Source organism: Streptomyces sp. NPDC028722 (genome assembly GCF_040637655.1).
Classification (GTDB): domain Bacteria; phylum Actinomycetota; class Actinomycetes; order Streptomycetales; family Streptomycetaceae; genus Streptomyces.
In genome coordinates, this window is sequence record NZ_JBEZWU010000001.1 from 454,545 (window position 1) to 510,869 (window position 56,325).

53 protein-coding genes, 1 tRNA gene and 1 pseudogene (2 of these 55 running past the window's edge) are annotated in these 56,325 nt (G+C 72.2%); 26 read left to right on the forward strand and 29 right to left on the reverse strand.

Going from position 1 to position 56,325, the window contains the following annotated elements:
* A protein-coding gene (locus AB0F03_RS02040) for a bifunctional glycosyltransferase 87/phosphatase PAP2 family protein (protein WP_361985456.1) crosses the window boundary here: on the reverse strand, positions 1–2,001 show its 5' portion. 45 nt of this gene lie to the left of the window's left edge; only the first 2,001 of its 2,046 coding nucleotides appear in the window; its start codon is at positions 1,999–2,001; the stop codon falls past the left edge of the window.
* 434 nt (positions 2,002–2,435) lie between these two features.
* Between AB0F03_RS02040 and proP the strand changes: the two genes are divergently transcribed.
* The gene (proP, locus tag AB0F03_RS02045) at positions 2,436–3,788 is read left to right on the forward strand and encodes a glycine betaine/L-proline transporter ProP (protein ID WP_361985819.1); all 1,353 of its coding nucleotides are present in this window, start codon (positions 2,436–2,438) and stop codon (positions 3,786–3,788) included.
* 246 nt (positions 3,789–4,034) lie between these two features.
* On the forward strand, positions 4,035–4,706 hold the full coding sequence (locus AB0F03_RS02050; RefSeq protein ID WP_361985459.1) for an O-methyltransferase: 672 nt from the start codon (positions 4,035–4,037) through the stop codon (positions 4,704–4,706).
* Positions 4,707–4,736: 30 nt separating this feature from the next.
* Here the strand turns inward: AB0F03_RS02050 and AB0F03_RS02055 are convergent, their stop codons facing one another.
* From AB0F03_RS02055 to AB0F03_RS02065, 3 genes are all read right to left on the reverse strand, one after another.
* On the reverse strand, positions 4,737–5,129 hold the full coding sequence (locus AB0F03_RS02055; protein WP_361985462.1) for a hypothetical protein: 393 nt from the start codon (positions 5,127–5,129) through the stop codon (positions 4,737–4,739).
* A 257-nt stretch (positions 5,130–5,386) separates the two neighbouring features.
* Positions 5,387–5,881, reverse strand: coding sequence for a hypothetical protein (locus AB0F03_RS02060; protein ID WP_361985822.1), 495 nt, complete (start codon positions 5,879–5,881; stop codon positions 5,387–5,389).
* A gap of 257 nt (positions 5,882–6,138) precedes the next feature.
* Complete coding sequence (locus tag AB0F03_RS02065; RefSeq protein ID WP_361985465.1) at positions 6,139–6,807, reverse strand: hypothetical protein; 669 nt, start codon at positions 6,805–6,807, stop codon at positions 6,139–6,141.
* Between the two features lie 137 nt (positions 6,808–6,944).
* On the opposite strand from AB0F03_RS02065, the gene AB0F03_RS02070 reads away from it, so the two are divergent.
* Complete coding sequence (locus tag AB0F03_RS02070; RefSeq protein WP_361985468.1) at positions 6,945–7,469, forward strand: GNAT family N-acetyltransferase; 525 nt, start codon at positions 6,945–6,947, stop codon at positions 7,467–7,469.
* On the opposite strand, the gene AB0F03_RS02075 is transcribed toward AB0F03_RS02070, so the two are convergent.
* A complete protein-coding gene (locus tag AB0F03_RS02075; RefSeq protein ID WP_361985471.1) occupies positions 7,447–9,492 on the reverse strand; it encodes an MDR family MFS transporter in 2,046 nt (681 codons plus the stop codon). The two genes, AB0F03_RS02070 and AB0F03_RS02075, sit on opposite strands and share 23 nt — an antisense overlap.
* A 129-nt stretch (positions 9,493–9,621) precedes the next feature.
* Between AB0F03_RS02075 and AB0F03_RS02080 the strand changes: the two genes are divergently transcribed.
* Positions 9,622–10,719 carry a peptidoglycan-binding domain-containing protein gene (locus AB0F03_RS02080; RefSeq protein WP_361985474.1) on the forward strand — a complete coding sequence of 366 codons (1,098 nt, stop codon included), beginning with the start codon at positions 9,622–9,624 and terminating at the stop codon, positions 10,717–10,719.
* Between the two features lie 231 nt (positions 10,720–10,950).
* Here the strand turns inward: AB0F03_RS02080 and AB0F03_RS02085 are convergent, their stop codons facing one another.
* Complete coding sequence (locus AB0F03_RS02085) at positions 10,951–11,640, reverse strand: HAD-IA family hydrolase (RefSeq protein WP_361985477.1); 690 nt, start codon at positions 11,638–11,640, stop codon at positions 10,951–10,953.
* A gap of 171 nt (positions 11,641–11,811) precedes the next feature.
* Positions 11,812–12,393, reverse strand: a complete 582-nt coding sequence (locus AB0F03_RS02090) for a TMEM165/GDT1 family protein (RefSeq protein WP_361985480.1) — start codon at positions 12,391–12,393, stop codon at positions 11,812–11,814.
* Positions 12,394–12,778: 385 nt separating this feature from the next.
* On the opposite strand from AB0F03_RS02090, the gene AB0F03_RS02095 reads away from it, so the two are divergent.
* Positions 12,779–13,423 carry an HNH endonuclease family protein gene (locus AB0F03_RS02095; RefSeq protein ID WP_361985483.1) on the forward strand — a complete coding sequence of 215 codons (645 nt, stop codon included), beginning with the start codon at positions 12,779–12,781 and terminating at the stop codon, positions 13,421–13,423.
* 79 nt (positions 13,424–13,502) lie between these two features.
* On the opposite strand, the gene AB0F03_RS02100 is transcribed toward AB0F03_RS02095, so the two are convergent.
* The 3 genes and pseudogenes from AB0F03_RS02100 to AB0F03_RS02110 form a co-directional block, all read right to left on the reverse strand.
* The gene (locus AB0F03_RS02100) at positions 13,503–14,117 is read right to left on the reverse strand and encodes a VTT domain-containing protein (protein WP_361985825.1); all 615 of its coding nucleotides are present in this window, start codon (positions 14,115–14,117) and stop codon (positions 13,503–13,505) included.
* A gap of 130 nt (positions 14,118–14,247) precedes the next feature.
* Entirely contained in the window at positions 14,248–14,700 is a 453-nt protein-coding gene (locus tag AB0F03_RS02105; protein ID WP_361985486.1) for a DoxX family protein, read from the reverse strand.
* A 241-nt stretch (positions 14,701–14,941) separates the two neighbouring features.
* Positions 14,942–15,191: pseudogene (locus tag AB0F03_RS02110) on the reverse strand (DUF2277 domain-containing protein).
* Between the two features lie 90 nt (positions 15,192–15,281).
* Here AB0F03_RS02110 and AB0F03_RS02115 point away from each other — a divergent pair.
* Positions 15,282–16,181: a 2-dehydropantoate 2-reductase gene (locus AB0F03_RS02115; protein ID WP_361985489.1), complete on the forward strand. Its 900-nt coding sequence runs from the start codon at positions 15,282–15,284 to the stop codon at positions 16,179–16,181.
* A gap of 84 nt (positions 16,182–16,265) precedes the next feature.
* Positions 16,266–16,610 carry a hypothetical protein gene (locus AB0F03_RS02120; RefSeq protein WP_361985492.1) on the forward strand — a complete coding sequence of 115 codons (345 nt, stop codon included), beginning with the start codon at positions 16,266–16,268 and terminating at the stop codon, positions 16,608–16,610.
* Positions 16,611–16,670: 60 nt separating this feature from the next.
* On the opposite strand, the gene AB0F03_RS02125 is transcribed toward AB0F03_RS02120, so the two are convergent.
* A tRNA-Val gene (locus AB0F03_RS02125) sits at positions 16,671–16,742 on the reverse strand.
* 212 nt (positions 16,743–16,954) lie between these two features.
* Between AB0F03_RS02125 and AB0F03_RS02130 the strand changes: the two genes are divergently transcribed.
* The 3 genes from AB0F03_RS02130 (at position 16,955) to AB0F03_RS02140 (ending at position 19,878) form a co-directional block, all read left to right on the forward strand.
* The gene (locus tag AB0F03_RS02130) at positions 16,955–17,725 is read left to right on the forward strand and encodes a DUF4097 family beta strand repeat-containing protein (protein ID WP_361985495.1); all 771 of its coding nucleotides are present in this window, start codon (positions 16,955–16,957) and stop codon (positions 17,723–17,725) included.
* 188 nt (positions 17,726–17,913) lie between these two features.
* The gene (locus AB0F03_RS02135) at positions 17,914–19,206 is read left to right on the forward strand and encodes a hypothetical protein (protein WP_361985498.1); all 1,293 of its coding nucleotides are present in this window, start codon (positions 17,914–17,916) and stop codon (positions 19,204–19,206) included.
* A gap of 87 nt (positions 19,207–19,293) precedes the next feature.
* Entirely contained in the window at positions 19,294–19,878 is a 585-nt protein-coding gene (locus AB0F03_RS02140; RefSeq protein WP_361985501.1) for a DUF4383 domain-containing protein, read from the forward strand.
* Here the strand turns inward: AB0F03_RS02140 and AB0F03_RS02145 are convergent.
* The 3 genes from AB0F03_RS02145 to AB0F03_RS02155 form a co-directional block, all read right to left on the reverse strand.
* A complete protein-coding gene (locus AB0F03_RS02145) occupies positions 19,866–20,969 on the reverse strand; it encodes an amidase domain-containing protein (protein ID WP_361985828.1) in 1,104 nt (367 codons plus the stop codon). The two genes, AB0F03_RS02140 and AB0F03_RS02145, sit on opposite strands and share 13 nt — an antisense overlap.
* 188 nt (positions 20,970–21,157) lie before the next feature.
* Complete coding sequence (locus AB0F03_RS02150; protein ID WP_361985505.1) at positions 21,158–22,450, reverse strand: hypothetical protein; 1,293 nt, start codon at positions 22,448–22,450, stop codon at positions 21,158–21,160.
* Between the two features lie 38 nt (positions 22,451–22,488).
* Positions 22,489–24,801, reverse strand: a complete 2,313-nt coding sequence (locus AB0F03_RS02155; protein WP_361985508.1) for a transglycosylase domain-containing protein — start codon at positions 24,799–24,801, stop codon at positions 22,489–22,491.
* A 177-nt stretch (positions 24,802–24,978) separates the two neighbouring features.
* Here AB0F03_RS02155 and AB0F03_RS02160 point away from each other — a divergent pair, with 177 nt between their 5' ends.
* Positions 24,979–25,209: a zinc ribbon domain-containing protein gene (locus AB0F03_RS02160; RefSeq protein ID WP_361985511.1), complete on the forward strand. Its 231-nt coding sequence runs from the start codon at positions 24,979–24,981 to the stop codon at positions 25,207–25,209.
* A gap of 223 nt (positions 25,210–25,432) precedes the next feature.
* Here AB0F03_RS02160 and AB0F03_RS02165 read toward each other — a convergent pair whose 3' ends face one another.
* Genes AB0F03_RS02165 through AB0F03_RS02175 form a run of 3 tightly spaced genes read right to left on the reverse strand, consistent with a single transcriptional unit; the run spans position 25,433 to position 29,958 of the window.
* Complete coding sequence (locus AB0F03_RS02165; protein ID WP_361985514.1) at positions 25,433–26,302, reverse strand: HAD family hydrolase; 870 nt, start codon at positions 26,300–26,302, stop codon at positions 25,433–25,435.
* A complete protein-coding gene (locus AB0F03_RS02170; RefSeq protein WP_361985517.1) occupies positions 26,302–28,755 on the reverse strand; it encodes a phosphoribosyltransferase in 2,454 nt (817 codons plus the stop codon). Before AB0F03_RS02170 ends, AB0F03_RS02165 begins: the two co-directional genes overlap by 1 nt.
* 27 nt (positions 28,756–28,782) lie before the next feature.
* A complete protein-coding gene (locus AB0F03_RS02175) occupies positions 28,783–29,958 on the reverse strand; it encodes an HpcH/HpaI aldolase/citrate lyase family protein (protein WP_361985520.1) in 1,176 nt (391 codons plus the stop codon).
* Positions 29,959–30,133: 175 nt separating this feature from the next.
* On the opposite strand from AB0F03_RS02175, the gene AB0F03_RS02180 reads away from it, so the two are divergent.
* A complete protein-coding gene (locus AB0F03_RS02180) occupies positions 30,134–30,904 on the forward strand; it encodes a TerD family protein (protein ID WP_361985523.1) in 771 nt (256 codons plus the stop codon).
* Between the two features lie 32 nt (positions 30,905–30,936).
* Here AB0F03_RS02180 and AB0F03_RS02185 read toward each other — a convergent pair whose 3' ends face one another.
* The 6 genes from AB0F03_RS02185 to AB0F03_RS02210 form a co-directional block, all read right to left on the reverse strand.
* A complete protein-coding gene (locus tag AB0F03_RS02185; RefSeq protein ID WP_361985526.1) occupies positions 30,937–31,671 on the reverse strand; it encodes a Tellurium resistance in 735 nt (244 codons plus the stop codon).
* A gap of 97 nt (positions 31,672–31,768) precedes the next feature.
* Positions 31,769–32,908, reverse strand: a complete 1,140-nt coding sequence (locus tag AB0F03_RS02190; RefSeq protein ID WP_361985529.1) for a DUF475 domain-containing protein — start codon at positions 32,906–32,908, stop codon at positions 31,769–31,771.
* 52 nt (positions 32,909–32,960) lie between these two features.
* Entirely contained in the window at positions 32,961–33,539 is a 579-nt protein-coding gene (locus AB0F03_RS02195; protein ID WP_361985532.1) for a TerD family protein, read from the reverse strand.
* Between the two features lie 97 nt (positions 33,540–33,636).
* Positions 33,637–34,212 carry a TerD family protein gene (locus AB0F03_RS02200; RefSeq protein WP_361985535.1) on the reverse strand — a complete coding sequence of 192 codons (576 nt, stop codon included), beginning with the start codon at positions 34,210–34,212 and terminating at the stop codon, positions 33,637–33,639.
* Positions 34,213–34,350: 138 nt separating this feature from the next.
* Positions 34,351–34,809: a peroxiredoxin gene (locus AB0F03_RS02205; RefSeq protein ID WP_361985537.1), complete on the reverse strand. Its 459-nt coding sequence runs from the start codon at positions 34,807–34,809 to the stop codon at positions 34,351–34,353.
* Positions 34,810–34,941: 132 nt separating this feature from the next.
* The gene (locus AB0F03_RS02210) at positions 34,942–35,379 is read right to left on the reverse strand and encodes a DUF3052 domain-containing protein (RefSeq protein ID WP_356816109.1); all 438 of its coding nucleotides are present in this window, start codon (positions 35,377–35,379) and stop codon (positions 34,942–34,944) included.
* Between the two features lie 379 nt (positions 35,380–35,758).
* Between AB0F03_RS02210 and aceE the strand changes: the two genes are divergently transcribed.
* Both aceE and AB0F03_RS02220 read left to right on the forward strand, forming a co-directional pair.
* Complete coding sequence (aceE, locus tag AB0F03_RS02215) at positions 35,759–38,506, forward strand: pyruvate dehydrogenase (acetyl-transferring), homodimeric type (RefSeq protein WP_361985540.1); 2,748 nt, start codon at positions 35,759–35,761, stop codon at positions 38,504–38,506.
* 77 nt (positions 38,507–38,583) lie between these two features.
* Complete coding sequence (locus AB0F03_RS02220) at positions 38,584–39,324, forward strand: potassium channel family protein (RefSeq protein ID WP_361985543.1); 741 nt, start codon at positions 38,584–38,586, stop codon at positions 39,322–39,324.
* Between the two features lie 172 nt (positions 39,325–39,496).
* Here AB0F03_RS02220 and AB0F03_RS02225 read toward each other — a convergent pair whose 3' ends face one another.
* Both AB0F03_RS02225 and AB0F03_RS02230 read right to left on the reverse strand, forming a co-directional pair.
* On the reverse strand, positions 39,497–39,805 hold the full coding sequence (locus tag AB0F03_RS02225) for a small hydrophobic protein (RefSeq protein WP_356816112.1): 309 nt from the start codon (positions 39,803–39,805) through the stop codon (positions 39,497–39,499).
* Between the two features lie 237 nt (positions 39,806–40,042).
* A complete protein-coding gene (locus tag AB0F03_RS02230) occupies positions 40,043–41,659 on the reverse strand; it encodes an MFS transporter (RefSeq protein ID WP_361985546.1) in 1,617 nt (538 codons plus the stop codon).
* Positions 41,660–41,772: 113 nt separating this feature from the next.
* Between AB0F03_RS02230 and AB0F03_RS02235 the strand changes: the two genes are divergently transcribed.
* The 3 genes from AB0F03_RS02235 (at position 41,773) to AB0F03_RS02245 (ending at position 44,684) form a co-directional block, all read left to right on the forward strand.
* Positions 41,773–42,399, forward strand: coding sequence for a TetR family transcriptional regulator (locus AB0F03_RS02235; RefSeq protein WP_361985549.1), 627 nt, complete (start codon positions 41,773–41,775; stop codon positions 42,397–42,399).
* 152 nt (positions 42,400–42,551) lie between these two features.
* Entirely contained in the window at positions 42,552–43,769 is a 1,218-nt protein-coding gene (locus AB0F03_RS02240; RefSeq protein ID WP_361985552.1) for an alpha/beta hydrolase, read from the forward strand.
* Between the two features lie 66 nt (positions 43,770–43,835).
* Positions 43,836–44,684: a DUF4429 domain-containing protein gene (locus tag AB0F03_RS02245; RefSeq protein ID WP_361985555.1), complete on the forward strand. Its 849-nt coding sequence runs from the start codon at positions 43,836–43,838 to the stop codon at positions 44,682–44,684.
* Between the two features lie 386 nt (positions 44,685–45,070).
* Here the strand turns inward: AB0F03_RS02245 and AB0F03_RS02250 are convergent, their stop codons facing one another.
* Both AB0F03_RS02250 and AB0F03_RS02255 read right to left on the reverse strand, forming a co-directional pair.
* A complete protein-coding gene (locus AB0F03_RS02250) occupies positions 45,071–46,087 on the reverse strand; it encodes an aldo/keto reductase (protein ID WP_361985558.1) in 1,017 nt (338 codons plus the stop codon).
* Positions 46,084–46,548, reverse strand: coding sequence for a MerR family transcriptional regulator (locus AB0F03_RS02255; protein WP_361985561.1), 465 nt, complete (start codon positions 46,546–46,548; stop codon positions 46,084–46,086). Before AB0F03_RS02255 ends, AB0F03_RS02250 begins: the two co-directional genes overlap by 4 nt.
* 98 nt (positions 46,549–46,646) lie before the next feature.
* On the opposite strand from AB0F03_RS02255, the gene AB0F03_RS02260 reads away from it, so the two are divergent.
* Together AB0F03_RS02260 and AB0F03_RS02265 are read left to right on the forward strand one after the other, a co-directional pair.
* Positions 46,647–47,132, forward strand: a complete 486-nt coding sequence (locus tag AB0F03_RS02260) for a GNAT family N-acetyltransferase (RefSeq protein ID WP_361985563.1) — start codon at positions 46,647–46,649, stop codon at positions 47,130–47,132.
* 19 nt (positions 47,133–47,151) lie between these two features.
* Positions 47,152–47,982, forward strand: a complete 831-nt coding sequence (locus AB0F03_RS02265; RefSeq protein WP_361985566.1) for a serine hydrolase domain-containing protein — start codon at positions 47,152–47,154, stop codon at positions 47,980–47,982.
* Between the two features lie 9 nt (positions 47,983–47,991).
* On the opposite strand, the gene AB0F03_RS02270 is transcribed toward AB0F03_RS02265, so the two are convergent.
* Positions 47,992–48,645, reverse strand: coding sequence for a pirin family protein (locus tag AB0F03_RS02270; RefSeq protein ID WP_361985830.1), 654 nt, complete (start codon positions 48,643–48,645; stop codon positions 47,992–47,994).
* 74 nt (positions 48,646–48,719) lie between these two features.
* On the opposite strand from AB0F03_RS02270, the gene AB0F03_RS02275 reads away from it, so the two are divergent.
* The 5 genes from AB0F03_RS02275 to fabF all read left to right on the forward strand — a co-directional run bounded on the left by AB0F03_RS02275 (position 48,720) and on the right by fabF (position 53,661).
* On the forward strand, positions 48,720–49,925 hold the full coding sequence (locus AB0F03_RS02275) for a helix-turn-helix domain-containing protein (RefSeq protein WP_361985569.1): 1,206 nt from the start codon (positions 48,720–48,722) through the stop codon (positions 49,923–49,925).
* An 89-nt stretch (positions 49,926–50,014) separates the two neighbouring features.
* Positions 50,015–50,941, forward strand: coding sequence for an ACP S-malonyltransferase (locus AB0F03_RS02280; protein ID WP_361985572.1), 927 nt, complete (start codon positions 50,015–50,017; stop codon positions 50,939–50,941).
* Positions 50,942–50,951: 10 nt separating this feature from the next.
* Positions 50,952–51,983: a ketoacyl-ACP synthase III gene (locus AB0F03_RS02285; protein ID WP_361985575.1), complete on the forward strand. Its 1,032-nt coding sequence runs from the start codon at positions 50,952–50,954 to the stop codon at positions 51,981–51,983.
* Positions 51,984–52,064: 81 nt separating this feature from the next.
* A complete protein-coding gene (locus AB0F03_RS02290) occupies positions 52,065–52,313 on the forward strand; it encodes an acyl carrier protein (RefSeq protein WP_356816124.1) in 249 nt (82 codons plus the stop codon).
* An 85-nt stretch (positions 52,314–52,398) separates the two neighbouring features.
* Positions 52,399–53,661: a beta-ketoacyl-ACP synthase II gene (gene fabF, locus AB0F03_RS02295; RefSeq protein WP_361985577.1), complete on the forward strand. Its 1,263-nt coding sequence runs from the start codon at positions 52,399–52,401 to the stop codon at positions 53,659–53,661.
* Between the two features lie 66 nt (positions 53,662–53,727).
* On the opposite strand, the gene AB0F03_RS02300 is transcribed toward fabF, so the two are convergent.
* A complete protein-coding gene (locus tag AB0F03_RS02300) occupies positions 53,728–54,222 on the reverse strand; it encodes a DUF3145 domain-containing protein (RefSeq protein WP_356816126.1) in 495 nt (164 codons plus the stop codon).
* A gap of 254 nt (positions 54,223–54,476) precedes the next feature.
* Here AB0F03_RS02300 and AB0F03_RS02305 point away from each other — a divergent pair, with 254 nt between their 5' ends.
* Complete coding sequence (locus tag AB0F03_RS02305; RefSeq protein ID WP_361985580.1) at positions 54,477–55,358, forward strand: SGNH/GDSL hydrolase family protein; 882 nt, start codon at positions 54,477–54,479, stop codon at positions 55,356–55,358.
* 14 nt (positions 55,359–55,372) lie between these two features.
* Positions 55,373–56,325, forward strand: the 5' portion of a protein-coding gene (locus AB0F03_RS02310; RefSeq protein WP_361985583.1) for an aldose epimerase family protein. Its footprint extends 40 nt past the window's final position; 953 of the gene's 993 nt are visible here — the first part of the coding sequence; its start codon is at positions 55,373–55,375; its stop codon lies off the right edge, out of view.

The window sequence follows — 56,325 nt, forward strand, 5'->3', positions numbered from 1 at the left end:
CGGGGACGCGTGCACAGCCCGCTCCGCGGCTACGGCAGGTGCGCGTGCGCCCAGGAGGAGACGGTCCAGTCCGAACCCCGCGCCCACCACCACGGCGCCGCCGACCGCGTCCAGGACCCAGTGGTTGCCGGTGGCGACGATGGCCGAGACCGTGAAGAGGGGATGGAGCAGGCCCAGGGCCTTCATCCACCGCTTCGGCGCGACGACCGCGATGACGATCCCGCACCACAGGGCCCAGCCGAAGTGGAGGGACGGCATCGCGGCGTACTGGTTGGTGAGGGCGGTCAGGGTGCCGTAGTCCGGCTGGGAGAAGTCCTGCACGCCGTGGACGGTGTCGATGATGCCGAGGGACGGCATCAGGCGGGGCGGGGCGAGCGGGAAGAGCCAGAAGCCGATGAGGGCGAGGAAGGTGGCGTAGCCGAGGGAGGCGCGGGCCCAGCGGTAGTCGACCGGGCGGCGCCGGTACAGGACGCCGAGGACGGTGAGCGGGACGATGAAGTGGAAGGACTCGTAGTAGTGGTCGAAGAAGCCCCGCAGCCAGCCGGTCCTCACCACGGCGTGGTTGACGGCGTGCTCGATGTCGATGTGCAGGAAGCGCTCGGCGGCGAGGACCAGGCGGCCGTGGTGCTCGGCGGTGGCACGTCCCCCGGAGTTGGTGCCGCCGGTCGCGGCCAGCCGCACCTGCTGGTAGGCCGCGTACGTGACGCGGATGAGGAGCAGCTCCAGGAGGAGGTTGGGGCGGGTGAGGACCCGGCGGAGGGCCGGCAGCGGGCGGAAGCGGGCCGGGGACCGCGGGGCGTACTCCGCCGGGACCGGGACCTGGTAGTGCGGCGAGGTGCGGGACAGGAAGGGGACGGCCGTGGCGGCGGCGAGGGCCGCGAGCAGCGCGAGGTCGTCCCGCAGCGGGTACAGCACCGGCATGTCCGGCAGCATCATCTTCGCCGGGAGCGTGGTCACGAGGATCACCGCCACCGGCCAGACGTAGCGGTCGGAGGCCCGCCTGCCCACCCGGCCGACCACCGCGAGCAGCACCCACAGCAGCTGGTGCTGCCAGCTGGTGGGGGACACGGCGACCGCGGCGCAGCCGGTGACCGCCACGGCGAGCAGGAGCTGGCCGTCGTGGGCGTAGCGGACGGCGCGGCGCAGGGCGAGGCCAGCGACGGCGGCGCCGAGCAGCAGGAAGAGGGCGATCTCCAGGGGGCCGGTGAGGCCGAGGCGGAGCAGGGCGCCGTGCAGGGACTGGTTGGCGAGACCGTCGGCCTTGCCGCCGAGCCCCACGCCGGCCATGTGGTGCACCCAGTAGGTGGCGGAGTCGCGCGGCAGCGCCGCCCAGGCCAGCGCTGTGCACGCGGCGAAGGTGGCGGCCGTGCTGCGGGCGGCCCGGCGGCGGCCGGTGAACCACAGCAGCGGGGCGAAGAGCAGCACGGTCGGCTGGAGGGCGGCGGCCAGGCCCAGGCACAGGCCGCTCGCGCGCTGCCCGCGGACGGTGAAGCAGCCGAGCAGGACGAGCAGCACCGGGATGATGCTGGTCTGGCCCAGCCACAGGGCGCTGCGGACCGGCAGCGACACCATGAGGAGGCTGATGGCGACCGGGGCGGCCAGCAGCGAGGTGCGCCGGCTGACCGGCTGGGGCAGCGCGCGGGCGGCCACCGGACCGAGGGCGACGACCAGCAGCAGGGTGCCGAAGGTCCAGCCCCAGCCGAGGGCTGCTTCCGCCGACCGCGTGAGGGGCTTGAGGACGAGGCCGCCGAAGGGGGTGCCGGTGAACCGCGCCGAGTCGTAGATCGAGCCCTTCACGTGCAGGACCCCCTGGGGGCCGACCCAGGTCTCCAGGTCGGTGAGCCGTTCGCCGCTCGGGGTGGTCAGGACGACGGTCATCTGCCGTACGGCGAGGACCGCCGCGATCGCCCACAGGGCGAGCCGGGCGGCGCGCAGCCGCGTTCCGGCCGCCGCCCCCGCGAAGGCATCCGTCGGTCGCCCGCTGTGCCGCACGTTCGCCACGCCTCGTCGGCCTCCCGCCCCGTCGCCGTCCCGGGCGCGTCCTGCGCGCCGGGCGCCCTCCAAGCCTTTCAGGAGGCTTTCGACCCCGTGGAGGGGGACGCGGGAAACCTCCCCTTCACCTGACGGCGATCCGCCTTTGTCCAGAAGACGGCAGTCCGGACGGCAGTCGGTGACCCTCGGTTGCGTGCCGAGGAGGCGACAAGGATCACATCGATCAAGCGGAATGGCACGTGATGAGGGGGCAGGAGTACCTGCGTATCCGCCTTTTAACTGCATGGTGCATCGACCCGCACACGGTACGTAAGGGGCAGACATGCCTCTATGGTCGTTTTTCGGCCCGTCGTACGTCAGCGACGCCGTCCGGGTCCGTCCCCGTCCCCGTCGAAAGGTAGGCGAGCTCCGTCTTGGCGACCGTCTCAGCCGTCACCCCGCCCCTGAAGGCACGACGGGCCACCACGGCCCGCGACGCCGGCGATGTCACCGTCACCGACCCCGCGCTCGTCAAGCGCGCCGTGAAGGCGGCGGCGCTCGGCAACGCGATGGAATGGTTCGACTTCGGTGTCTACAGCTACATCGCGGTCACCCTGGGCAAGGTCTTCTTCCCGTCCGGCAACCCGACCGCGCAGCTGCTGTCGACCTTCGGCGCCTTCGCGGCGGCCTTCCTGGTCCGGCCGCTCGGCGGCATGGTCTTCGGCCCGCTGGGCGACCGCGTCGGCCGGCAGAAGGTCCTCGCCGTCACCATGATCATGATGGCCGCGGGCACGTTCGCGATCGGCCTGATCCCGTCGTACGCCACGATCGGCGTCGGGGCGCCGCTCCTGCTGCTGGCCGCGCGGCTCGTGCAGGGCTTCTCCACCGGCGGTGAGTACGCGGGTGCCACCACGTTCATCGCCGAGTACGCCCCGGACAAGAAGCGCGGCTTCCTCGGCAGCTGGCTGGAGTTCGGCACGCTCGCCGGCTACATCGGCGGCGCGGGCCTGGTCACCCTGATGACGGCCCTGCTCTCCTCCGACGACCTCACCTCCTGGGGCTGGCGGATCCCGTTCCTGATCGCGGGCCCCATGGGCATCATCGGCCTGTACCTGCGGATGCGCCTGGAAGAGACCCCGGCGTTCGCCGCCGAGGTCGAGAAGGCGGAGGCCGCCCGGCCGAAGGTGCCGCTGCGCGAGATGGTCGCGGGCCAGTGGAAGGCGCTGCTGCTGTGCATGGGCCTGGTCCTGGTCTTCAACGTCACCGACTACATGCTGCTGTCGTACATGCCGAGCTACCTCACCAGTGAGCTGAAGTACGACGAGACGCACGGCCTGCTGGTCGTGCTCGGCGTGATGGCCCTGATGATGATCGTCCAGCCGTTCGCGGGCGCCCTGACCGACCGCGTCGGCCGCCGGCCGGTGATCGCGGCGGGCTGCGCGGGCTTCCTGCTCCTGTCCGTCCCCGCGCTGCTGCTGATCCGCCAGGGCAGCCTGGTCGCCGTCGCGCTCGGCATGGGCGCGCTGGGTCTGCTGCTGGTCTGCTTCACGGCCGCCATGCCGGCCGCGCTGCCCGCGCTGTTCCCGACCCGGGTGCGCTACGGCTCCCTGTCGATCGGGTTCAACGTGTCCGTGTCCCTGTTCGGCGGGACGACCCCGCTCGTCGTGACCGCGCTGATCGGGATGACCGGGAACATGATGATGCCCGCGTACTACATGATGGCCGCCGCCGTCGTGGGCGGGTTCGCGGTGTGGCGGATGTCCGAGTCCGCGGGCCGGCCGCTGCCGGGGTCCGCGCCGGCGGTGGAGGAGCGGTGACCGTCCGCACGTAGCGGGTGAGTGCCGGGGAGCTGCGGTCGCGCGCCGGGTCCGGCTCCGTCGTGGCCCGTCGCGTCGTTCCCCGCGTCCCTTCGCGGGTGCGGGGTTCCCCGTATCTCTTCGAGGCGCGCGGAGCCCCGTGCCCCTTCGGGGGTGCGGGCTTCTGTGCTGGGATCATCTGGGTGGGCGGGGGCGGGCAGTCCGGGGAAGACTCGGGAACGACACTCGGGAAAGGCACCAGGCGCTATGAGCGGGTCGCAACTGTGGGACGACGTCGACGACTACTTCATCAACCGGCTCTCGCCGGACGACGAGGCACTGCGGGCGGCCCTGCGGGAGAGTGAGGCCGCGGGGCTGCCGCAGATCGGCGTGACAGCCGCGCAGGGCAAGCTCCTGCACCTGCTCGCCCGGCTCCAGAACGCCCGCAACATCCTGGAGATCGGCACGCTCGGCGGCTACAGCACGATCTGGCTGGCCCGCGCCCTGCCCGAGGACGGCAGGCTGGTGTCGCTGGAGTACAACGCCAAGCACGCCGAGGTGGCGGGCCGGAACATCGCCCGCGCGGGCCTGGAGCGGATCGCACAGGTGCGGGTGGGTCCGGCGCTGGAGTCGCTGCCCGCGCTCGCCGACGAGAACCCGGCCCCCTTCGACCTGGTGTTCATCGACGCCGACAAGGCCAACAACGGGCACTACGTGGAGTGGGCGCTGCGCCTCACCCGCGCGGGCAGCCTGATCGTCGTGGACAACGTGGTGCGTGGCGGCCGGGTGGCCGACGCGAACAGCACCGAGCCGGACGTGGTGGGCACGCGCGCGGCGATCGAGCTGATCGCCACGCACCCGAGACTGAGCGGTACGGCGATCCAGACCGTCGGCAGCAAGGGCTACGACGGTTTCGCGCTGGCCCACGTGCTGGCCTGACCGCCGGGACGCGACGCGCCGGCACCTGCCTCAGGGCTCGTGGTAGAAGCCCACGTTCACGGTGCGCGGTGCGGTGCGGTCCTGGATGACGATCTCGCCGGAGCCGCCGTACGGCAGCACCACGGTCGCGCCGTAGCCGACGGGCTGGGCGTACTCCCCGACGGTGACCCGGACCTCGGACGCCGGGTCGGGCTGTGAGCCGCGCAGCCAGGTCACCTGCCAGACACCCTCGGGGCCGCACAGGAACTCCAGGTGCACCCGGGAGACGAACAGCCAGTCCTCGGGGGTGCCCAGCCGGCACACGGTCCCGTCGCGGCCGACCCGCAGCACGGCACCGGGCTCGCTGGGCGCTTCGGCCATCGTCATGCCGGCCGTGGCGCCCGCGTCCTCCCCGGAGACGGTGGCCATGGTGAGTTCGAGCACGAGCGTTCCCCCTGAAACGTCCTGGCGCGGTGGGCGGATCGCCGTACCGCCGCCGCATGATAAAACGCCCGGCGGGGTCCCGTCCGGCACAATGGGTTCATGACCGAGCGAAAGCCACCGGTCGTCCCCATGAACGTAGTGGAGGGGGGATGCCGGCCGCCGCCCGGTCCGCCGCCGGGCCGCGAGCCGTACGGCGTCGAGCGGGTGGCACGCGAACGGCGGCAGCGCAGGGCTGCCGCCGGGGGGAAGGACCGGAGTCAGCCGCGCAGCAGGCGTTCGGCCAGTTCCCGGTAGTCGCGCAGGGCGAGCCGCAGCTGCTCGGTGTCGCCGCCCGCCCCGGGCCCGCGGTCCTCGCCGCCCTCCCAGGAGGTGCGCAGGGTGCGGCGGCGCTTCGTCACCGCCTCGGTGAACCGGGCGGCGATCTCCTCCAGCGCCCGGTCGGCCTCCTCGACGGCCGCCTTCGGCTCGTCCACGAACCCGGCGACCACCTCCCGCATCCGCTGTTCCCACCGGTCCGCCTCGTCGTGCGGGAACAGTGGCGCGTCCGCGCCGGTGCCGGACCCGTCCGGCGCGCCCAACGTCCTGTCCGTGCCGGTGCCGCCGGTGCCGGGTGTCTCCGGGCCCAGGTCCTCCGTACCGGGACGCAGGCCCTCGGTGCCGTGCCCCGGCACGGAGGCCGGGGAGGCGGCGAGTCCGGCCGTGTCCGGTGCCGGCCGCGCCGTGCTCCGCGGGGTGCTGTCGTCGGCCGTCAGCCCTTCCCGGCCGGGGCCGGCCGAGCCGGGGAGCCGGCCGCCCGTGTGCTCGTCCGGGGCGGGTTCGCCGGGGAGCCGCTCCTGCGGCAGGGCCTCCCTCGGTGTGCGGTGGCCCGGTGCCGCGTCCCCGGGGGCCCACTCGTCGTTGTCGTCGTGCGCCTGCTCGCCGGCCGGCACCCCCGCGTCCGCCGGGGTGCGGGTGAAACGCCGGTCGTCGTCCGTGCCGCTCGTACCGCTCGTCCTGTCCGGCATGCTGTTCAGCTCTCCTTCGGTCGGCTCCGGTGGAGCACCGGGGTGTGGGACCGGGCGTGGGAATGGGTGCCGGTCGTCCCGGGGCGGTCCGTATCGGCGGAGGCGCGGTGCCGACCGGGTTCCGTGCTCGTCAGGTCGTCGAAGAGGGCGCGGGCACCCAGCAGCGCCGACCGCAGTTCCTCGGTCCCGGCGCCGGACTCGGCCGCGCCGGTGCCGGTGCGGGCGGCCAGGTGCACCCGGCGGTAGCCGTCGACGTGCTCGGGGTGGTGCACGGACAGCGCGTCGAGCTGCTCCTCGTACCGCTCACCGGCGGGGTAGCCACGCACCGCGGCGAGTTCCGAGAGCAGGCGGTCGGCGTCGGCCACCGCCTCGCGCGGGGAGTCGACGAAACGCTCCTGGACGGCCGCCCAGCGCTCCGTCCAGCGCTGCCGCTCGGCGGAGTCCAGCGACAGCTCCCGCAGCGCGCCGTGGCGTTCGAGGCGCCCGGTCAGTTCCCGTTCGGCTGCCTTGTGGTCCCCGTCGTGCAGGGCCACGGTCCGCTCGTACTCGGGCCCGAAGCGCCGCTTGAGGCTGGGCCCGCCTTGCCGTCCGCGGCCGCGCGCGATCAGGGCCAGCGCCCCGACGACCACGACCGCCACGATCACGGCCAACGCGATGATCATGCCAGTGGACATGGTTGCCTTCCGTCGGACCGGCCCCGCTGGCCGGTTCATCCTTCGTGTGACCCGGAACCCGGGCCACAAACGGCCTCCGCACGCCGTCGCGCACATCCGGTTGCCGAGGGCGACGGGCCCCTGCCGACAATGGCGGCATGACATGGACGATCACTCCGGAGCCGTACGACTCCCCGGCCGCCGCCGCCCTGTGGCGGGCGTACTACACGGAGGTCAGCGACCGCTGGTACCTGCTGCACGAAGGACACCGCACCCACCCGGACGAGCTGGAGCGGGAGATCGCGGCCCACCCGGGTGCCGAGCTCGCCCCGCCGACGGGGCGGCTGCTCGTCGGGCGGTACGCGGGCGCACCGGCCGGGTCGGCGGGCGTACGGCTGCTGGACGCGGACACGGCCGAACTGACCCGGGTCTTCGTGCGGGAGGGGGCGCGCGGCCGGGGCGGGGCCGCGCTGCTCGTCGCCGCCGCCGAGGAGGCGGCCCGCGCCCTCGGTGCCCGGCGGATCGTCCTCGACACCCGCGGCGACCTGGTCGAGGCCCGCGCCCTGTACGCCCGGCTCGGCTACACCGAGACCGGCCCGCACAACGACGAGCCGTACGCCGAGCACTGGTTCCGCAAGGAACTGGACCCCGCCGAGCCCCTCAGCGGGCCCCGGCCTTCGTGACCGTGCCGTCGTGCGGGCGTTCGCGTGCGGCGCCGCACAGCTCGCCCGTCAGCTCCCGGACCAGCTGGGTCAGGTCGGTGGAACGGCCCGGCTGCCACCAGTCGCCGAGCAGCTCGCCCAGGGTCTCCTCGCGGGCCCGGGTGAGCCGTTCGGCGGCCTCGCGGCCCGTGCCGGTCAGCAGCAGCTCCAGGCCCCGGCGCTCGGCGAGCCGGCGCTCCTCGACCTGGCGGGCGGCGGCCATGACCGCCGCGAGCGGGACGGGGCTGCGCTCGGCGAGCACCGCCGGCTCCACGGAGCCGTACCGGCGGATGCGCAGCAGCAGCCAGCTGGCGGCGGGCAGCAGGTCGTACCCGGCCCGTGCGGTGATGTCGCGGTAGATCTCCCGGCGGCCCTCGCGGGTGCCGAGCACGGACAGGGCACGGCACACCTCGTCGTAGGAGGAACGCTCGACCGGGTTGGGCGGGATCGTCTCGGAGATGTCCGGTGCGGTGACCGAGCCGCGCAGCCGGTCCTCCTTCAGGAACCAGGCCAGCACGAAGCCGAGGGCGGCGACGGGCGCGGCGTACAGGAAGACGTCGGTGATGGCGGACGCGTACGCGTGCAGGGCCGCCGGGCGCAGCGCGGACGGCAGGGCGGCGATGCCCCGCGGGTCGGCCTCGAGCGCGTCGGGGGACGCGCCGGGCGGCAGGGGCAGCCCCCGGAAGGCGTCGGCGAGCTTGTCGCCGAGGCGGCCGGCGAAGATCGAGCCGAAGACGGCCACACCGAAGGCGGCGCCGATGGAGCGGAAGAAGGTGACGCCGGAGGTGGCGACGCCCAGGTCCTCGTAGGAGACGGCGTTCTGCACGATGAGCACGAGGACCTGCATGACCAGGCCGAGACCGAGGCCGAAGACGAACAGGCTGGCGCTCATCCCGGCGGTCCCGCTGCGTTCGTCGAGCCGGTGCAGCAGGAGCAGGCCGATGGTGGTGACGGCGGTGCCGGCGACCGGGAACACCTTCCAGCGGCCGGTGCGGCTGACGATCTGCCCGGAGACCGTGGACGACAGCAGCAGGCCGATCACCATCGGCAGCATGTGCACACCGGACAGGGTCGGGGAGACGCCGCGCACGACCTGGAGGAACGTCGGCAGGTAGGTCAGCGCGCCGAACATGGCGAAACCGACGATGAAGCTGATCAGGGCGGACAGGGTGAAGGTGCGGACGCGGAACAGGCCGAGCGGCAGGACCGGTTCGGCGGCCCGGCGCTCCACGGCGACGAACGCCACGGCCAGCAGGACGCCCAGCACCGCCAGTCCGATGATCTGCGCCGAGCCCCAGGCCCAGGTGGTGCCGCCGAGCGAGGCGACCAGGACCAGGCAGGTGGCGACGGCCGCGATCAGGAACGTGCCCAGGTAGTCGATGACGTGGCGGGCGGCCCGGTGCGGGATGCGCAGGGCGACGGCGATCACGGCGAGCGCGACGACGCCGACGGGCAGGTTGACGTAGAACACCCAGCGCCAGCTCAGGTGCTCGGTGAACAGCCCGCCGAGCAGTGGCCCGAGCACACTGGTCGCGCCGAAGACGGAACCGAACAGGCCCTGGTAGCGGCCGCGCTCCCGCGGGGGCACGATGTCGCCGACGATCGCCATGGACAGCACCAGCAGTCCGCCGCCGCCCAGGCCCTGGAGCGCCCGGAAGGCGATCAGCTGGGGCATGTCCTGTGCGGCCCCGCACAGCGCCGAGCCGATCAGGAAGATCACGATGGCCGTCTGGAAGAGCCGCTTGCGCCCGTACTGGTCGCCGAGCTTGCCCCACAGCGGGGTCGCGGCGGTCGACGCCAGCAGATAGGCGGTGACGACCCAGGACAGGTGCTCCAGGCCGCCCAGCTCACTGACGATCGTCGGCAGCGCGGTCGACACGATGGTCTGGTCGAGCGCGGCCAGCAGCAGGCCGAGCAGCAGGGCGCCGATCGGCACCAGCACACTGCCCGGTACGTGTTCGCCGCCGTGCACGTCCTTGGCCGTGCCGTGCGTGTCCAGGGCCATGGAGTCCTCCCGGGGCTCGGATGCGCCACTCCCATCGTGATCGGTGTCACCACTTATGGCCTCTTGAGTCCTGCGGACGAGGAGAGGACCCGCATACTCTCTGAAGTTCCCGAGGGGAGGACCGGACGGGTGACGGGGAAGACGGGGACAGAGGACACCAGGTGCCCGGAGTGCGGGACGCCGCGGGCACCGGACCACACACCGTCCTGCGACTGCACCGAGCGCGCCGCGGAGGCCCTGCGCGAGGCCCGCACCGCGGAGGCGGCAGCGGCGGAGGACTTCGACCCCCTGCGGATACGCCCGTACGTCGGCATGCGGGACGCGCCGGGGGAGACACCCGGCGTGCCCGCGAAGACGCCGGACGCGGCGGCGGAGCCGCCGGGTGGGCCAGCGGGTGGGCCGGCGGGGACCCCGGTCCGGCCGCCGGAGGCACCCGCGGGGCCGCCGGAGACCCCGGTCGGGCCGCCGGACGCGGCCGGAGCACCGCACTTGACGGCGGCGCCCGGCACACCCGCGCTGCCGGACCCGGAAGCGCGGACCGCCGTATCCGATCAGCCGGACCACCCGGACGCGGAGAGCGGCACGTCCACACTGCCCCACCACCCGGCGGCCGGGACCGGCCCGCGCCCCCGGCCTCCGCGCCGCTTCCGCCGTACCGTGCTGCTGGCGGCCGGGGGTGCGGGGATCGCGCTCGTCGCGGCGGCCGGTTTCGCGCTGTCCTCCTACCATGAGCCCTCGCGGGACCACACGGCCCCGGAGGTCAGGCAGAGCGTCCCGGACGCCGTCGCACCGGGCCCCACTCCGGCGTCGGCACCCCCGGCCGCGCCCCGCTCACCGGCCCCGCCCCCGCCCCGGTCCCCGTCGGCATCGGCCGACCCGAGCCCGTCCCAGGGCTCGGCGTCCCCGTCCCCGACCCCGACGCCGTCGGGCAGCGCGTCCGGCTCCGCCTCGCCCACCCCGTCCGGGACGGTCTCCGGCACCCCGCACACCACGCTCGCCGCGGCACCGGTGCTGCGGCGGGGCGACACCGGCCCGCAGGTCACGGACCTCCAGCAACGACTGCGCCGACTGAACCTCTACGGCGGCCAGGTCGACGGCGTCTTCACCCGCCCGGTGGAGGACGCCGTACGCAACTACCAGCTGGCCCGGGGCATCACGGGCGACACCCTGGGCGAGTACGGCCCGGCAACCCGGGCAAGCCTGGAATCGGAAACCTCACAGCCCTAGTCCAAGAAGCGCACCGGCTCCACACCGGCGACCCACCCGGCCCCAGGGGCGCGGGGAACGGCGCGACCAGCCCCCCACGAACCCGCACCCGGATCACCGACCGAACCATCCCCGACAACGCCCTCACCCCACCCACACCGGGCACGCACCCCCACCCCGGGGGCGCGGGGAACGGCGCGACCAGCCCCCACGAACCCGCACCCGACCAACCACCGAACCACCCCGACCCGCTCAGCCCAGGCGCAGCCGCACCGTGCCGGTGTCGCCGGAATCGCCGGAGTCACCGGAAACCTCCACCGCCACCTGCGTAAGGTCGCGGACGACGGCGTCGGGCCCGTGGACCGCGGCACGCGCCCCCACCCCCACCACCCGCATCCCCGCGGCGCGCCCCGCCGCGATACCCGCGCCGGAGTCCTCGAAGACGACGCAGTCCGCGGGGTCGACGCCCAGTTCGGCGGCGCCCTTGAGGAATCCCTCGGGGTCGGGCTTGCTCGCGCTCACGGACTCGGCGGTGACGCGGACGGCGGGCAGCGGCAGCCCGGCGGCGTTCATGCGGGCGGTGGAGAGAGCGACGTCGGCGGAGGTCACCAGGGCGTGCGGGATCCCGCGCAGGGCGGTGAGGAAGGCGCTCGCGCCGGGCACCTCGATGACGCCGTCGGTGTCGGCGGTCTCCTCGGCGAGCATGCGGGCGTTGTCGGCGAGGTTCTGCTTCCTGGGCCGGTCGGGGAGCAGGACGGCCATGGAGGCGTGTCCCTGCCGGCCGTGCACGACCTTCATCACCTCGTCGCCGTCCAGCCCGTGCCGCTCGGCCCAGCGCCGCCAGATGCGTTCGACGACGGCGTCGGAGTCGACGAGGGTGCCGTCCATGTCGAGCAGGAGGGCCCGCGCGGTGAGGACGGTGGGCGGGGCGGTGGCCGGCATCAACAGCTCCAGGAACGAAAAAGGTCCCGTGTCGGGGGGACGGCGGGAGGGACAAGGCGGCCCCGCCCGCCGGTCAGGGAAAACGGGCGGGAGCCACTTTGTTCCTCCACGGTACAAAACGCGACGGGCACCGCGCCACCACCCCCGGCGGACGTTCATCCGCCGTTCAGCTCAGCCGGCCACCGCCTCGTACAGGCTCCACACGCCGAGCGCCAGCATCAGCACCGCCGCTATCTGCGTGATCAGCCGCAGCGGTACGCGCTTCATCAGGGCCTTTCCGCCGACGATGCCGAGTCCGGCGACGGCCCACAGGCCCAGCACGGCACCGAGACCGACGGAGAGCGGGTCGTCGTAGCGGGCGGCGAGGTTGGCGGTCATGATCTGGGTGAGATCGCCGAACTCGGCGACCAGGATGAGCATGAAGCCGGTGCCGGCGACCTTCCAGAAGGACTGGTCGGCGGGCTTCCTGATCTCCTCCTCGTCCTCGCCCTTCTTCAGCAGCAGCACCGCGGCCCCGCCGAGGAAGAGGACGCCGGTGACGGCGTGCACGATCCGCTGGGGCAGCAGGGTCAGCACGCTGCCGGCCGCGACGGCGAGCACGACGTGCAGCAGGAAGGCGGCGGCGACGCCCGCGAAGACGTACGAGGCGCGGTAGCGGGTGCCGAGGACGAGGCCGGCGAGCGCGGTCTTGTCGGGCAGTTCGGCGAGGAAGATGACGCCGAAGACGAGCGCCGTCACGGTGATGCTGATCAAGGTCCCTCAATCGGTCGGGCTGCCCACCGAGAGTGCGGTACGTCTTGCGCTGACACCTCGGCACGGCAGCGCACACGGCGCCCGCGCCGGGAGGCGCGGGCGTGCACTGCTTGCCGAAGGTCTCGCTGGCGGACCTCGATGAGAATCGGTGGTCCGCCTCCGGGCGCCGGCTCAGGCTCGCTGAGCAGTATGTCGACGGTCCGGCGAAGAGCTACTCCCCTTCTGCGCCACCCATCGTACGGGATGTGAAGGTTCCGCCGTGAACCTTGTCGTGTCATGCACACGTCATTAGCTTCTTACCGAGCGCTCACCCCCCGGCAACACGGGCCCGCGAGCATTCCCTCGCCCGCACCCCAACGCCCGCACCCCACAAGGGAGTTACCCCATGCCCAAACTCTACGCGCGTCGACGGCTGAGCATACTCGCGACCCTCACCGGCCTGATAGCCTCCGTCGCCCTGGTCAACTCCCCGAGCGCCTCGGCCGCCCTCCCCACGCCGGTCAGCGCCGCGACCGCCCGCGGCTACCTCGCCCAGCTCACCGTGGCCACCGAGAACCGCACCGGCTACAGCCGCGACCTCTTCCCGCACTGGATCACCATCAGCGGCGCCTGCAACACCCGCGAGACGGTCCTCAAGCGGGACGGCACGAACGTCGTCACCGACTCCGCCTGCGCCGCCACCAGCGGCAGCTGGTACTCCCCGTACGACGGCGCCACCTGGACCGCCGCCTCGGACCTGGACATCGACCACCTCGTCCCGCTGGCCGAGGCCTGGGACTCCGGGGCGAGCAAGTGGACCACCGCCCAGCGGCAGGGCTTCGCCAACGACCTGACCCGGCCGCAGCTGATCGCCGTCACCGACAACGTCAACCAGGCCAAGGGCGACCAGGACCCGGCCACCTGGGTGCCGTCCCGCTCCGCGTACGTCTGCACCTACGTCCGCGCCTGGGTCCAGGTGAAGTACTACTACGACCTCTCGGTCGACACCGCCGAGAAGAGCGCGCTGACCAACTACCTGGCCGGCTGCTGAACCCCGCGCAGCCGGTGACCGCGGGTCCGCCGGGGCCCGCCGTGCGGTGCCCGCGTTCCCGCGGGCGCCGCGCGCCGCGTCAGGCGGCCGGCCGGCGGCGCATCAGGAAGCCCGCCGCCGCGCCCGCCCCGGCCAGCGCGGCCACGGAGACGCCCGTGGCCAGCCAGGTCGCACCCAGCCACTGGGCGCCGTAGTAACCCAGGGCGACGCTGTACGCGGCCCAGGACAGGCCGGCCAGCGCCGACCAGGGCAGGAAGTCGCGGGCGCGGCGGTGGGCGGCGCCCGCGCAGAAGGAGACGACCGAGCGGCCGGCGGGGGCGAAGCGGGCGAGGACGACCAGCGCGCCGCCGCCCCGGGCGAGGGCGTCGCCGAGACGTTCCTGCGCGGTGGTCAGTCGCCGGGAGCGGGCTATCGCGCGGTCCAGGCGGGCACCGCCCCGCCACGCCAGCCGGTAGGCCACCAGGTCACCGAGGACCGAGGCGGTGGCCGCGGAGACGATCAGGGCCAGGATGTCCGGCACCTCGTGCGGGACCCCGCCCGCCGCGGCGCCCGACCCCGCTGCCGCCGCCGTGCCGGCCGTGATGACGAGCACCCCGCTCGGCAGGACCGGCAGGAACACGTCGAACAGCACCGACAGGGCCACCACGGCATAGATCCATGGACCGGCCGCCAGCGACCCCACGCTTTCGAACACCACGACTCCCGACACTCCCCCGTTGACAGCCATACAGCGTACGCCGGGGGTGTGGCGGGAGGTTTCGCGGGGTTTCCGCAGGGTCGGATCGGCGGATCAGGCCGCCGGCGGGGTCTGTCGGATGGCGGGGTCAGACCGCCAGCGGGGCCTGTTCGGCGGCGGGCTCGGCGGCCGCCGCCGTGCGCCGGGCGAGGAGCCGGTCGAGGCCGAAGGCGCCGGAACCGGTGAAGACCAGCAGGAGGAACGCCCAGCAGAACAGCACCGACGGCTCGCCGCCGTTCTGGATGGGCCACAGGGCGGCCTGCTGGTGGACGTCGAAGTAGGCGTACGCCATCGAGCCGGAGGCGATCAGGGCGGCCCCGCGGGTGCCGAGGCCCAACAGCACCAGGCCGCCGGCGACCAGCTGGATCACGGCCGCGTACCAGCCGGGCCAGGTGCCGGCGTCGAGCGTGCCGCCGGTTCCCGCGGCGCCGCCGAGGACGCCGAACAGGGACGCGGCGCCGTGCACGGCGAAGAGCAGGCCGATGACTATGCGGAAGAGCCCGAGGACGTAGGGCTGAGCGGAGTTGAGGCGTGCGGACATGGGGGGACTTCTCCTCTTCGGTGTCGGTCGGACCGGCCGGGGACGTGGCCGGCCGTGGGGCGGCGGAACCGAACGAGAAGTCAGGTTAGGGCAACCTAATCAATACTTGCAAGTTCAACATCCAACCCCGGGGGGTTCCCCGTGCACCGCTCTCGGGGCATGACGAAACCGCGGGACGGCGCACCCTCGACCGGACCGCCCTCGTCCGGTCCGCCGTTCCGCCGGGCCCGGGGCCGGCCGGCTACCCCCGAGCCGCCCGGTCCGGTTCCGCCCGCGCGGCGCCCGCGCCCCGGACCTCCAGCCCGTCGAGCAGCTCCGCCGTGGCCCGGGCCACGGCGTCCACCGCCCGGTCGAACACCTCGCGGTTGTGTGCGGCGGGGGCCCGGAACCCGGACACCTTCCGCACGTACTGCAACGCGGCGGCGCATGTCCTCATCGGTGGCCTCGCCCGGCAGCGCGGGCGGACGCAGCGTCTTGATGCTCCGGCACATGCCCTCAGTCTGGCGCGCCCCGGCCGCCCCTGCGATGATCACCGCGAAGGCGGCCACCGACCCGGGGCCGACCATCGGAAGGACAACTCCATGACGCACCCGTTCACCGTGGCCGTACTCGGCCCCGGCGGCACCGGCGGCCTCCTCGCCGCCCTCCTGTCCCGCGCCGGCCACCGCGTCGTCTGCGTGGCCCGCGACGACACGGCCGGCGCCCTGCGCCGTACCGGCATCACGGTCCGCAGCCCGCAGTTCGGCGAGTTCACCGCCCCCGTCGAGGCGGACACCGAGCTGCGCGGACCGGTGGACGCCTGTCTGATCGCCGTCAAGCACACCGCGCTCGACGCGGCCCTCACCCGTGTCCCGCCCGCCGCCCTCGGTGACGCGCTCGTCGTACCGCTGCTGAACGGCGTCGAGCACCCGGCGGTCCTCCGCGCCCGCTACCGCCCCGACCGGGTCGCCCCGGCCGTGATCCGCGTGGAGTCCACCCGGCTCGCCCCGGGCATGATCGAACACGGCAGCTCTTTCACGGAGCTGGACCTGGCCGGGGGCGCCGTACCCCGCGCCCGTCTCGACGCCCTCGCCGCACATCTGCGTGCCGCCGGTACGACCGTCCGCGTGACCGGGGACGAGACGGCGGCCCTGTGGGCCAAGATGACCTTCCTCGCCCCGTTCGCCCTGCTCACCACCCGGTACGGCCGCCCGCTCGGCGAGATCCGCGGCCATCACCGGGAGGAGCTGGAGGCGCTGGTCGCCGAGACCGCCGCGGTCAGCCGGGCCTGTGGCGGGCCGGCCGATCCGGCCGGGGCCATGGCCCGGTACGACGCCTTCCCGCCGGCCGCCCGGTCGTCCATGCAGCGCGACGCCGAGGCCGGCCGGCCGCTCGAACTGGACGCCGTCGGCGGGGCCCTGCTCCGCGCGGCCGGCCGGCACGGCGTACCGGTGCCGGTGACGGCGCGGCTGGTGCGGGAGCTGCGCGCCGCCGGGCACTGAGCTCGGTCACCCGTTCGGATGAACAGCGTCCGCTTTCACCGCGTGGACTCGCCCCGCAAATTCGAACAGGCGTAGCATTACCGCGTGGCTACGACCTATGACTTCCCCAGTGACCTCCTCGCCGGCCAGGAGGAGCTGCATCAGGTCAGGGCCGAGCTGTCGGCCCTGCTCAGGCGGCTTCCCTGGTCGGTCGAGCCGATGGACGGCTTCAGCGACGACAACGGCTGGCGCAAGGCGGAGCGGCCCGCGTCCCCCGGCTGGACCGACGACGAGCAGGCCGAGGTGGAGAAGCTGCGGCGCCGCGAACACGAACTCGCGGTCTTCGTCAGCACCCACCGGTTCTGGACCGAGGTCGCGGCGGCCGACCGCGTCGAGGCGCGCACCCGGCTGAAGCACGTCCACGGGGAGACGGCGGAGGGCGGGAGGTAGCGGGCGGGGCGCCGCTGAAGCACGACGGCCCCCCGGAGACTTCTCCGGGGGGCCGGCCGGTGGGCGCGGACGGTTTCGAACCGCCGACATCCTGCTTGTAAGGCAGGCGCTCTACCCCTGAGCTACGCACCCGGGACAGGCCGACAGCCTACATTGCCCGGCGGGCTGCGCCGCAAACCGTTCGTCCCGCCACCCGGGGCGAGGGCGGCGCGACAGGGGGGTTGTCCCCACCCCGGGTCCGGGTGTCCGCCGGAGCGTCAGGCGGGCGCCCGCCGCCTAGAGTCGCCGGAGACCGACGTACTCCGGCCCCCGGTCCGGCGGGCCGGCCCAGGGGGGAAGATCCGATGGCCCGTTCCGTCTTTGTCCGTACCGCCGGTGCGGCCGTCCTCACCGGCGCGCTCCTCGCGGGGGTCAGCGCCTGCGGCGCCTCCGCCGCCGACGACGAGCATCCGGACCACCGGTCCTTCGCCCTGCACGGCCGCACCCTCACGATCGACTCCGACGACTCCGCCCTGGAGATCGAGGCCACGGACGGACAGCGGGCCGGGACCGTCGCCGTGACCCGCTGGTTCGACGGGTCCGTGGTGGGCGGCAGCGGCCCCACGGTGCGGTGGTCCATGTCCGGCGACCGGCTCGTCCTGCGCGTGCACTGCTCCGGGATCGTCACCGACTGCTCGGCCCGGCACCGGATCGAGGTGCCCCGCGGGGTCGGGGTGCACGTCGTGAACGAGGACGGGGCCGTGCGGGCCTCCGGGTTCCGGGACCCGCTCAGCGTCCGCGTCAGCGACGGCGCCGTGCACGTCACCGGCTCCAGCGGGCCGCTGGACCTGCGGGCCGACGACGGCTCGGTGCGCGCGGAGGTCTCCTCGCGCCGGGTGAGGGCCGCCACGGAGGACGGCCCGGTGGACGTACGGCTGTCCGGCGCGCCCGACCTCGTGGACGTCCACAGCGACGACGGCTCGGTGACGGTCACCGTGCCCGAGGGCGCCTACCGGGTGTCGGCCGGCGCCGACGACGGGACGGTGTCCGTGTCCGTGCCCCGCGACGACAGCAGCCCGCACCGGGTGTCGGCGCACGCACAGGACGGCGAAGTCACGGTGCGTACGGCGAACTGACCGGCCCGTGTGTTCGTCTTCGACGGGTGGGAGAATGACACCACCCAGCGCGGACCACAGCACGGGAGAGGGATGTGACGGCGACACCGGGCACGCCAGCGACGCGGCCGTACCCGCCGCCGCCTCCCGCACGGGCCCGGCGCGGGTCCGCCCCGCGGCGGGGCGCCCTGCGGGACACCCTCACCCTGATGGGCCTGCCCGTGCTGGCCGCGCTCGTGCTGCCCGCCGCGTTCGCCGGCGGCGGCACCCGCCGCTGGTTCGGCGGGCGGGCGGAGAGCCAGCGGGCCGACGCGCAGGCCGCCAAGGACGCCGCGGCGGCGGCGTTCTACGAACTCGACACCGCTCAGCGGGATCTGCGGATCTCGGTGGAGACCATCACGGCGGTGGACGACTCCCCCGCCGCCCGGCGGGCCGTGTCCGACTTCGAGGCGCTCGGGCGCCGGATCGACGAGGCCAGCGGACAGTACATCCAGGCCGTCGACGCCCACGACCTGGACCACGACGGCCTGGAGGCCGCCGCGGCCGCCCGGGCGCGGGCCGAGCTGACCGCGGCCCGGGACGAGCTGGTGCGGGTCCGCCAGGACCTGGAGCGGTTCGGTGCCTCGCTGGGGCCGCTGCTGGGGAGCGCGGAGACCGCGCTGGCCCGGCTGGCACCGGCCGTGGAGCGGGCCAGGCAGTCACTGCTGGCCGCGAGCAACGCCCTGGACGCCGTACGGCAGCGGGGGCTGCGCGCGGACGAGCTGGCCGCGCGGCTGGCGGCCCTGTCGCCGGAGCTGACCCGGCTGAACCAGGGTGCCGGGCACCACGGTGTGGCGCCCACGCTGGAGCGCGCCGAGCGGGTGCAGCGGGAGGCCGGGGCGATCCGGGCGGAGGCGGAACGGCTGCCGGAGAAGGCAGCCGAGATCGACCACCGGCTGGTCAGTCTGCGCACCAGGGCGCAGGCGCTGACCACGCGTGCCGGGCAGGTGGAGCCGGTGCTGAGCGAGCTGCGGCGGCGGTTCGCCGCCGCCTGCTGGCAGGATCTCCAGCACGTGCCCGACCAGGCCGCGGAGAACGTACGGCAGGCCGAGCTGAAGCTCCGCGAGGCGCAGGCGGCGCGGGACGCCCAGCGATGGCCGGACGCCACCTCGCTGCTGTCGACCGTACGGGCCCTGCTGAACACCACGGACGACGCGGTCTCGGCCGCCGGGGACCGGCTGACCAGGCTGAACGCGGTGCAGAAGGATCCGCATCAGGAGATCGAGCGGACCCGGTTCGCCCTCCGGGACGCCCAGCGGCTTGCCATGACGGGCCGTACGACCCCCGATCCGCGGGACGCCCGGCCGCTGGACGACGCGGTGGCCCGGCTGGAGCGGGCGATCGGCACCCTGGAGGGGCGGCACCCGGACTACTGGCACTTCCTGACCGAGACGGACGCGGTGCGGCAGGCGGCGGCCCGGGTGGTGTCGCGGATCCGCGAGGAGCGCGGCACCGGTCACTGAGCTGCCGCGCCGTGTTGCCGAGGGGGGCGGGGCGGGCGGATATTGAAGTGGACGGATGGCCTCCGCTAGCACCCGAGGGAGCCGGACATGGCCGCACACGCTGTGCACACGAGGAAAGCCGACGAGCGCCCGCGGATGCGGCTGGACGACCACCTGCCCGTCGATCACCGCCTCAACCGGGTCTACCGGATCGGTGCGGGCCTGATCGGCGCCTTCCTGACCGTCTTCGGCATCCTCGGCCTGATCGACCACATCGGCTACTTCAACACCGGTGGCAACACGGTCGTCGGGCTGAACACCAACGGGTCGCTCAGTGTGCTGTCGATCTGCATCGGCGCGATCCTGCTGGTCGGCATGGTGATCGGCGGAAACGTCGCCTCGACCCTGAACATGGTCCTCGGCGTGCTGTTCCTGCTGAACGGCTTCCTGTTCCTCGGCCTGCTGGACACCGACAGCAACTTCCTGGCCTTCAAGATCCAGAACGTGTTCTTCAGCTTCATCGTGGGCCTGCTGCTGATGACCTTCGGCATGTACGGCCGGGTCGGACACGCCCTGCCGTACGACAACCCGTACTGGCGGGCCCGCCACCCCGCCCCCTCCCCGCAGGAACAGCGGGACGGGCCGGAGCGGCGGGACCAGCGGCGGGACCAGCAGCGGGGTCAGGTGCGGTAGGCGTAGAACGCCGCGCTCGGGTACGAGGCGACGAGGCTGGCCACCGACCTGTTGTAGGTGTTGGTCGAGTGATAGCTCACGTACGGCACGCCCCGGCGGTCCCGGTACGTGACGATCATGGAGTGGTCCTTCGACCCGTCCCGGTTGAAGTCCATCTGGAGCACGTCACCGACGTCCAGCTGATAGACGTTGGCCAGGCTGGTGACCCGCTTGGACGACAGCGCGAACCAGGAGAACTCGTTGACCCCGACGAAGGAGTCCGACTGGATGTCGGAGTTGCCGAACCACTTGTGGAAGTCGTTCGTGTAGCCGGGGACGTGCTTCCAGCCGCCCGCCTTCAGGGACTGGCTGACGAAGTTCGTGCAGTCGCCGCCCGCCCCCTGCCCGTTGAAGTCCGGGTAGGCCGGGTTGTACGTGTTCCAGTACTTGGCCGCGTACGCCGCCATGGCCCGGTAGTCGTAGCCGGACGCGGAGAAGTTCTTCGCGTTGGCCGGCGCGGGCCAGGTGGTGGCCGAGCGGACCGCGCTGGGCGGACCGTCGTCCTCACCGGCGGTCTTCACCTTGGCGACGGCCGGCTTGGCGACCTGGTTCACCGCGAGATAGCCGTCGTCCGTGTCACGGATGCCGGTCAGCTGCCAGTTCCCGTGCCGGTCGGCCGTGAAGGTCAGCTCGTGGTGCGCCTGGAAGCCGGTGGACTTCGGGCCCTTGGTGGTGGCCTTGTCGTAGGACAGCGTCGTGTTCTCGGTGACGTCGACCTTCGCGTGCCGGCCCGTGACCCGGGTCGCGTCCAGCGTGACCTTGGTGTTCCCCCCGCCGTACGTCTCGCCCAGCCGGGCCAGCCGGCTGCGGCGGTCACGCAGCTCGCCCAGTGCGGACGTCTGCTCACGGGTCTGCCCGCCGGACAGGCGCACCGACCCCGAGAAGCCGGACGTGTGCCGGGTACCGGCCTTGCCGGCACCCTCTACGAGCGCCTGCGTGCGGTCGGTGAAGACCGCGTCGGCCAGCCGCTGGAAGGTCGCCTTGGTGGCCGCGTCCACGGTCGGATCGTCGGTCACCGCCGCACCCGCGCTCCAGTTGGGCACCAGGGCCACACCGGCGACCACCGAGGCGGCGGCCGCGGTGACTATGGCCGTGCGGCTCCGCTTACGGCTCAGTCTTCTTGATTTCAATGATGTTTCCCCTCTACGCCGGTACACCTACCGGGAGAGGGGCATCTTCGCACGGCGTGTGCGGCGGTTGTGAAGGGGGTTGCACAAGTGGAACCGGCGTCACACACCGGTCACTTGACGACCGCGGACCAGTCCGGCGACTGGGCGGGGTCGAGGCTGCGCAGGGCGGCCAGGGTCTGCGGCTTCTGTACGTCGAGCCAGTCGGACAGCTCCTTGAAGGACACGCACTTCACGCCCTTCTTGGTGCAGACGTTCTTGACCACCTGGTCGATGGACCGCATGTAGATGCCGCCGTTCCAGTCCTCGAAGTGGTTGCCGATGAACAGCGGCGCCCGGCTGCCGTAGTACACGCGGTTGAAGCCGGCCATGTAGGAGTCGACGGTCTGCTGCTCCCAGTCGGGGTACTTGGCCGGGTCGCCCTTGGTCTCGCCGGCGGACTGGTTGTAGAGGAAGTTGAAGTCCATGGACAGGCCCTGGTACTTGCCGTTCTCGTACGGCAGCATCTGGAGCGGGAAGTCCCAGACGCCGTTCTTCTTCGACGGCCATATCTGGAAGTCGCCCGGCGAACTGGCGTCGTAGCGCCAGCCGTAGCTCTTGATGGCCTTCAGCAGGTTCTTCTGGCCCTCCAGACAGGGCGCCCGGCCGCCGGTGACCTCCTGTTTGAAGTCGAACGGCAGCGCGGGTACGTCCCTGAAGCCGGTGTTGGTCTTCCAGTGCTCCACGAACGAGAAGAACTGGTCGATCTCGCTCTTCCACTCCCGCACGCTCCAGTCACCGCCGCCCTTGGCCTCGCAGAAGTGACCGTTGAAGTGCGTGCCGATCTCGTCGCCGTCCTTGTACGCCTCGCCCAGCTGCTCCAGCGTGGTGCGGATGTGGTCGTCGGTGGCGTAGTCGATCGCGGCGTCGCCGGGCGAGTGCATGGGGCCGTGGTAGAGCGACTTCTTGCTCTTGGGCAGCAGGTAGATGCCGGTGAGGAAGAACGTCATGTGGGCGTCGTACTGCTCGGCCAGCTCCCGGTAGTGCGAGAACAGGTGGTCGCTGCCCTCCAGCGCGCCGTCCCAGGAGAACACCACGAACTGCGGCGGCTTCTCCCCCGGCTTGAGCGGCACCGGCTTCAACTGCCCCTTCTGCGGGCCCGTGTACGAGGTCGAGCCGTCGCCGAGGATCCTGGTCCTGCCGTCCCACCTCGGGCTCGGCGTGGCCTTCGGGGCGGCCGGCTTCCGGTCCGCGGAGGCGGTCGGCGTGGTGCTGTCCGAGCGGGACAGCACCAGGAAACCGGCCACCAGCGACGCCACGACGAGGAGCGCCGCCAGGGCGGTCAGCAGCTGGGGCCGGGTGGGGCGGGGTGCACCGCGGCGACGGGGGGCGCGACGGCGGCCTGACGACGACATCTTGCGGGGCATACGCGGCTCATTCTGGGGAAGGGGCAGATGGACAGGTCTCAGCCGAGGCCCGTCGCGGCAGACCAGAGGGCGTACGGGACGCTGTTGTCGGAGGTGCCGGCCAGTCCTTGGAGCGGCAGCGGCTCCAGAGACGTGGCCAGGTCGATGCGGTAGACGACGGCCGCGGTGGACACGGAGTCGGCCGTGCCGACGTACCAGGCGGCGGTGTCCTTCTCGGTGGTGCCGGCCTTGCCCGACACCCCGGTCCGGCCGGCCGCCACCTCCGGATGGGCGGTGCGGAAGGAGTCGGTGAGCGCCTCGGTGACCTCCTCGGCCACCTTGCCGCCGACCGCCCGCCTGGCGTGCGGGACGGTCAGGGCGACCGGGGCGCCGTTCCGGGTGACGCGGCGCACCGAGTACGGCTCGGTGTGGGTGCCGCCGGCCGCGAACGTGGCGTAACCGCTGGCCATCCGGATCGCACTCGGCGTGGAGTTGCCCAGCGACAGGGCGGGTACCTGGGGGCCGATGCTGGAGGGCAGCAGCCCGGACGCCTCGGCGGTCCTTCGTACGGTGGCCAGCCCGGCGTCCATGCCGAGCTGCATGAACGGGGTGTTCACCGACCGGGCCATCGCCTCCCGCAGCGTGACCCGCCCGTACGACCTCCCGCCGTCGTTGTGCGCGGCGACCTTCTTGCCGCTGCGGTCCCAGTAGGGCCCCTCCGGGGTGGTGACGGGCACGCCGTCGTCGCCGTCGTACACGGAGTCCGGGGTGACGGGCGTGGCGGGCCCGTCGCGTGACGTGCGGACGCCGTGTTCGAGTCCGGCGGCGTAGACGAACGGCGTGAACGCGGTGCCGGCCGGGACGGTGGTCGCGTTGGAGTCGTTGTAGCCCTGCTTACGGTGGTCCGGGCCGCCGTAGACGGCCAGGACGCGCCCGTCCGCGGCCACCGAGGAGGCGCCGTAGTGCGCGTCCGCCGCCACCTTCGGGTCGTCCCGCTTCGCCTGCTCGCGGGCCTTGGTGACGGCGTCGGTCAGCGCCTTCTCCCGCTTGCGGTCGAACGTCGTGTAGATCTGGTAGCCGCCCAGGTCGAACTGCTTGTCCGTCAGATGCGCGGCCTTCTTGGCGTACTGCGTCGCCAGCTCCACCAGGTAGTCGCTCTGCTCACCGGTGTCGTACAGCGGATTGCTCTTCAGCGGCTCGGGGAACTTCGTGTACCCGGCCCGTTCCCGCGGCGACAGCTTGCCGATCTTGACCATGCGGTCGAGGATCCAGGACCAGCGCTCCACCGCCCGCGTGTGGTTGGCCTTGCTCAGCGTCGGGTCGTACAGACCGGCGCCCTTGAGCAGCGAGGCGAGCATGGCCGCCTGGGAGGCGTCGAGCTTGCCGACGTCCTTGCCGTAGTACGCCTGCGCCGCCCGCTGGATGCCGTAGGTGCCGCGGCCGAACCAGCTGGTGTTGAGATAGCCCTCGAGGATCTGGTCCTTGCTCATCGCGTTGTCGAGCTTGAGGGAGATCATCGCCTCGGTGAATTTGCGGCTTACCGTCTGATTCTGTGTGAGATAAACGTTTTTGACGTACTGCTGGGTGATGGTGGACCCGCCCTCGGTGTCCCCCTGGCCCAGCGTGCGGAACAGCGCCCGGGTGATGCCCTTGGCGGATATGCCCGGGTCCGAGTAGAAGCTCTCGTTCTCCGCCGCGAGCACCGCCCAGCGGACGTCCGGGGGTATGTCCCGCAGCGGCATCGCCTGCCGCTGCACCCAGCCCGTCCGGGCCATGGGCGTACCGTCGGACCAGAAGTACACGTTGTCCTGCTGCGTCGCGTACGAGTTGATATTGCTCGGTATGTCCGTCATCGCGTAGGCGGTCACGAGGAACGCGCCGAGCAGGCCGAACGAGGTCAGGACGGCGCCGAGCGACTGGCGCCAGGAGGGTATCCAGCGCCGCCAGCCGGTCCGGCCGGGGCGCGGGTAGACCGGCTTCAGACGGCGGGCGTACGGGGCCAGGCGGCGCGCGTACGGCGCCAGCGGGGCGAGCAGCGGGGTGAGGGCGGCGACGGCGCGCTCACGGGCGGCGGAGAGGCCGGAGGACAGACCGGCGGAACGGCCGCCCGTGGAACGGCCACCGGAAGAACGGCCGGAAGAACGGCCGGAAGTACCCGCCGGGGTGCCCTCGGCGGCGCGCGCGCCGCGCCGCCGCTCCGCCCGGCCGCCGGCCGGGGCGGACGGCTCGGGCGGCGGCGGGACCCGCAGCTGCATGGTCTCGTCGGCCCTGAGGGCGTCCACTCTCAGATGCAGGGTCTCGTCGGCCTCCCGTGGCTTTTCGCCCCGGCCATCCCCCATGGAGCCGCCCTCCCCCTGCGACGCGTCGGTCACGCCTGCGTCTCCCTCCGCACTAGGTCTTGCTCGCGCGGGTGAGCTGAGCATCCTCGCAACGGCATTCACAAATTATCAGTAACGTTTTCGAATGCCCCGCACATATGCCGGATAGTAAGCAACACTCATGGAACATTGAGATGCCCCCCAGGAGCCCCTGACGACTAACCTGGGCCCATGCCTCGCTACGAGTACCGCTGCCGGACCTGCGGCAACACGTTCGAACTGAACCGCCCGATGGCGGAGTCCGCCACCCCCGCGAGCTGCCCCGCGGGCCACGACGACACGGTCAAACTGCTGTCGACGGTGGCCGTGGCCGGCGTCTCCCGCACCCCCGCCCCGGCCCCGGCACCCCGGGCCGGCGGAGGCGGGGGCGGTGGGTGCTGCGGCGGAGGGTGCTGCGGCTGAGTGGGGGCGGGTGCCAACGGGTGTTGGCCTACAGGCGTTGCCAACATTCGTAGGCCACCACCGGTAGGCCACCACCGGTAGGCCCACAGCCGTAGGCCACCACCGGTAGGCCCACAGCCTTTGGCCAACACCGGCAGGCCAACAGTCGTAGGCCAACACCGGTAGGCCCCCACCGGCAGGCCAACACCGGTAGGCCTACGACTGTGGGCCGACTCCCGTGGGCCTACGACTGTGGGCCGACCGCCGTCGACCCGTGTCCAGCCCGCGCCGCCCCCTCGGCCGCCCGCGCCGTCCCCGCAGCCTCCAGGAACTCCCGCAGGATCCGCTCCCCCGCCAGCACCCCCCGCTCCGGCAGCGCGCTGATGTGCGGCGCGTTCCACGCGGAGTCGGCCAGCTCGCCGTGGCCGGGGCGCCAGCCGCGGTCGGCGGCCAGCAGCAGGTCGGCGTCGAGCAGCGAGTCCCCCGCCGCCAGCGTCAGCTCCGCGCCGGTGCGGCGGGCGACCTCGCGGACGGCCGCGCTCTTGGTGAGCGGCTTCGGCACGGCGTAGATCTTGCGGCCCTGGAGCGAGACCGTCCAGCCCCGGTCCTCCGCCCACACCGCCAGCTCCTTCACCCACTCCTCGGGCAGCAGCTCGCGCTCGACCACGAGGTAGGCGAACAGGTCCTCGGCGATCCGCTGCCGGCGCACCCAGACCGGGTCGGCGGACCTCAGCAGGTGCTCGCGGATCTCCTCCAGCGGCGCGCACTCGTCGGCGAGCCGCGCCTGCACGCCGGCGTGCCAGCCGGCGTCGGTGACCCCGTCGACCAGGAGGTGGCCGCCGTTGGCGCAGATCGCGTACTTCGGCGGCGGCCCGGGGAGGTTGATGCGCTGGTACTGCTTGCGCGTCCGGGTCGTCGTCGGCACGAAGACGGCCGCGTCGCCGAGCTCGGTCAGCAGCCGGGCCGCGGTCTCCGTCAGATAGGACAGCGGCCGTGCCTCGTGCACCTCCACGCACAGCAGCCGGGGCGCCCGTGCGTCCGGCATGGTCAGCGCGAGGGCCGCGGCGGAGTAGATCAGCGTACGGTCGAGGTCGCTCGCCACCAGCACCGGCATCACGCGGTCACCGCCCGGCCGTCGGCACCCGTGGCACCGCGCGTGTACTGGGGGTGGATCAGCCCGACGCAGGTGTACGGCAGGCCGTCGACCTCCTCGACCGGCACCCCGCGCTGCCCGGCGAGCAGCCGGACGTGGTCCAGGTCGGTGCCGGCGCCGGCCCGCGCGAGGATCTTCCACGGCACCCGGCGCAGCAGCACCCGGGTTGTCTCGCCGACGCCGGGCTTGACGAGGTTCACGTCGTGGATGCCGTACTCCTCGCTGATGCGCTCCACGGCCCGCCAGCCGGCCCAGGTGGGCGAACGGTCCTCGGCCATCAGCTCCCCGGCCGCCGCGCCGACGGAGTCCGCGACCTCAGGGAAGCGGGCCGAGACGGCGTCGAGGAAGGCCCCGGAGACGTCGGAGCCGGCGAGTTCGCGGTAGAACTTGGCGCCGTGGAAGTCGTCCGGGCCGACCAGGTCCGCGCGCAGGACGGTGCGGGAGATGAGGCCGGACACCGTGGAGTTGAGGCAGGCGGAGGGGATGAGGAAGTCCTCGCGGGTGCCGTAGGTGCGGACGCAGGAGCCGGGGTCGGCGAGGACGGCGATCTCCGGATCGAAGTCCGTGATGTCCTCCTTCGCCTCGAACTCCTCGACGGCCTGGGCGAGTTCGCGGGTGATGGCGCCCTTGCCGGTCCAGCCGTCCACGAAGACGACGTCCCGGGGGTCGTGGTGGGCGGCGAGCCAGCGCAGTGCGTTGGCGTCGATGCCCCGGCCCCGGACGATGGAGACGGCGTAGTGCGGCAGGTCGAGGCCGTGCCGGAACCGCGCCCAGCGGCGCATGAGGATGCCGACCGGGGTGCCCGCGCGGGCGAGGGAGACCAGCACCGGGCGCGGCGAGCGCTCCGCCAGGACCAGTTCCGTCACCGCGCCGGCCGCCCGGGCGATCCGTGCGGCCGAGGCGTCCAGGGCGGCGTGGAACAGCTGCTGGTACTGCTCGCTGGGCTGGTACTCCACCGGCAGTGACTCGGCGTAGTGCGCCCCGCCGCTCTGGATGGCCTCCTCGCGCTCCTCGGTCGGCGCCTCCAGGGTGACGTCGGAGAGGTCCTGGAGCAGCCAGCCGACCTCCTCGGGCGCGTACGAGGAGAAAGCGGGGCCGCGGAGGGGCTCGGGCAGCATGGCCGGCCTTTCGGGTGCGTGCGGGACGTACGAGGGGACGACCGTGAGCAGGACGTGCGGGACGTGCGCGGCGAGGCGGGCGAGGAGGCCGTCGGGCGCGTGCAGGGCGGGGGTGTCGCCGGCCGAGTCGACCACGGCGACGACGGCGTCGAAGCCGGCGCCGGCGACGTTGTAGGCGTAGCGCTCGCCGGGGCCGTCGGCCGGGTCGTCGTGGGCGGGGAAGACCAGGCGGGTGCGGATGGCGTAGCCGGGGTCGTCGACCGCGAGCACGGGTGAGCGGGTGGTGGTGGAGAACCGCACGTCGGCCGGCAGGAGCCGTTCCAGCTCGCGGGCGAGCCGCAGCGGGGCGTACATCAGCTCCTCGGACCCGAGTACGAGGACGCGGCGGGCGCCGGCGGGCAGGGCCGCGGCGGTGCGGGCGGCCATGGCGGGCAGCGCGGCGTCGAGGCGGGCGCGGTGGGCGGGCGTGAAGCCGTGCCGGCCGCCGTCGGGGAGGCCGGGGGGCCAGTGCAGGTCGACCCGGGCCGTCTGCCCCGGCCCGGGGGTCTCTTCCCGGGCGTGCGGGGGGACGTCGGCGGCGGACGTGAACCGCGCGACCAGCTCCTGCCCCTTCTCCAGCACCCCCTCCGGCAGCCGCACGGTCCCGGACGCGGCGGCGACGAGATCCACCCGCGCCCCGATCTCACCGGCGAACCGTTCCATCCGGGCGGTGTCCTCGGGTGCGCGCATGTCCACCAGCGCGACGACGACATAGCGCCGCCGCGGATACCGTTCGTGCAGGTCGCGGATGGTGTTCAGGACCGTGTTGCCGGTGGAGAACTCGTCGTCCACCAGAACCAGCGGCCCGTCGCCGGACAGCAGCCCGGGATCCTCGGGGAGCAGCAGATGGGACGTGGCGTGGGAGTGGGACTCCTCGAAGCCGCCGGCCCGGGCGACGCCGGCCACCGGCCGGCGGGTGGAGTGCAGGTACGGGGCCGTCCCGAGGCCGTCGGCCACCGCGTGGCCCAGCCCGGTCGCGGTCTCCGCGTAGCCGAGGACGACGGCGGCGGCCGTCTGCGTCCCGAGCAGCTCCGCGACCCGGCGGCCCAGCCGGAACCCGTGGCCGTGGACCACGGACGGCGTCTGCGGGACGTGCTTGCCGAGGACGTTGGAGACCAGCAGGTGGGCCCGCTTGGGGTTGCGGCGCAGGGCGAGCCCGAGGAGGGCCGGCAGCCCGTCGTCGCCCGTGAGTCCGACCCCGAGTCGCTCGGCGACCCAGCTGCCGGACCAGACCCCGTCGTTCACTGCGTTGTTCATGCGTTCCTTGGAAAGAGGTGGGCAAGGTCAGCCGGGTATGCCGGCGGCGAGCAGCTCCACGAAGCCGACGTCCTCGTTGGCGACGCCGAACACCTCGGCGCGCAGCAGGGTCCGCTCGGCCCAGGCGCGGTGCGGCTTCACCTCGTTCATCTTGTTCGTGTACGCCGACCTGAGGACACCCCCGCCGCCCCGTTCCGGCCGCAGGATGTCCTGGGCGTCGCTGAACTCCTCGTGGCTGACCACGGAGAGCGCGTGGACGGGCAGGACGTGGGAGGGGTGGATGCAGGTCTTGCCGAGGAGGCCGTTGGCCTGGTCCAGGGAGATCTCGCGGAGCAGGCCGTCCATGGCGTGCTCGATGAGCTTCTCGCGCAGCGCGACGGCCTGCATCTCCAGGAAGGGGCTCTGCCGGAGCTGCGGTTTGAACATGCGCTCGGAGACGCGGAAGTACTCCCAGACCGGGCCGGTGACGGTGAAGCCGGTGCCGTCGGCGCGGCCGAGCATGTTCACGACGTCGGCGATCACGGAGGCGACGATCCGGACGTCGTAGGCCGTCATGTCGGGGGCGCGGCGCAGGCCGTAGGAGGAGCAGAAGTCGGTCACGCCGAGGCGGAGGGCCAGGACCCGCTCGCGGTACTTGTCGACCGCGCGGAATATGCCCTCCAGGGCGTCCACGCGGGACTCCAGGTAGAGCAGTTCGGGGGACTCCAGGACCGGCATGGCGAAGAGCCGCCGGCCGGCGGTGGCCTCGGCGGCGGTCAGGGCCTCCAGGAAGGGGACGCCGCGTTCCCCGGTGAACTTGGGCAGCACGAAACCGGACAGCAGGTGCACGGCCGGACCGAGACGCCGTACGAGGTCGGGTATCTGCTCGGGGGTGCGCACCCGGATGAACAGCAGGGGCAGCTCCACGCCGGGCCGGGCGGCGTGCCGGGCGAGGGCGGTGAACTGGTGGACGAGGTTCTCCTCGCCCGCCGGGACGTCCGCGTCACCGATCGAGTCCTCCAGGCACAGCACCATCGAGACCACGCCGTTCCCGGCCTGTGTGACGATGTCGTCGGCCAGCCGGGGCCGGGTGGCCGGGCTGTACAGCGTGGCTCCCAGGGCCGCGGAGAGCAGCCGGGCCGGGGAGTCGGCGGTGAACGCGCACGGCTCCCGGTGGAAGAGGCGCTGACGCACCTCCGGGGTGATGTGCCCGAAATGACGCATAGGACTCCCTCTGGGGTGCGAGCCGAGTCTGTGGATTCGGTAAAGGGTGGCCGGTAATAGTACGTAGGGATCCGTGTCCGGAGTTCCCGGTGGGCATGAATTTCCGGTAACCCGCCCATGTCGGCGCCACGCCCCCGCATTGTCGTGAGCAGGACCGAGAGGGCAGGATGACCGCATGACGCACGCGATGCTGAAGGGGTCGAACGTCCCGCTGGACGCCACCACGGTCCGCGCGGTGCTGTGCTGGACGCCGGGGCAGGAAGTCCCGGACGTGGACGCCTCGGCGCTGCTGCTGGGCCCCGACGGCCGTGTGCGCTCCGACGAGGACTTCGTCTTCTACAACCAGCCCCGGCACCCTTCCGGGGTGGTGTGGCGGCTGGGCAAGAAGCGGATCGCCGAGGGACTGACCGACACGATCCAGACAGACCTGCCCGGTGTCGAACCGAGTGTCGGCCGGATCCTGCTGGTCGCCTCCGCCGACGGTGTCCCCTTCGACCGGGTGCCGGCGCTGTGCATCCTGCTGTACGACGCGGGGGCCGCCGACGGCGAGCCGCTGGCCCGGTTCGACATCAAGCCGGAGACCGGTGCGGAGACGGCGCTGATCTGCGGGGAGCTGTACCGGCGCGGGGAGGGCTGGAAGTTCCGCGCGCTGGGCGAGGGTTACTCGAACGGGCTGAGGGGGCTGGCCACCGACTTCGGGATCTCGGTGGACGAGTCGGAGGGGACGGAGGGGACGGAGGAGGAGCCGGCTCCCGCCGGGCCGGGGTCCCGGCCGCTGCCCCCGGAGCTGCCGGCGTCCGCGGTGCCTCCGCAGGCGGCCTACGGCTACCCGCAGCCGACGCCGCAGACGCACCCCCAGCCGGTGCCGGTGCCTGTGCCGGCGACCGTGGGGCCGGACCCGTACTTCCGGCTGCCGCCGCAGGGGCCGCAGTTCCTCGGGCGGTAGGGGCGGCGCCTACGGGCCCGTCCCCCGCGTGACTACCGGTCCACCTTGGTCTTGTAGCCCCGGCCCCACTGGAGTCCCCAGCCGTACAGGCGGTCCAGTTCGCCCTGGAAGCCGTAGACGAACTTGACCTCCCGGCGGACGACGAGTTCCCCCTTGACGTTCTCGATCATGACCACGGCGCAGGAGCGGGCCTGGGGGTGGCGTTCGTCCAGGCCTATCTCGATGCGGGGGCCGTTGCTCGGGTAGAGGGTGACGATCGCGTGGGTGCGGTCGAAGGCGGGCGTCCGGTCGTAGATGTAGACGAAGACCAGCAGCCGCTTGAGCTCGTCCCGGTGGTCGAGGTTGACGTACATCGTCTCGCCGGACCCCGAGCCGAACCGGTCGTCGCCGCTGAGCTTGATGTACGGCGGCGCGTTGACGTCGCCGAGGTAGCCGCCGAGGGGCTGGACGACTCCCTTGGTCCCGTCGGCCAGCTCGTACAGGCAGCCGAGGTCGAGGTCGACGTCGACCATGCTCTGCCCGTGGCCGAGGATCTCCGGTGGCTTCAGGGCCCGGAAGGGGTGCCGCAGCAGGCTGGGGCGCCGGCCCCCGTCGAAGTCGGAGGTGCGCATCCGCCAGGTGAGGTTGACGCGCAGGTGCCCGGTGGCCGCGTCCTGCTTGGTGAGGGACACCGCCTGGTGCCGTCTGGTGAGCTCGATGGCGTTGGTCGCGTTGCCCGAGTCGAAGTCGGCGGCGCGCCCGCCCAGCAGTCCGTCGAAGAAACCCATTCCCGCCCCCAGGTACTCACGTGCTCGTCCAGACGCCGTCGGGGGCGGCCGACCGCGTCGGCCGCCCCGCTCAGAGCGTTCCTCACCCGCGGGGCTGTCACACCCCGGACGGAACCTCCGCCTTGTCTCCGCTGCCCTCGCCGGCCGCGGCCAGCGCGCGGTTGCGGCGGACGGAGGACCAGAAGGACCAGGCGATCAGGACGACACCGACGAGGCCGGTGATGACCTCGTTGATCTCGTACCGGATGGTGACCATGAGGATGATGGCCAGGGCGCCGATCGCGTAGTGGGCGCCGTGCTCCAGGTAGACGTAGTCGTCGAGGGTGCCCTGGCGGACCAGGTACACGGTCAGCGACCGGACGTACATCGCGCCGATGCCGAGGCCGAGGGCCATCAGGACGATGTCGTTGGTGATGGCGAAGGCGCCGATCACACCGTCGAAGGAGAAGGACGCGTCCAGGACCTCGAGGTAGAGGAACATGAAGAACGCGGCCTGGCCGGCCAGGACGACCGCGGAGCGCTGCTTGCCGGAGCGGGCGGCCTCTTCCTCCTGCTCGTGCTCGCGCTCCTCCTCTTCCTCCAGCCTGTCCTCGAAGAAGCCGGAGAGGCCGCCGACGACCATGTAGGTGATCAGACCCGCGATGCCGGCGATCAGGACCGTCTGGGCCTTGTCGGCGTGGGCGCCGCCGTGCTGGTGGGCCTGGGTGGCGAAGGTGAAGGAGGTGATGAGCAGGACGACGAGGGAGATGCAGACCGACAGCATGTCGACCTTGCCGAGCTTGGCCAGGGGCCGCTCGATCCATCGCAGCCACTGGATGTCCCGGTCCTCGAAGATGAAGTCGAGGAAGATCATCAGCAGGAACATGCCACCGAAGGCGGCGATCGCCGGGTGCGCGTCGGTGACCAGCTGCTGGTAGCGGTCCTTGTCGTTGAGCGCGAGGTCGACGGCCCGCAGCGGGCCCATCTTGGCGGTGACCGCCACGATGACGACGGGGAACACCAGCCGCATGCCGAAGACCGCGATGAGGACGCCGACCGTGAGGAAGATCTTCTGCCAGAAGGCGCTCATCTTCTTCAGGATCCCGGCGTTGACCACCGCGTTGTCGAAGGAGAGCGAGATTTCCAGGACGGCGAGGATCGCCACGATGCCGAAGGCGGTCCACCCCCCGTAGAACACCGCAGCGACCAGACCGAGCGCGGTAATCGCGAACGACCAGCCGAAGGTTTTCAGAAGCACTGGCTACCCCATCATCTGTTGGGGGAGGGTCTCCCCCGCGCCGTACGCGGCTTTACGAAACGTTGACTCCGAAGTCTAGAGCGATGCCCCGGAGTCCCGACGCGTACCCCTGTCCGACGGCACGGAACTTCCACTCGCTCTGGTACCGGTACAGCTCGCCGAAAATCATGGCCGTCTCGGTGGAGGCGTCCTCGCTGAGGTCGTAGCGGGCCAGCTCCTGGCCGTCGGCTTGGTTCACGACCCGGATGAAGGCGTTGGAGACCTGGCCGAAGGTCTGGCCGCGCTCGTCCGCCATATGGATGGAGACCGGAAAGATGATCTTCTCGCAGCGGGTCGGCACCTTGCCGAGGTCCACCAGGACCGACTCGTCGTCGCCCTCGCCCTCGCCGGTGAGGTTGTCCCCGGTGTGCTCCACGGAGCCCTCGGGGCTCGTGAGCTGGTTGTAGAACACGAAGTACTCGTCGCCCAGCACCCGGTTGGTGCCGTCGCACAGCAGCGCGCTGGCGTCCAGGTCGAAGGGGGCGCCGGTGGTGGACCGCGCGTCCCAGCCGAGCCCGATCATGACGTTGGTGAGGTTCGGTGCGGCCTTGGAGAGGGAGACGTTGCCTCCCTTGGCGAGCGTGACGCCCATGATGCTGGTCCTCCCCTGGGTGGTGCTTGCCTGGTGGTGCTGCGCGTCCGGCGCCGCCCGTGGAACGGTGCGGCGCCGGAGCGGGAGCGGATCGGTGTCAGACGTTGACGCCGAAATCCTGGGCGATGCCGCGCAGACCCGAGGCGTAGCCCTGGCCGATGGCGCGGAACTTCCACTCCGGGCCGCTGCGGTAGAGCTCGCCGAAGACCATGGCGGTCTCGGTGGAGGCGTCCTCGCTCAGGTCGTAGCGGGCGATCTCCTGCTGGTTGGCCTGGTTCACGACGCGGATGAAGGCGTTGCGGACCTGGCCGAAGGACTGCTGGCGGTTCTCGGCGTCGTAGATCGACACCGGGAAGACGATCCTCTCGACGTCGGCCGGGACGCCGGCCAGGTCGACCTTGACCTGTTCGTCGTCGCCCTCGCCCTCACCGGTGATGTTGTCGCCGGTGTGCTCGACGGACCCGTCCGGGCTCTTGAGGTTGTTGAAGAAGACGAAGTGCTGGTCGCTCGCGACCTTGCCGGAGTTGTTCAGCAGCAGCGCACTGGCGTCGAGGTCGAAGTCCGACCCGGTCGTGGTGCGCACGTCCCAGCCCAGACCGACGATGACGGCGGTCAGGCCCGGGGCCTCCTTCGTCAGGGATACGTTGCCGCCCTTGCTGAGGCTGACTCCCACGGGTCCTCCATGTGGTGTTCGGGGGCGGGGCCCCGTCGTGCTTCGGATATGGGATCAACGTGCCGATCCTAGTGACGGGTTCCCGCCCCCCGCAGATCATGAGCATGGGGGATCGGCGGTTCCGAGCCGCCGGACGGCTCAGAGGGCGTCGAGCGCCTTGACGTATTCGCCCAGGTCACGGGCGTCGGGCAGGCCGTTGACCACGGTCCACCGGACGATGCCCTGCTTGTCGATGATGAAGGTGCCCCTAACGGCGCAGCCCTTGTCCACGTCGAGGACGCCGTACGCGCGCGAGACCTCACCGTGCGGCCAGAAGTCGCTCAGCAGCGGGTACTCGAATCCCTCCTGCTCGGCGAAGACGCGCAGAGTGTGGATGGAGTCGTTGGAGACGGCGAGCAACTGGGTGTCGCGGTCCGAGAACTTCGGCAGGTTGTCGCGCAGCTCGCACAGCTCACCGGTGCACACGCCGGTGAAGGCGAACGGATAGAAGAGGAGGACCACGTTCTTGTCGCCGTGGAACTCCGAGAGCCGCACGGTCCGGCCGTGGTTGTCCTTCAGCTCGAAGTCGGGGGCCTTGTCTCCGACCTGGATCGCCATCGTCGTGCATCCCTTCGGTGGGCTGTCGGGGGGAGGGCACAGCAAACGCCGTGCTCCACCCTACGCAGCGATCCCCGGGGGGTGCGGACGGGCCGGATGTTCCCGGCCCGTCCGGTGGTGGTGACGAGGCGGTCACCTCTTGGACTTGGCCGCCTTGGGCGTCGCCAGACGGCTGCCGCTCCAGTCCTTGCCGACACTGACGCTCTTGGCCGCGGTCAGGCCGGCCGTCGTCGCGGCGTCCTGGATGTCGCTCGGCTCCACGTACCCCGAACGGCCGGTCTTCGGCGTGAGGAGCAGGATGATGCCGCCCTCTTCGATGTACGTGGTGGCATCCACCAGCGCATCCGTCAGGTCGCCGTCGTCATCACGGAACCACAGCACGACGGCGTCGGCCACGTCGTCGTAGTCCTCGTCCATGAGGTCGCCCTCGATGGCTTCCTCGATGGCCTCGCGGAGCTCCTGATCGACGTCGTCGTCGTAGCCGATCTCCTGGACCACCTGCCCGGGCTGGAACCCCAGCCTGCCGGCAGGGTTCGTCCGCTCCTCCGCGTGGTCCGCGGTCGCGCTCACGGGGTGCCTCCTGATCATGTCTTGGGAATATCTCAGCCACGCGCGTGCGCGAAGCATTGGCCGTAGTCCACACGGGCGGGACGGATCGCGCAAGTACCCGGCCGTCGGGACCGCCGAAACGGTGACGATCCCGGCCGGGTCGCCGCAACTTCTGGCACCGTATCCCGATTCTACGTAACCCACCTCACACCGATGTGCCCCGTTTGTGCCGTTCGGAATCATCCGCAGACACGTCACTCGAACGACTTTGCCAAGCGCGTCACACCCCGGGCGTATCGTTGCGTTTTGACCGGTGCGGATGACGTACGCCTCCCCGAGGTACACGATGGGTCGGCGTAGGCAGGCGCAGAAACTGGCCCTCTCACAGGTAAGGAACAGCGTGGCTTCCGGATCCGATGGTAATCCGATCATCATTGGCGGCCTTCCGAGTCAGGTTCCTGACTTCGATCCGGAAGAGACCCAGGAGTGGCTCGACTCCCTGGACGCCGCCGTCGACGAGCGCGGCCGGGAGCGGGCCCGCTACCTCATGCTCCGTCTGATCGAACGGGCCCGCGAGAAGCGCGTGGCCGTGCCCGAGATGCGCAGCACGGACTACGTCAACACCATCCCCACCAAGAGCGAGCCGTTCTTCCCCGGCAACGAGGAGATCGAGCGCCGGATCCTGAACGCGACCCGCTGGAACGCGGCCGTCATGGTGTCCCGCGCCCAGCGCCCCGGCATCGGCGTCGGCGGCCACATCGCCACGTTCGCCTCCTCCGCCTCCCTGTACGACGTCGGCTTCAACCACTTCTTCCGCGGCAAGGACGAGGGCGACGGCGGCGACCAGGTCTTCTTCCAGGGCCACGCCTCCCCCGGCATCTACGCCCGCGCGTACCTGCTCGACCGGCTCACCGAGGAACAGCTGGACGGCTTCCGCCAGGAGAAGTCGAAGCACCCGGTCGGCCTGTCCAGCTACCCCCACCCGCGCTCGATGCCGGACTTCTGGGAGTTCCCGACGGTCTCCATGGGCCTCGGCCCGCTCGGCGCGATCTACCAGGCGCGGATGAACCGCTACATGGAGGCGCGCGGTATCGCGGACACCTCCCGCTCGCACGTGTGGGCGTTCCTCGGCGACGGCGAGATGGACGAGCCGGAGTCCCTCGGCCAGCTGACCATCGCCGCGCGCGAGAGCCTGGACAACCTGACCTTCGTCGTCAACTGCAACCTCCAGCGCCTCGACGGCCCGGTGCGCGGCAACGGCAAGATCATCCAGGAACTGGAGTCGGTCTTCCGGGGCGCCGGCTGGAACGTGATCAAGCTGATCTGGGACCGCACCTGGGACCCGCTGCTCGCGCAGGACCGGGACGGCATCCTCGTCAACAAGATGAACCGCACCCCGGACGGCCAGTTCCAGACGTACGCCACCGAGTCCGGCGCCTACATCCGCGACCACTTCTTCGGCGACGACCACCGGCTGCGGGCGATGGTCGAGAACATGACCGACGACCAGATCCTGCACCTGGGCCGCGGCGGCCACGACCACCGCAAGATCTACGCGGCGTTCAAGGCGGCCAAGGAGCACCGGGGCCAGCCGACGGTCATCCTGGCCAAGACGGTCAAGGGCTGGACGCTGGGCCCGAACTTCGAGGGCCGCAACGCCACCCACCAGATGAAGAAGCTGACGGTCGACGACCTCAAGCGCTTCCGGGACCGCCTGCACCTGCCGATCTCCGACAAGGAACTGGAGTCCGGCCTGCCGCCGTACTACCACCCGGGCCGGGACACGGAGGAGATGCAGTACATGCACGACCGCCGCCGGTCGCTCGGCGGTTACGTCCCCACCCGCGTCGTGCGCTCCCAGCCGCTGGCGCTGCCGGACGACAAGACGTACGCGACGGTGAAGAAGGGCACGGGTCAGCAGTCCATCGCGACGACGATGGCCTTCGTGCGCCTCCTCAAGGACCTCATGCGCGACAAGGAGATCGGCAAGCGGTTCGTGCTGATCGCCCCGGACGAGTACCGCACGTTCGGCATGGACTCCTTCTTCCCGAGTGCGAAGATCTACAACCCGCTCGGCCAGCAGTACGAGGCGGTGGACCGGGAACTGCTCCTGGCCTACAAGGAGTCGCCGACCGGCCAGATGCTGCACGACGGCATCTCCGAGGCGGGCTGCACGGCCTCGCTGATCGCGGCCGGCTCGGCGTACGCCACGCACGGCGAGCCGCTGATCCCGGTCTACGTCTTCTACTCGATGTTCGGGTTCCAGCGCACCGGTGACCAGTTCTGGCAGATGGCCGACCAGCTGGCGCGCGGTTTCGTGCTGGGTGCCACCGCCGGCCGTACGACCCTGACGGGTGAAGGCCTCCAGCACGCGGACGGCCACTCGCAGCTGCTCGCCTCGACCAACCCGGCGTGCGTGGCCTACGACCCGGCGTACGCCTACGAGATCGCGCACATCGTGCAGGACGGCCTGCGCCGGATGTACGGCAGCTCGCCCGAGCACCCGCACGGCGAGGACGTCTTCTACTACCTGACCGTCTACAACGAGCCCATCCAGCACCCGGCCGAGCCCGCGGACGTGGACGTCGAGGGCATCGTGAAGGGCGTCCACCGGATCGGCGTGGGCACCGGCGGCTCGATCCCGGCGCAGATCATGGCCTCCGGTGTCGCGGTGCCGTGGGCACTGGAGGCGCAGCGGCTCCTCGCCGAGGAGTGGGACGTCAAGGCCGACGTGTGGTCCGCGACCTCCTGGAACGAACTGCGCCGCGAGGCCGTGGAGTGCGAGCGGCACAACCTGCTGCATCCCGAGGAGGAGCAGCGGGTGCCGTACGTGACCCGCAAGCTCGGCGCGGCGGAGGGCCCGTTCGTGGCCGTGTCCGACTGGATGCGGTCGGTTCCGGACCAGATCGCCCGGTGGGTGCCGGGCACCTACCAGTCCCTCGGCGCGGACGGCTTCGGCTTCGCCGACACCCGGGGGGCCGCGCGCCGCTTCTTCCACATCGACGCCCAGTCGATCGTGGTGGCAGTGCTGACGGAGCTGGCGCGCGAGGGCAAGGTGGACCGGTCCGTGCTGAAGCAGGCCATCGACCGGTACCAGCTGCTGGACGTCTCTGCGGCGGACCCGGGCGCGGCGGGCGGCGACGCGTGACCTGAGCGGCCCGGGAAACACCCGAGGGCGGTGGAGCCGACGCTCCACCGCCCTTACGTTCTCTTTACTATGCGTGCATGGAACAACTGTCGGCGCAGGCCCGGTGGGAGCGGCACACCCAGCGGCCGCTGCTGGCGTTCGCGCTCGCGTTCGCCGTCGCCTACGCGGTACCGATCGTGGACGCGTCCGCCGGACGCTCGCTGACGGTCGCGTGCACGGTGGTGGAGTGGGTGGTGTGGGGCGCGTTCGCCGTCGACTACCTGATGCGGCTGGCCCTCACCCCGCACCGCAGGGAGTTCGTTCGGCGCCACTGGCTCGACCTGTGTGCGGTGGTCCTGCCGATGCTCCAGCCCCTGCGGCTGCTGCGCCTGGTGTCCACCCTGCTGCTGGTGGGCCGGCGGGCGCGGATGGCTCCGCAGATCCGGCTTACCACGTACGTCGTCGGGGCCGTGATCGGGCTGCTGATGTTCGGCTCGCTGGCGGTGCTGTCCGTGGAACGCGAATCGCCGCACGGGAACATCCTGACGCTGGGCGACGCCGTGTGGTGGTCCTTCACGACGATGACGACCGTCGGGTACGGGGACCACGCGCCGACCACCGGGCTCGGACGGATGATCGCGGTCGGGCTGATGCTGTCCGGCATCGCGCTGCTCGGTGTCGTCACCGCGAACATCGCCGCGTGGTTCATCTCGCGGTTCGAGAAGGACGACGTGGAGGAACGGCGGCAGACGGAGGCGATCGCCTCCCTGACCGAGGAGGTACGGCTCCTGCGGGCCGAGGTGGCCCGCCTGACCGCGGAACAACGGCAACACCGCTGACCGACGCCGGGCGAGCCGGCACCGCGCTTGACCGGCCCACGCCGACCGCACCCCGCCAGGGGCGCGGGTGGATGTGTGGCCTGCGCGACCAGCCACGACGATCCCGCAGGCCACACATCCACCCGCACCCCTGCGGCGAGGCACCGCCGGCCGCGGTGAGCGCGTCGGCCGTTTACAGCAGGCCGTGGCCCCAGGTCGCCGCGCCCGCCAGGGCGATGATGGCGAGCAGGGTGTCGATCGCGCCCAGGATCAGGGCCACCAGAGCCGGTACGTTGCGGTCGTTGGACCAGGCGCGGCCCATCGACTGCCAACCGCAGAACATCGCGACGGGGCCGAGGACGATGCCCAGCGCGAAGAAGCCGGCCACCGCGCAGATGGTTCCGATGATCCCGAGCGTCGCACGGTCCGGCCCGGTCCGCTGCCACGTCCGGCCGCGGGACCGGGGGTACCCGCGCGTTCCTTGCCCGAAGCCCGCCATCATCAACTCCCTGAGGTTTACTGGACAGTTCGGCTTCGGTGTGCGGGTACCCCGGTTCCGTCCCGGCAGACCTGCGCGCGCCACCCCCTCCGGCAGCGCGCGCCGCGGCCCGGCCGTCCCTCCAGGTCCTGCGGAGGACTTGACCCACTGTGACCTGCGGCGCGCGCCGGGAGCGAGGGATCTTGAGCGGGGTCACCCTGACAGGGGAACCCCGCCGAGAAGTGGAGCGGTGAGCGGGTCTCAGATGTGGCCCACGCCCGCGCCCGCCTCCGCGTTGTCGCCCCGCTTGGTGAGCAGCGCGACCAGGACGGCGACCGCCGCCACGCCGGCCGCGACCAGGGAGGCGCGGCTCATGCCGGAGATGAAGGTGTCGTGGGCGACTGCCGTGATCTTCGCGGCGACCGGCTCCGGCATGCCCTTCGTCACCGGGGCCACGCCGACCTGCACCGCCTCGGAGGCCTGGCCGAGCTGACCGGGTGTCAGCTTCGGCAGGCCGGCGTCGGCCCAGTTGCCCGGCAGGTCGCTGTCGACCTTGGAGGCCATCACGGCACCGAGCACCGCCGTACCGAGGCTGCTGCCGATCTGCATGGCCGCCTGCTGGAGACCGCCGGCCACGCCGGACAGCTCCAGGGGGGCGTTGCCGACGATGACCTCCGTGGCACCGACCATGACCGGCGCGAGACCGAGGCCGAGCAGGGCGAACCAGAGGGACATCAGCGCGCTGCCGGTGTCGACCTCGAGGGCGGACATGCCGTACAGGGCGACCGCGGTGACGGCCATGCCGCCGGCCAGTGGGATGCGCGGGCCGAGCCGGGTGATCGCGGCGCCGGCCAGCGGGGAGCCGATGATCATCATGCCGGTGAGCGGCAGCAGGTGCAGGCCGGCGTCGACGGGACTCATCCCGTGGACGTTCTGGAGGTAGAACGTCACGAAGAACAGGCCGCCCATGAACGCGATGGCCATCATCACCATCAGCACCACGCCCGCCGACAACGGCACGGAACGGAACAGGCGCAGCGGGATCAGCGGTTCCGCCACCCGCGTCTCCCAGAGGGCGAAGAGGACGAACAGCACCACCGAGACGCCGAGGAACAGCCAGGTCCGGCCCGCTCCCCAGCCCCACGCCGGTGCCTTGATGAACGCCCAGACCAGGCAGAACATCGCGCCGGACAGCAGGGCGATGCCGAGCAGGTCGAAGGAGCGCGGCGCCTTCTCGGCCCGGTGGTCGAGCAGGATCATGCTGCCGAGGAGCAGGGCGAGGGCACCGACCGGCACGTTGATGAAGAACACCGACTGCCAGTTGACGTGCTCGACGAGGACGCCGCCGAGGATGGGGCCGCCCGCCGTCGAGGCGCCGATCACCATGCCCCACACGCCGATGGCCATGTTGAGCTTCTCGGCCGGGAAGGTGGCCCGCAGCACGCCGAGCGCGGCCGGCATCAGCAGCGCGCCGAAGAGCCCCTGGAAGACACGGAAGGTGATGACCGCGGCGATGCTGCTGGAGAGCCCGATGGCGCCGGAGGCGAGGGCGAAGCCGCTGACCCCGATGAGGAAGGTCTGCCGGTGGCCGAAGCGGTCACCGAGCTTGCCCGCGGTGATCAGTGCGACCGCGAGGGCGAGGAAGTAGGAGTTGGTGATCCACTGCACGTCGGCGAAGGACGCGTGCAGATCGTCACGGATGGCCGGGTTGGCGATGGCCACGATGGTGCCGTCCAGGGCCACCATCATGACCCCTACGGCGACGGTGATGAGGGTGAGCCACGGGTGGCCACGCAGGCCCGGGGCCGGGGACGGTCCCGACGGAGCGGGCGCCTTGTCACCCGGTCCCGTCGAGTCGATGGCGGTCTGACTAGTCATACCCCGAGATTAGTGACAGCAACTGACAGTTGACAAACCCATTCACAAGACGGTTACTGACATGTCGCCGCCGGATAGGCTGAACAGGCCGGACGTACACGGAAGAGAGGCCCATGGAGACGCTGCGCGAACGCAAGAAGCGGCGTACCCGGGAGGCCCTGCTGCGGGCCGCTCTCGAACTGTTCACCACACAGGGGTACGAGCAGACCACCGTCGACGAGATCGCCGAGGCCGTCGACGTCTCGCAGCGCACCTTCTTCCGCTACTTCGCGGGCAAGGAGGACGTGGCGTTCGCCGTCCAGAAGACCACCGAGGCGGCCTTCGTGGCGGCCGTCCGGGCCCGGCCGCCGCAGGAGGCGCCGATGCAGGCGCTGCGGCAGGCGTTCCTGGAGGGCTGGGACGCGATCCGCGAGACCGTCGCGTCGGCCGTCCCGGTCGAGCTGTACCTGCGCATGTACCGCACGATCGACTCCACACCCGCGCTGCTCGCCGCCCATCTGCGCAGGTCGGCGGCGACGGAGGAGACCATCGCGCGGGTGCTGGCCGAGCGGGAGGGCGTCGACGTGGACGCCGACCCCCGGCCACGGCTGGCGGTGGCCGTGTTCGGCGGGGTGATCAGGGTCTCCGAACGACAGTGGTGCACCAGTGAGGACTTCGGCCTGGAGTCGATCCGCACGCTCACCGCGTCCTACCTCGACCAGCTGGGTTCGGCGCTCACGGGGAACTGGCGCGCCGGCTGAGAGCGCCGGCGGTGACCGGCGGACCGGCGGACCGGCGGACCGGCGGCAGAACGTCGGCGTGGCGCCCGGTGCCCGCTGAAACGTGGCCGGGCACGTGATCCCTGTCACTCGGTTACCGCGAGACCCTCCCGTTCTCCTAGTGTGTCCTCCCAGTGACTTCCTTCGACACCTCCCCGAAATTCCACGTCTGGCGCGCGCTGCCGGCGCTGGCCGTGGTGTTCGTGATGCTCGCGACCACCGGCTGGACCGCCATGCGCAGCCACCGGGAGTCGACGGCACTCCAGGCCTCGCTCGCCCAGTGGGAGCACGGCAGCATCCACGGCCGCCACCTGCCGGACCCCGGGTCCGGCCCGGCGCGCCTCGGCCGCTTCTTCGCCTCGCTCACCCCGCACGAGCGCGACCGTCTCGCCCACCGCTACCCGCTGGCGGTCGGCAACATGAACGGCGCCCCCGTCCCGCTGCGCTACCGCGCCAACCGCGTCGCGCTGAAGCAGGCCCGCGGGGTGGAGCGGAAGCGGATGCACGACAGCCGGCTCAGCACGGCCGGCCAGCAGGACGCGGGCCACCGGATGCAGCGCTACACGTCCCTGCTGAGCCCCGACCGGCACATCCTGGCCTTCGACCCCGAGGGATCGGGCCGGGTCGCCGAGGTGTTCGGCGACCTCGACAGGGCGCAGCGGGTCTCGGTCGTCGTCCCCGGCGTCGACACCGACCTGCTCACCTTCCAGCGGACGTACCGCAGGTACAGCGCCCCGGTCGGCATGGCCAAGGCCCTGTACGCGGCCGAGCGCACGGCTAGCCCCACGACCGGTACGGCGGTGATCGCCTGGGCCGACTACACCGCTCCCGACGGGCTCGGCGTGGACGCGGCCACCGGCCTGCGCGCCGAGGAGGGCGCCGTACGGCTGAACGCGCTGCTGCGCGCGCTGCCCGGCCGGGCCCCGGTGTCGATGTTCTGTCACAGCTACGGCTCCGTCGTCTGCGGGGTCGCCGCGCACGGCATGCCCGGCCGGGTGGCCGACATAGCCGTGGCCGCGAGCCCCGGCATGCGGGTCGCCGCGGCCGGCCGCCTCGGCACCACGGCCCGGGTGTGGGCCATGCGGGACGCCACCGACTGGGTGCAGGACGTGCCGTACCTGGAGCTGGGCGGCCTCGGTCACGGTGCCGACCCGGTGTCCGCGGGGTTCGGCGCGCGGGTGCTGTCGGCACGGGACGCGCAGGGCCACAGCGGTTACTTCCAGCCGGGCACGGACAGCCTGCGCAACCTCGCCGACATCGGCGTGGGCGCGTACGACGGGGTGACGTGCGCACAGGAGAACGACGTGTGCCGGTCCGGTCTGTCCGGCACGACGACGGCCGGACGCGCGTAGAGACAGCAGGAATTGCGGTCTGCGCGGGTGGCGACGGAGGAGCACGTGCCGCATACGATGAGCCGCATGGGTGACGTACTGGCGGGTTTTCATGCCGTCTGGGAGTTCGAGTCCGACTCCGTGCTCATCCGTTACGAACGGGGGATACGGACACCGAAGCTGTTCCAGGCGCTCGGCGAGCGCCGGATTCCGCTGGCCGCGGTCGAGGGGGTGGCCCTCACCCCGGGCCGGCGCGGCACGGTCGTCCTGCGGCTGCGGCCGCGCCCCGGCGCGGATCCGCTGATGGAGGCGGCCGACGGCCAGCTGAAGGAGGGCTCCGACCCCTACCGCCTGGTGCTGCCGGCAGAGCGGGAGACGCTCGCGGAGTACTACGCGGACGAGCTGAAGGGCCTGCTGACCGGGTCCGGGCCCGCCGACCGGTATCTGGTGGCGGCTCCCGAGGCACCGCTCCAGTTCAAGGCCTACGACGGGAAGGCCTCCTTCGACGGGACGTCCGTGCAGTTCCGCTGGTCCTGGACGGGGGCGTCCTCGGCGAAGTGGAAGGCCGGCGACCAGAGTTTCGCGGTGGCCGGGCTGAGCGGGGTGGAGTGGCGGTCGCCGGAGGTCTTCGAGGGACACCTGCGGCTGCTGCCCCGTGACCCGGGCGCCGGCCGGTCCGCGCAGCCGGACCAGGACCCGGCGTCGGTCGTGTTCGGGCTGGGGTACGGGCCGGTGCACGAGTCGCTGCCGTTCGCCGCGGCGGTCCTCGCGGCGGTGCGCTCCCGCGGGCCGGCCCCGGTGGCACCGGCCGTGTCACCGCGCGACCCCGCCGGCATCGCCGAGCGGATCCGGCACCTCGGGGAGCTGCACCGGGCCGGGCTGATCACCGACGAGGAGTTCGCCGCCAAGAAGGCCGAGCTGCTGGCCGAGCTGTAGCGTCCACCGGCGGGCGCGGTCCGGCGGGCGAGGGCCCGGTCTTCGTGACCGCCCGTCGGCCCGGCGCCGTCCACGCCGGGGCGAGTACCCCCGCGGCCGGCCCCGGCCGCCGGCCGCGGTCCGCACCGGGGTCCGCGCGTCCGCGCCCCCCGGCCGCTGTCCCGCCTCCCGGACCGCCCGCCCGGCGAGGTCCCGGCCGCCTCCGGCAGGACGTCAGCTTCGGACGTCCGCCACCGGACGTCAGCCTCGGACGCCACCACCGGACGTCCGCCCCGGACATCGGCCTCGGACGCCACCACCGGACATCCGCCCCGGACGTCTGCCTCGGACGCCACCGCCGGACGTCCGCCCCGGAGGCCACCACGGACGTCAGCCCCGGACGGCCGCTACTCCCTGCCCGCGGAGGTGAAGGCCATGTCCGCGTAGCGGTCGCCGGCCACCTCGGCCGCGAGCGGCTCCAGCCGGGCCAGTTCCGCGTCGGTCAGCGTGATCCGTGTCGCCGCCGTGTTCTCCGCCACCCTGCCCGGACTGCGGGTGCCCGGGATGGGGACCACCGTCAGCCCGTCGACCGCCGCCCGCTGCTGGATCCAGGCCAGGGCGATCTGGCCGGGGGTGGCGCCGTGGGCCTCGGCGATCGCGCGGACCGGCGCGAGCAGGGCCGCGTTGGCGGCCGCGTTGTCCCCGCTGTAGCGGGGCATGTGGCGGCGGAAGTCGTCGGCGGTGAGGTCCTGCGCGGCGTCGGTGAAGGCGCCCGTGAGGAAGCCGCGGCCCAGCGGGGAGTACGGCACGAGGGCGACGCCCAGGTCCCGCGCGGCCGGTACGACCCGGGCCTCGATGTCCCGGCTGAACAGGGACCACTCCGACTGCACGGCCGCGACCGGATGCACGGCGTGCGCGGCGCGCAGCTCGTCGGCGGTGACCTCGCTGAGCCCGAGGTGCTTGACCTTGCCCTCCCGGACCAGGTCCGCCATCGCGCCGACGGTCTCCTCGATGGGGACGCCCACGTCGCGGCGGTGCATGTAGTAGAGGTCGATCACGTCGACGCCGAGCCGCCGCAGGCTGGCCTCGACGGCCTGCCGGATGTAGGGCGGGTCGTTGCGGATGATCCGCTTCCCCGGGTCGTCCGGGTCCCGGGACAGGGCGAACTTGGTGGCGACGACCACCTCGTCCCGGTGGGCGGCGAAGAACGGGGCGAGGAACCGCTCGTTCTCGCCGGAGCCGTAGAAGTCGGCGGTGTCGTAGAGGGTGACGCCGAGTTCGAGGGCCCGTTCCAGCGTCGCCCGGGCCCGGTCCGTGTCGGTGGGCCCGTACGCGGCACTGATGCCCATGCAGCCGAGCCCCTGGACGCCGGTCACCGGCCCCTGCGCGCCGAGCCGTACCGTGGCGATCCTGGCGTCGGTCATCGGTCGGTTCCCTCCGTGGCGTAGAAACTGATCTTGCGGTCGAGCACGGCGAGCGTGTCCCGAAGTTCCGCGATCCGGCCGAGCACGTCCCGGCGGGTGGCCTCCAGCAGCCCCTGGCGCGCCGCGTACGTGCTCTCGCCCTCGCGCACCAGTTCCGCGTACCGGACCATGTCGGCCACCGGCATGCCGGTCAGCCGCAGCTTGGTCACGAAGTCCAGCCAGTCCAGGTCACGGTTGCTGTAGCGGCGCTGGCCGGTGTGCGAGCGGTCGATGTGCGGCATCAGCCCGATCCGCTCGTACCAGCGCAGGGTGTGCGCGGTCAGACCGGTGCGGGCGACGACCTCGCTGATCGTGTAGCGGTCCTGGCCGTCGGGCCGCGGATGGTGCCGGGGCGGGGCGGAGCAGATGTCGGCGGGGGTGGCGTGCCCGGTGGCCGCCTGCGTGGTCTGCATCACCGTCATGGCCCCCACGCTATGACCTTCGAGTGCACTCCAGGCAAGCGCGCGGGGGTGAGAAATCCGCGCGACGTGATCAAGGCCGGATGGTTAGCGTGCGGGGCATGAGTTCCGTACGCCGGGCCCGGCCCGAGGACGCCGCCGAAGTGCTCCGACTGCGCCAGCTGATGATCGACTCACTGTGGGGCGACGGGAGCCCGGGGCCGGCCGGAGCGGCCGACTGGTACGCGGAGTCGCTGCCGACGCTGCGCGAGCGCCTCGGCGAGGAGGACGGGGACTTCGCGGCGTTCGTCGTGGACCGCGCCGGGCGGCCGGGGGCGCTGGCCGCGCTGGTGGCGGGCACCGTGGAGTACCGCATCGGCAAGGCGGGCAATCCGCGGGGGCGGGTCGGGTACGTCTTCAGCGTCGCGACCGACCCGGACGCCCGGCGCCGCGGGTACGCGCGCGCGTGCATGACCGAGCTGCTGGCCTGGTTCCGGGCGCGGGGCGCCGGGCACGTGCTGCTCAACGCCTCGCCGGAGGCCGAGCCGCTGTACGCCTCCCTCGGCTTCACCCGTGACCCCGACCCGTCGATGCGGCTGCCGCTGTGAGCCGCATAGGCTCGGGCGCATGTCGTCGCAGAGCCTGGCACTGATCGAGAACTGGCCCGTCCCCACCGCCGCGGCGGGTGTCGTACGCGCCGACGGGACCGTCCTCGGGACACACGGTCCCGTCGGGCACCGCTTCCCGCTGGCCTCCGTCACCAAGCCGCTGGCGGCCTACGCGGCGCTCGTGGCGTACGAGGAGGGGGCGGTCGAGCTGGACGAGCCGGCCGGTCCGCCCGGGTCGACGGTCCGCCATCTGCTCGCGCACACCTCCGGGCTGGCCTTCGACGAGCACCGGGTCACCGCCCCGGCCGGGGAGCGGCGGCTGTACTCCAACGCCGGGTTCGAGCAGCTGGGCGACCACATCGCCCGGGCGACGGACATCCCGTTCGCCGAGTACCTGCGGCAGGCCGTGCTGGCGCCGCTGGGGATGACGTCGACGTCGCTGGAGGGCTCGCCGGCCAAGGACGGCGTGTCGACGGTGTCGGACCTGCTGCGGTTCGCGGCCGAGGTGCAGGCACCGCGCCTGCTGGACCCGCGGACGGTCGCGGAGGCGATGAGCGTGCAGTACCCCGGGCGGAAGGGCGTCCTGCCCGGTTACGGCCACCAGAACCCCAACGACTGGGGCCTGGGCTTCGAGATCCGCGACGGCAAGTCCCCGCACTGGACGGGCGGTTCGTCCTCGCCGCGCACGTTCGGGCACTTCGGCCAGTCCGGTACGTTCCTGTGGATCGACCCCGACGCGCGAGTGGCCTGCGTGGCCCTGACCGACCGCGCCTTCGGCCCCTGGGCGGTCGAGGCGTGGCCGGCGTTCACGGACGCGGTGCTGGCGGAACTGCGCGGCCGGGCCGGGTGACGGCCGCGGTCACGGCGCCATCTCCCACAGCAGCAGCTCCGCCGCCGTGACCGCCACCGCCTCCAGGTCCGCCGCGTCCGTGACGCGGGCCGCGTCGCCCGCTCCCAGCTCCTCGCCGTCCAGCCGCACAGCACCGCGCACCACGTGCACGTACACGAACGCCGCGTCCGGCACCGCGGTCCGCTCCCCCGGCGCCAGGCGCCGTACGTGCAGCATCGCGCCGGCGGCCGGGACCGCGTACGGGGTGGGGTCGGCGATGCCCGTGACGGTCCGGTACGCGGGCTCGCCGCCCGCCTCCCGGGGGGCCAGCCACATCTGGAGGAAGACCAGCGGGACGGCGCCGTCGTTGCGCTCGGTGTGCCGCACGCCCGACGCCGCGCTGAGGTGCTGGACGTCGCCGGGGCGGACGGTCGTCCGGTGGCCCGTGGAGTCGCGGTGGGTCAGTTCGCCCTCGATCACCCAGGTGACGATCTCGGTGTGGCTGTGAGGGTGTTCGCCGAAACCGGCGCCGGGGGCGAGCCGTTCCTCGTTGCAGGCGATCAGCGCGCCGAAGCGGAGGTTGTCCGGGTCGTAGTGCGGGCCGAAGGAGAAGGCGTGGCGGGAGTCGGTCCCGTGCTCCGGGTCCCCTCCGCGGTAGCGCTCACCGGCGCGCCGGACGTCCATCACGGGCCCCACCGTAGACCTGGTCCCGGACCCGGCGACGCAGGGGCCCGTCCCGATAAGGCAGTCTTGTCCCCGTGCCCGAACCCGAAACCCACCGCGCAGACCCCGCCGTACACGCCGTCCACGCGCACGCCGCGACCCTGAGGCGACTGGAGAAGTCCTCCGGGAGTCTCGCCGCGCAGGCCATCGCGCGGATGGACGAGACCCTGCCGTGGTACCGGGCCATGCCCCCGGAGAACCGTTCCTGGATCGGGCTCGTCGCCCAGGCGGGCATCGCGGCCTTCACCGAGTGGTTCCGGCGCCCGGACGCGCCGCAGGCGATCTCCACGGACGTCTTCGGGACCGCGCCGCGCGAGCTGACCCGGGCCATCACGCTGCGGCAGACCGTGGAGATGGTGCGCACCACGATCGAGGTGATGGAGAGCGCCATCGACGAGGTGGCGGCGCCCGGCGACGAACGGGTGCTGCGCGAGGCGCTGCTGGTGTACGCCCGTGAGATCGCCTTCGCCACCGCCCAGGTGTACGCCCAGGCCGCCGAGGCACGGGGTGCCTGGGACGCGCGCCTGGAGTCGCTGGTGGTGAACGCCGTGCTCAGCGGGGAGGCCGACGAGGGGGCCGTCAGCCGGGCCGCCGCGCTGGGCTGGAACTCCCCCGAGCATGTGTGCGTGGTGCTCGGGACCGCCCCGGACGGCGACAGCGAACTGACCGTCGAGGCGATCCGGCGGGCCGCCCGGCACGCCAAGCTCCAGGTGCTCACCGGGGTGCTCGGGGACCGGCTCGTCGTCGTCGCCGGCGGCAGCCCCAACCCGCTCGCCGTCGCGAAGTCCCTGATCGGGCCGTACGCGGCGGGGCCGGTGGTCGCCGGACCCGTCGTACCCGATCTGCTGGCCGCCACCCGGTCCGCGCAGGCCGCCGCCGCCGGCCTGAAGGCCTGTTCCGCCTGGCAGGACGCGCCGCGGCCGGTGCTCGCGGACGATCTGCTGCCGGAGCGCGCCATGGCGGGCGATCCCGGCGCCCGTGAGCAACTGGTGGAGGAGATCTACAGACCGCTGGAGGAGGCGGGCTCGGCTCTCCTGGAAACACTGAGTGTCTACCTGGAGCAGGCGAGCAGCCTGGAAGGCGCGGCGAGAATGCTCTTCGTTCACCCGAACACCGTGCGCTACCGGCTCCGACGTGTGACAGACGTCACCGGCTGGTCGCCCTCGGATGTACGATCCGCCTTCACACTGCGGATCGCGCTCATCCTGGGGCGTCTGGCCGACGGTGATGCTCAGACATAGGTTTTTGTGGGGGCTCCACAAAAGGCCTCCATGTTCTTCGTCCCTGTCCTCACGGGCGGCCGTGCCCGTCCCCAAGAGAGAGTGTGAGAGTGCTCGTACTCGTCGCTCCCGGCCAGGGCGCCCAGACGCCCGGCTTCCTGACCCCCTGGCTCGACCTCCCCGGTGCCGCGGACCGCGTCGCCGCGTGGTCGGACGCCCTCGGACTGGACCTGGCCCACTACGGCACCCAGGCCGACGCCGACGCCATCCGGGACACCGCGGTGGCCCAGCCGCTGCTGGTGGCCGCCGGCATCCTGTCCGCCGCGGCACTGGGTGACATGTCCGAGATCGCGCCCGGCGCGGTCGCGGGGCACAGCGTCGGCGAGATCACCGCCGCCGTCTTCGCCGGCATCCTGGACGACACGGCCGCCCTCGGTCTCGTCCGTACGCGGGGTCTGGCGATGGCCGACGCCGCCGCGGTCACGGAGACCGGCATGGCGGCGCTGCTGGGCGGCGACCCGGAGGTCACCCTCCCGCACCTGGAGAAGCTGGGCCTGACCCCGGCGAACATCAACGGCGCGGGCCAGATCGTCGCCGCCGGCACGCTGGAGCAGCTCGCCGCGCTGGCCGAGGACAAACCCGAGGGCGTCCGCAAGGTCGTTCCGCTGAAGGTCGCCGGCGCCTTCCACACGCGTCACATGGCCCCCGCGGTCGAGACGCTGGCCAAGGCCGCGGCGGACCTGACGCCCGCCGACCCCCGGGTCGCCTACGTCTCCAACAAGGACGGACGGGCCGTCGCCACCGGTGCCGAGGTGCTGGAGCGGCTGGTCGGTCAGATCGCCAACCCCGTGCGCTGGGACCTGTGCATGGAGACCTTCAAGGAACTCGGCGTCACCGCGCTGATCGAGGTGTGCCCGGGCGGCACGCTGACCGGCCTGGCCAAGCGCGCACTGCCCGGCGTGGCGACGCTGGCCCTGAAGACCCCCGACGATCTCGACGCGGCCCGTGCTCTCCTCGCAGAGCACGCCGGCGTCTAAGGAGCCGTACATGGCGAAGATCAAGCCCAGCAAGGGCGCCCCGTACGCGCGGATTCTCGGTGTCGGCGGTTACCGTCCGACCCGGGTCGTGCCGAACGAGGTGATCCTCGAGAAGATCGACTCGTCCGACGAGTGGATCCGTTCGCGCTCCGGTATCGAGACCCGGCACTGGGCGGGACCCGACGAGACCGTGGCCACGATGGCCGTCGAGGCCTCCGGCAAGGCGATCGCGGACGCGGGCATCGACGCCGAGCGGATCGGCGCGGTGGTCGTCTCCACCGTCTCGCACTTCAGCCAGACCCCGGCCGTCGCCACCGAGATCGCCGACCGTCTTGGCACGAACAAGGCCGCGGCCTTCGACATCTCGGCCGGCTGCGCGGGCTTCGGCTACGGCCTGACGCTCGCCAAGGGCATGGTGGTGGAAGGTTCCGCCGACCACGTCCTGGTCATCGGTGTGGAGCGGCTGAGCGACCTGACCGACCTGGAGGACCGGGCGACCGCGTTCCTCTTCGGCGACGGTGCGGGCGCGGTCGTCGTCGGCCCCTCCGACGTGCCGGCGATCGGCCCGACCGTGTGGGGATCCGAGGGCGACAAGGCCGAGACGATCCGGCAGACCGTGTCGTGGGACCGGTTCCGGCTCGGCGACCTCTCCGCGCTGCCGCTCGACAGCGACGGCAACATCAAGTTCCCTGCGATCACGCAGGAGGGCCAGGCGGTGTTCCGCTGGGCCGTGTTCGAGATGGCGAAGGTCGCCCAGCAGGCGCTGGACGCGGCCGGGATCACCCCGGACGAACTGGACGTCTTCATCCCGCACCAGGCCAACGTGCGGATCATCGACTCGATGGTGAAGACGCTGAAACTGCCGGAGCACGTCACGGTCGCCCGTGACATCCGCACCACCGGCAACACCTCGGCCGCCTCGATCCCGCTCGCGATGGAGCGGCTCCTGGCGACCGGGGAGGCGAAGAGCGGCGACACCGCGCTCGTCATCGGATTCGGGGCGGGTCTCGTCTACGCCGCCACGGTCGTTACCCTCCCCTAGGCACTCCGTGCCGGGCCATGCGGTCCGGAACGGGGACAACTGCCACAAACCGTCTGGAACATCGAAGAAGGAGCGCCTGACATGGCCGCCACTCAGGAAGAGATCGTGACCGGTCTCGCCGAGATCGTGAACGAGATCGCCGGGATCCCCACCGAGGACGTGCAGAGGGACAAGTCCTTCACCGACGACCTGGACGTCGACTCGCTGTCCATGGTCGAGGTCGTCGTCGCCGCCGAGGAGCGCTTCGACGTGAAGATCCCGGACGAGGACGTCAAGAACCTCAGGACCGTCGGCGACGCCACCGACTACATCCTCAAGCACCAGGCCTGAGCCACCGCGCAGGTAACAGGCTGCTAGGCCCCGCCACCCGGCGGTGGCGCCGTCGAATCCCGTATCCGTTGGAGAAAGAATTCCCGTGAGCCCGACCAATCGCACCGTGGTCGTCACCGGTATCGGCGCAACCACACCGCTGGGTGGCGACGCAGCCTCGACCTGGGAGGCCCTCCTCGCCGGCACGTCCGGTGTCCGCCTCCTGGAGGAGGAGTGGGCGGCTCAGCTGCCCGTCAGGATCGCCGCGCGGGTCGCCGTCGAGCCGGGCGAGATCATCCCCCGCCCGCAGGCCCGCAAACTGGACCGGTCCGCGCAGTTCGCGCTGATCGCCGCTCAGGAGGCCTGGAAGGACGCCGGTTTCACCGCCAGGGCGGGTGAGGACTCGTCCGTGAACCCCGACCGCCTCGGTGCGGTCATCGCCTCCGGCATCGGCGGTGTGACGACCCTCCTGGACCAGTACGACGTGCTCCGGGAGAAGGGCGTCCGCCGTGTCTCCCCGCACACCGTGCCCATGCTGATGCCCAACTCCCCGGCGGCCAACGTCGGGATCGAGCTGGGTGCCCGCGCCGGTGTGCACACCCCGGTCTCGGCCTGCGCCTCGGGCGCGGAGGCCATCGGGTACGCGATCGAGATGATCCGCACCGGGCGTGCGGACGTGGTCGTGGCCGGTGGCACCGAGGCCGCCATCCACCCGCTTCCCATCGCCGCGTTCGGCAACATGATGGCGATGTCCAAGAACAACGACGACCCCACGGGCGCGTCCCGGCCGTACGACGCGGGCCGTGACGGCTTCGTGCTCGGCGAGGGCGCCGGTGTGATCGTCCTGGAGTCCGAGGAGCACGCGAAGGCTCGCGGCGCCCGGATCTACGCCGAGGCGGTCGGCCAGGGCATCTCCGCCGACAGCCACCACATCACGCAGCCGGAGCCGTCCGGCAACGGCATCGCGCACGCGCTGCACAACCTGCTGGACAACACGGATCTGAAGCCGGCCGAGATCGTGCACGTCAACGCGCACGCCACGTCGACCCCGCAGGGCGACGTCGCCGAGATCAAGGCGCTGCGGAAGGTGTTCGGCGACGACGTCGACCACATGGCGATCTCCGCGACCAAGTCGATGACCGGTCACCTGCTGGGCGGCGCCGGCGGTGTCGAGACCGTCGCGTCGATCCTGGCGCTGGTGAACCGTACGGCTCCGCCGACCATCAACGTGGACAACCTCGACCCCGAGGTCAACGCGGACGTGGTGACCGGTGCGGCGCGGGCGCTGCCCGAGGGCCGGATCGCCGCGCTGAACGACTCGTTCGGGTTCGGCGGGCACAACGTGGTGCTGGCGTTCAGGACCGTCTGAGCGGACACAGGAGGAAGGGCCCTCACCGGTGGTGGGGGCCCTTCGTCACGTCCGGCGATCGCCGACTCACACCACCTGGTGCAGCCAGCGCACCGGCGCGCCCTCTCCGGCGTAGCGGAACGGCTCCAGTTCGTCGTCCCACGGCTTGCCCAGCAGCCGGGACAGCTCGCCCTCCAGGTCCGTCTCGCCGCGCCGGCTGCGTTGCAGGGCCGCGCGGAGCCGGTCCTCGGGGATGAGGATGTCGCCGTGGATGCCGGTGACGGCGTGGAAGATGCCGAGGTCGGGGGTGCAGCTGTAGCGCTCGCCCTCGGCGGTGGGGCAGGGCTCGGCGGTGACCTCGAAGCGCAGCAGGCGCCAGCCGCGCAGCGCGGAGGCCAGCTTGGAGGCGGTGCCGGCCTCGCCCTGCCAGGAGAACTCCGAGCGCCAGGTGCCGGGGGCGGCGGGCTGCCGGATCCAGTCGAGGCTGACGCGCGTGCCGAGCACCCCGGCGACGGCCCACTCGACGTGCGGGCACAGCGCGCGCGGCGCGGAGTGCACGTACAGAACTCCACGTGTCGTCACCGGAACCTCCGGGCAGAGCGGGACATCTTGCGGACTGACTGGGCGGCTGTGGCACGACGGCCGCGTTGATGGCGAGGCTACCCTGCGGCGGGGCAAGGAGTGTGACGTACCGTCGGTCCCGCTGCCAGGAAAACGCCGCCATTCACCCAGGGGGACGCTTGTGCGGGGGTGTGCCGTTCCCGGGGGAGCCGGCCGGGAACCCCCGCACGTTGTCAGGGGAGGAGGCCGACCGTCGAGCGAGGGGAACACCGGGGATGCGAAAGCGAAGCCGCCGTGCGCGGGCCGTGCTCGCCGCCGTGGCGGCCGTCATGCTGGGCGCCGCCGGATGTGACGGCGGCGGGGGCCCGGCCGCGCCGGGGGGCACGAAGGCGCACGCGGCCCGGCCGCCGGTGTGGGACCGCAGTCCGGAGTCGATCGCCGCGGTGGGTGACTCCATCACGCGCGGTTTCGACGCGTGCGCGGTGCTGTCGGACTGCCCGGAGGTGTCGTGGGCGACGGGCGGCGACGCCCGGGTGGACAGCCTGGCGGTGCGGCTCCTGGGTGTGCCGGGGGCGGCGGAGCACAGCTGGAACTACGCGGTGACGGGCGCCCGGATGGCGGACCTGCCCGGGCAGATGGAGCAGGCGGCCCGGCGCGGCCCGCAGCTGGTGACGGTCATGGCCGGCGCGAACGACGCCTGCCGGTCGTCGGCGTCGGCGATGACGCCGGTGGCCGACTTCCGCGAGGACTTCGAGAAGGCGATGCGCACCCTGCGTACGGCACTGCCGAGGACGCAGGTGTACGTGGCCAGCGTGCCGAACCTGAAGCGGCTGTGGTCGGAGGGCCGGACGAACGCGCTGGGCAAGCAGGTCTGGAAGCTGGGGATCTGCCCGTCGATGCTGGCCGACGCGGACGATCTGACCAGGTCGGCGATGGTGCGGCGGGACAGCGTGCAGCAGCGGGTGGTGGCGTACAACGCGGTGCTGAAGGACGTGTGCGCCAGGGACCGCCGCTGCCGGTTCGACGGGAACGCGGTCTACGACTACCGCTTCGGCACGGATCAGCTCAGTCAGTGGGACTGGTTCCACCCCAGCACGGACGGCCAGGCGCGGCTGGCGGAGATCGCCTACCGGAGGATCACGGCGACGCATCCGTGACCTAGGGTTCCCACATGAACGAACTTTTCGGCACACTTCCCGACGGCACTCCGGTGCACCGCTGGACGCTGGAGCGCGCCGGGGTCCGGGTCCGGGTGCTGTCGTACGGCGGGATCGTGCAGTCGGTGGAGGTCCCGGACGGAGCCGGACGGATGACGGACGTGGTGCTGGGGTTCCCGTCCCTCGACGGCTATCTGGAGCATCCGGAGCCGTATCTGGGTGCCGTGATCGGCCGGTACGCCAACCGGATCGCGGGCGGCCGGTTCCCGCTGGACGGCCGGACGTACGCCCTGACGCGGAACGAGGGCGCCAACTCGCTGCACGGCGGCACGCGGGGCTTCGACAAGCGGGTGTGGGACGCGACGCCGGTCGGGCACGGGGTGCGTCTCGGCCGGGTGAGCCCGCACGGCGAGGAGGGCTTCCCGGGGCGGCTGGAGGTCGCGGTGACGTACACGCTGACGGACAGGGGCGCGCTGCGCATCGCCTACGAGGCGGTCACCGACGCGCCGACGGTCATCAGCCTGACCAACCACACGTACTGGAACCTGAGCGGCTCCGGCCGGGCGGGCGGCCACGAACTGCGGCTGGCCGCGTCCCGATACACGCCGGTGGACGCGGACCTGATCCCCACCGGCGCCCTGGCGGACGTGACCGGTTCCCGCCTCGACTTCCGCACGGCCCGGGCGGTGGGCACCGGCTACGACCACAACTTCGCGCTGGACAAGGGGGTGACCGAGGCGGCCGAGGAGGTGGCCGAGTTGTACGACCCCGCGTCCGGCCGCGTCCTGACGGTGGCGACGACCGAGCCGGGAGTCCAGCTCTACACCGCGGACCACCTGTCCGACCCGTTCACCCCGGGCGCCGCGGTCGCCCTGGAGACCCAGCACTTCCCGGACTCCCCCAACCACCCGCACTTCCCGGCCACGGTCCTGCGACCGGGCAGCCCCTTCCGCTCCGAGACGGTGTA

Coding starts and splice junctions, on each gene's coding strand:
- AB0F03_RS02050 (WP_361985459.1), top strand. CDS start 4,035: ATGAGCGGGTCGCAACTGTGGGACGACGTCGACGACTACTTCATCAAC.
- AB0F03_RS02065 (WP_361985465.1), bottom strand. CDS start 6,807: ATGTCCACTGGCATGATCATCGCGTTGGCCGTGATCGTGGCGGTCGTG.
- AB0F03_RS02070 (WP_361985468.1), top strand. CDS start 6,945: ATGACATGGACGATCACTCCGGAGCCGTACGACTCCCCGGCCGCCGCC.
- AB0F03_RS02075 (WP_361985471.1), bottom strand. CDS start 9,492: ATGGCCCTGGACACGCACGGCACGGCCAAGGACGTGCACGGCGGCGAA.
- AB0F03_RS02085 (WP_361985477.1), bottom strand. CDS start 11,640: ATGCCGGCCACCGCCCCGCCCACCGTCCTCACCGCGCGGGCCCTCCTG.
- AB0F03_RS02095 (WP_361985483.1), top strand. CDS start 12,779: ATGCCCAAACTCTACGCGCGTCGACGGCTGAGCATACTCGCGACCCTC.
- AB0F03_RS02105 (WP_361985486.1), bottom strand. CDS start 14,700: ATGTCCGCACGCCTCAACTCCGCTCAGCCCTACGTCCTCGGGCTCTTC.
- AB0F03_RS02115 (WP_361985489.1), top strand. CDS start 15,282: ATGACGCACCCGTTCACCGTGGCCGTACTCGGCCCCGGCGGCACCGGC.
- AB0F03_RS02130 (WP_361985495.1), top strand. CDS start 16,955: ATGGCCCGTTCCGTCTTTGTCCGTACCGCCGGTGCGGCCGTCCTCACC.
- AB0F03_RS02135 (WP_361985498.1), top strand. CDS start 17,914: ATGGGCCTGCCCGTGCTGGCCGCGCTCGTGCTGCCCGCCGCGTTCGCC.
- AB0F03_RS02140 (WP_361985501.1), top strand. CDS start 19,294: ATGGCCGCACACGCTGTGCACACGAGGAAAGCCGACGAGCGCCCGCGG.
- AB0F03_RS02150 (WP_361985505.1), bottom strand. CDS start 22,450: ATGCCCCGCAAGATGTCGTCGTCAGGCCGCCGTCGCGCCCCCCGTCGC.
- AB0F03_RS02160 (WP_361985511.1), top strand. CDS start 24,979: ATGCCTCGCTACGAGTACCGCTGCCGGACCTGCGGCAACACGTTCGAA.
- AB0F03_RS02165 (WP_361985514.1), bottom strand. CDS start 26,302: ATGCCGGTGCTGGTGGCGAGCGACCTCGACCGTACGCTGATCTACTCC.
- AB0F03_RS02170 (WP_361985517.1), bottom strand. CDS start 28,755: ATGAACAACGCAGTGAACGACGGGGTCTGGTCCGGCAGCTGGGTCGCC.
- AB0F03_RS02175 (WP_361985520.1), bottom strand. CDS start 29,958: ATGCGTCATTTCGGGCACATCACCCCGGAGGTGCGTCAGCGCCTCTTC.
- AB0F03_RS02180 (WP_361985523.1), top strand. CDS start 30,134: ATGACGCACGCGATGCTGAAGGGGTCGAACGTCCCGCTGGACGCCACC.
- AB0F03_RS02185 (WP_361985526.1), bottom strand. CDS start 31,671: ATGGGTTTCTTCGACGGACTGCTGGGCGGGCGCGCCGCCGACTTCGAC.
- AB0F03_RS02195 (WP_361985532.1), bottom strand. CDS start 33,539: ATGGGCGTCACGCTCGCCAAGGGAGGCAACGTCTCCCTCTCCAAGGCC.
- AB0F03_RS02205 (WP_361985537.1), bottom strand. CDS start 34,809: ATGGCGATCCAGGTCGGAGACAAGGCCCCCGACTTCGAGCTGAAGGAC.
- AB0F03_RS02220 (WP_361985543.1), top strand. CDS start 38,584: ATGGAACAACTGTCGGCGCAGGCCCGGTGGGAGCGGCACACCCAGCGG.
- AB0F03_RS02225 (WP_356816112.1), bottom strand. CDS start 39,805: ATGATGGCGGGCTTCGGGCAAGGAACGCGCGGGTACCCCCGGTCCCGC.
- AB0F03_RS02230 (WP_361985546.1), bottom strand. CDS start 41,659: ATGACTAGTCAGACCGCCATCGACTCGACGGGACCGGGTGACAAGGCG.
- AB0F03_RS02235 (WP_361985549.1), top strand. CDS start 41,773: ATGGAGACGCTGCGCGAACGCAAGAAGCGGCGTACCCGGGAGGCCCTG.
- AB0F03_RS02245 (WP_361985555.1), top strand. CDS start 43,836: ATGGGTGACGTACTGGCGGGTTTTCATGCCGTCTGGGAGTTCGAGTCC.
- AB0F03_RS02250 (WP_361985558.1), bottom strand. CDS start 46,087: ATGACCGACGCCAGGATCGCCACGGTACGGCTCGGCGCGCAGGGGCCG.
- AB0F03_RS02255 (WP_361985561.1), bottom strand. CDS start 46,548: ATGACGGTGATGCAGACCACGCAGGCGGCCACCGGGCACGCCACCCCC.
- AB0F03_RS02260 (WP_361985563.1), top strand. CDS start 46,647: ATGAGTTCCGTACGCCGGGCCCGGCCCGAGGACGCCGCCGAAGTGCTC.
- AB0F03_RS02265 (WP_361985566.1), top strand. CDS start 47,152: ATGTCGTCGCAGAGCCTGGCACTGATCGAGAACTGGCCCGTCCCCACC.
- AB0F03_RS02270 (WP_361985830.1), bottom strand. CDS start 48,645: ATGGACGTCCGGCGCGCCGGTGAGCGCTACCGCGGAGGGGACCCGGAG.
- AB0F03_RS02285 (WP_361985575.1), top strand. CDS start 50,952: ATGGCGAAGATCAAGCCCAGCAAGGGCGCCCCGTACGCGCGGATTCTC.
- AB0F03_RS02290 (WP_356816124.1), top strand. CDS start 52,065: ATGGCCGCCACTCAGGAAGAGATCGTGACCGGTCTCGCCGAGATCGTG.
- AB0F03_RS02305 (WP_361985580.1), top strand. CDS start 54,477: ATGCGAAAGCGAAGCCGCCGTGCGCGGGCCGTGCTCGCCGCCGTGGCG.